Origin of the sequence: Anaerospora sp., from assembly GCF_032013335.1 — a bacterium.
Taxonomy (GTDB): domain Bacteria; phylum Bacillota; class Negativicutes; order Sporomusales; family DSM-15969; genus Anaerospora.
Genome location: NZ_DALZUO010000014.1, coordinates 1 through 45,084, shown reverse-complemented (window position 1 = coordinate 45,084; position 45,084 = coordinate 1). Strand labels below are relative to the sequence as shown.

53 protein-coding genes and 1 other annotated feature are annotated in these 45,084 nt (G+C 44.1%); of the genes, 51 read left to right on the top strand and 2 right to left on the bottom strand.

Features of this window, described 5'->3' with window-relative positions:
* The 17 genes from RTR76_RS12540 to pyrR form a co-directional block, all read left to right on the top strand.
* Window positions 1–424 (top strand): hypothetical protein (locus RTR76_RS12540; protein ID WP_312521155.1); only part of this gene is annotated, 424 nt, incomplete at its 5' end.
* A 325-nt stretch (window positions 425–749) separates the two neighbouring features.
* The gene (gene pstB / locus RTR76_RS12535; protein WP_312521151.1) at window positions 750–1,505 is read left to right on the top strand and encodes a phosphate ABC transporter ATP-binding protein PstB; all 756 of its coding nucleotides are present in this window, start codon (window positions 750–752) and stop codon (window positions 1,503–1,505) included.
* Window positions 1,506–1,520: 15 nt separating this feature from the next.
* Window positions 1,521–2,177: a phosphate signaling complex protein PhoU gene (gene phoU / locus RTR76_RS12530; RefSeq protein ID WP_312521149.1), complete on the top strand. Its 657-nt coding sequence runs from the start codon at window positions 1,521–1,523 to the stop codon at window positions 2,175–2,177.
* A 143-nt stretch (window positions 2,178–2,320) separates the two neighbouring features.
* Window positions 2,321–3,016: a YggS family pyridoxal phosphate-dependent enzyme gene (locus tag RTR76_RS12525; protein WP_312521147.1), complete on the top strand. Its 696-nt coding sequence runs from the start codon at window positions 2,321–2,323 to the stop codon at window positions 3,014–3,016.
* Window positions 3,017–3,033: 17 nt separating this feature from the next.
* A complete protein-coding gene (locus tag RTR76_RS12520) occupies window positions 3,034–3,474 on the top strand; it encodes a cell division protein SepF (protein ID WP_312521144.1) in 441 nt (146 codons plus the stop codon).
* A 20-nt stretch (window positions 3,475–3,494) separates the two neighbouring features.
* Window positions 3,495–4,310, top strand: coding sequence for a pyrroline-5-carboxylate reductase (proC, locus tag RTR76_RS12515; RefSeq protein WP_312521142.1), 816 nt, complete (start codon window positions 3,495–3,497; stop codon window positions 4,308–4,310).
* Complete coding sequence (locus tag RTR76_RS12510) at window positions 4,307–5,092, top strand: YlmH/Sll1252 family protein (protein WP_312521140.1); 786 nt, start codon at window positions 4,307–4,309, stop codon at window positions 5,090–5,092. Before proC ends, RTR76_RS12510 begins: the two co-directional genes overlap by 4 nt.
* A 25-nt stretch (window positions 5,093–5,117) precedes the next feature.
* Complete coding sequence (locus tag RTR76_RS12505; protein ID WP_312521138.1) at window positions 5,118–5,570, top strand: DivIVA domain-containing protein; 453 nt, start codon at window positions 5,118–5,120, stop codon at window positions 5,568–5,570.
* Window positions 5,571–5,638: 68 nt separating this feature from the next.
* Window positions 5,639–5,855 (top strand) — a binding site (T-box leader).
* Window positions 5,856–5,891: 36 nt separating this feature from the next.
* On the top strand, window positions 5,892–8,678 hold the full coding sequence (gene ileS / locus RTR76_RS12500; protein WP_396144981.1) for an isoleucine--tRNA ligase: 2,787 nt from the start codon (window positions 5,892–5,894) through the stop codon (window positions 8,676–8,678).
* 101 nt (window positions 8,679–8,779) lie between these two features.
* Window positions 8,780–9,082, top strand: coding sequence for a DUF5665 domain-containing protein (locus tag RTR76_RS12495; RefSeq protein ID WP_312521136.1), 303 nt, complete (start codon window positions 8,780–8,782; stop codon window positions 9,080–9,082).
* A gap of 54 nt (window positions 9,083–9,136) precedes the next feature.
* A complete protein-coding gene (locus RTR76_RS12490; protein ID WP_312521135.1) occupies window positions 9,137–9,781 on the top strand; it encodes a TraR/DksA C4-type zinc finger protein in 645 nt (214 codons plus the stop codon).
* Between the two features lie 225 nt (window positions 9,782–10,006).
* Window positions 10,007–10,717, top strand: a complete 711-nt coding sequence (locus tag RTR76_RS12485) for a TVP38/TMEM64 family protein (protein ID WP_312521133.1) — start codon at window positions 10,007–10,009, stop codon at window positions 10,715–10,717.
* A 125-nt stretch (window positions 10,718–10,842) separates the two neighbouring features.
* On the top strand, window positions 10,843–11,010 hold the full coding sequence (locus RTR76_RS12480) for a DUF362 domain-containing protein (protein WP_132074853.1): 168 nt from the start codon (window positions 10,843–10,845) through the stop codon (window positions 11,008–11,010).
* Between the two features lie 265 nt (window positions 11,011–11,275).
* A complete protein-coding gene (locus RTR76_RS12475; RefSeq protein ID WP_312521131.1) occupies window positions 11,276–11,653 on the top strand; it encodes a methylglyoxal synthase in 378 nt (125 codons plus the stop codon).
* A gap of 32 nt (window positions 11,654–11,685) precedes the next feature.
* A complete protein-coding gene (gene lspA, locus RTR76_RS12470) occupies window positions 11,686–12,138 on the top strand; it encodes a signal peptidase II (RefSeq protein WP_312521129.1) in 453 nt (150 codons plus the stop codon).
* Entirely contained in the window at window positions 12,135–13,058 is a 924-nt protein-coding gene (locus tag RTR76_RS12465) for an RluA family pseudouridine synthase (protein ID WP_312521128.1), read from the top strand. Before lspA ends, RTR76_RS12465 begins: the two co-directional genes overlap by 4 nt.
* Before the next feature lie 17 nt (window positions 13,059–13,075).
* Entirely contained in the window at window positions 13,076–13,627 is a 552-nt protein-coding gene (gene pyrR, locus RTR76_RS12460) for a bifunctional pyr operon transcriptional regulator/uracil phosphoribosyltransferase PyrR (RefSeq protein ID WP_312521127.1), read from the top strand.
* Window positions 13,628–13,683: 56 nt separating this feature from the next.
* On the opposite strand, the gene ylbJ is transcribed toward pyrR, so the two are convergent.
* Entirely contained in the window at window positions 13,684–14,937 is a 1,254-nt protein-coding gene (gene ylbJ, locus RTR76_RS12455; protein WP_312521125.1) for a sporulation integral membrane protein YlbJ, read from the bottom strand.
* Between the two features lie 95 nt (window positions 14,938–15,032).
* Here ylbJ and RTR76_RS12450 point away from each other — a divergent pair, with 95 nt between their 5' ends.
* The gene (locus RTR76_RS12450; protein ID WP_312521123.1) at window positions 15,033–15,863 is read left to right on the top strand and encodes a patatin-like phospholipase family protein; all 831 of its coding nucleotides are present in this window, start codon (window positions 15,033–15,035) and stop codon (window positions 15,861–15,863) included.
* Here RTR76_RS12450 and RTR76_RS12445 read toward each other — a convergent pair.
* Window positions 15,802–17,043: a nucleotidyltransferase gene (locus RTR76_RS12445; protein WP_312521121.1), complete on the bottom strand. Its 1,242-nt coding sequence runs from the start codon at window positions 17,041–17,043 to the stop codon at window positions 15,802–15,804. The genes RTR76_RS12450 and RTR76_RS12445 overlap by 62 nt on opposite strands.
* A 187-nt stretch (window positions 17,044–17,230) precedes the next feature.
* On the opposite strand from RTR76_RS12445, the gene RTR76_RS12440 reads away from it, so the two are divergent.
* The 33 genes from RTR76_RS12440 (at window position 17,231) to RTR76_RS12280 (ending at window position 44,909) form a co-directional block, all read left to right on the top strand.
* Window positions 17,231–18,433: an acetate kinase gene (locus RTR76_RS12440; protein ID WP_312521119.1), complete on the top strand. Its 1,203-nt coding sequence runs from the start codon at window positions 17,231–17,233 to the stop codon at window positions 18,431–18,433.
* A gap of 131 nt (window positions 18,434–18,564) precedes the next feature.
* Window positions 18,565–19,071, top strand: coding sequence for a DUF177 domain-containing protein (locus RTR76_RS12435; protein WP_312521117.1), 507 nt, complete (start codon window positions 18,565–18,567; stop codon window positions 19,069–19,071).
* 47 nt (window positions 19,072–19,118) lie between these two features.
* Complete coding sequence (gene rpmF / locus RTR76_RS12430) at window positions 19,119–19,298, top strand: 50S ribosomal protein L32 (protein ID WP_312521115.1); 180 nt, start codon at window positions 19,119–19,121, stop codon at window positions 19,296–19,298.
* 156 nt (window positions 19,299–19,454) lie between these two features.
* Window positions 19,455–20,009, top strand: a complete 555-nt coding sequence (fapR, locus tag RTR76_RS12425; protein WP_312521113.1) for a transcription factor FapR — start codon at window positions 19,455–19,457, stop codon at window positions 20,007–20,009.
* Between the two features lie 14 nt (window positions 20,010–20,023).
* The gene (plsX, locus tag RTR76_RS12420) at window positions 20,024–21,046 is read left to right on the top strand and encodes a phosphate acyltransferase PlsX (RefSeq protein ID WP_312521111.1); all 1,023 of its coding nucleotides are present in this window, start codon (window positions 20,024–20,026) and stop codon (window positions 21,044–21,046) included.
* Window positions 21,033–22,049 carry a beta-ketoacyl-ACP synthase III gene (locus RTR76_RS12415; RefSeq protein WP_312521109.1) on the top strand — a complete coding sequence of 339 codons (1,017 nt, stop codon included), beginning with the start codon at window positions 21,033–21,035 and terminating at the stop codon, window positions 22,047–22,049. Before plsX ends, RTR76_RS12415 begins: the two co-directional genes overlap by 14 nt.
* A gap of 52 nt (window positions 22,050–22,101) precedes the next feature.
* The gene (gene fabK, locus RTR76_RS12410; RefSeq protein ID WP_396145015.1) at window positions 22,102–22,992 is read left to right on the top strand and encodes an enoyl-[acyl-carrier-protein] reductase FabK; all 891 of its coding nucleotides are present in this window, start codon (window positions 22,102–22,104) and stop codon (window positions 22,990–22,992) included.
* Between the two features lie 12 nt (window positions 22,993–23,004).
* Window positions 23,005–23,949 carry an ACP S-malonyltransferase gene (fabD, locus tag RTR76_RS12405; protein WP_312521104.1) on the top strand — a complete coding sequence of 315 codons (945 nt, stop codon included), beginning with the start codon at window positions 23,005–23,007 and terminating at the stop codon, window positions 23,947–23,949.
* A gap of 1 nt (window position 23,950) precedes the next feature.
* Window positions 23,951–24,694: a 3-oxoacyl-[acyl-carrier-protein] reductase gene (gene fabG, locus RTR76_RS12400; protein WP_312521102.1), complete on the top strand. Its 744-nt coding sequence runs from the start codon at window positions 23,951–23,953 to the stop codon at window positions 24,692–24,694.
* Window positions 24,695–24,730: 36 nt separating this feature from the next.
* Window positions 24,731–24,967, top strand: a complete 237-nt coding sequence (locus RTR76_RS12395) for an acyl carrier protein (RefSeq protein ID WP_132075109.1) — start codon at window positions 24,731–24,733, stop codon at window positions 24,965–24,967.
* A gap of 89 nt (window positions 24,968–25,056) precedes the next feature.
* Complete coding sequence (locus tag RTR76_RS12390) at window positions 25,057–26,004, top strand: nitronate monooxygenase (RefSeq protein WP_312521100.1); 948 nt, start codon at window positions 25,057–25,059, stop codon at window positions 26,002–26,004.
* 16 nt (window positions 26,005–26,020) lie between these two features.
* Window positions 26,021–27,262 carry a beta-ketoacyl-ACP synthase II gene (gene fabF / locus RTR76_RS12385; protein WP_312521098.1) on the top strand — a complete coding sequence of 414 codons (1,242 nt, stop codon included), beginning with the start codon at window positions 26,021–26,023 and terminating at the stop codon, window positions 27,260–27,262.
* Window positions 27,263–27,264: 2 nt separating this feature from the next.
* Complete coding sequence (gene rnc / locus RTR76_RS12380) at window positions 27,265–27,993, top strand: ribonuclease III (RefSeq protein ID WP_396144970.1); 729 nt, start codon at window positions 27,265–27,267, stop codon at window positions 27,991–27,993.
* Window positions 27,994–28,056: 63 nt separating this feature from the next.
* A complete protein-coding gene (locus RTR76_RS12375) occupies window positions 28,057–29,115 on the top strand; it encodes a radical SAM protein (RefSeq protein WP_312521097.1) in 1,059 nt (352 codons plus the stop codon).
* 79 nt (window positions 29,116–29,194) lie between these two features.
* Window positions 29,195–29,455: a stage V sporulation protein S gene (locus RTR76_RS12370; protein WP_312521095.1), complete on the top strand. Its 261-nt coding sequence runs from the start codon at window positions 29,195–29,197 to the stop codon at window positions 29,453–29,455.
* A gap of 111 nt (window positions 29,456–29,566) precedes the next feature.
* Window positions 29,567–33,121 (top strand): chromosome segregation protein SMC, encoded by a 3,555-nt coding sequence (gene smc / locus RTR76_RS12365; RefSeq protein WP_312521094.1) that lies wholly within the window; start codon window positions 29,567–29,569, stop codon window positions 33,119–33,121.
* A 20-nt stretch (window positions 33,122–33,141) separates the two neighbouring features.
* The gene (gene ftsY, locus RTR76_RS12360; protein ID WP_312521093.1) at window positions 33,142–34,059 is read left to right on the top strand and encodes a signal recognition particle-docking protein FtsY; all 918 of its coding nucleotides are present in this window, start codon (window positions 33,142–33,144) and stop codon (window positions 34,057–34,059) included.
* Window positions 34,060–34,138: 79 nt separating this feature from the next.
* Window positions 34,139–34,483: a YlxM family DNA-binding protein gene (gene ylxM, locus RTR76_RS12355; protein WP_312521091.1), complete on the top strand. Its 345-nt coding sequence runs from the start codon at window positions 34,139–34,141 to the stop codon at window positions 34,481–34,483.
* 15 nt (window positions 34,484–34,498) lie between these two features.
* A complete protein-coding gene (gene ffh / locus RTR76_RS12350) occupies window positions 34,499–35,845 on the top strand; it encodes a signal recognition particle protein (RefSeq protein WP_312521089.1) in 1,347 nt (448 codons plus the stop codon).
* Window positions 35,846–35,880: 35 nt separating this feature from the next.
* On the top strand, window positions 35,881–36,162 hold the full coding sequence (rpsP, locus tag RTR76_RS12345; RefSeq protein WP_312521087.1) for a 30S ribosomal protein S16: 282 nt from the start codon (window positions 35,881–35,883) through the stop codon (window positions 36,160–36,162).
* Window positions 36,163–36,167: 5 nt separating this feature from the next.
* Window positions 36,168–36,395 (top strand): KH domain-containing protein, encoded by a 228-nt coding sequence (locus RTR76_RS12340; protein WP_312521086.1) that lies wholly within the window; start codon window positions 36,168–36,170, stop codon window positions 36,393–36,395.
* Window positions 36,396–36,410: 15 nt separating this feature from the next.
* Window positions 36,411–36,818, top strand: a complete 408-nt coding sequence (locus RTR76_RS12335; protein WP_312521084.1) for a YlqD family protein — start codon at window positions 36,411–36,413, stop codon at window positions 36,816–36,818.
* A gap of 2 nt (window positions 36,819–36,820) precedes the next feature.
* The gene (gene rimM / locus RTR76_RS12330; protein ID WP_312521082.1) at window positions 36,821–37,333 is read left to right on the top strand and encodes a ribosome maturation factor RimM; all 513 of its coding nucleotides are present in this window, start codon (window positions 36,821–36,823) and stop codon (window positions 37,331–37,333) included.
* Window positions 37,323–38,069 carry a tRNA (guanosine(37)-N1)-methyltransferase TrmD gene (trmD, locus tag RTR76_RS12325; RefSeq protein WP_312521258.1) on the top strand — a complete coding sequence of 249 codons (747 nt, stop codon included), beginning with the start codon at window positions 37,323–37,325 and terminating at the stop codon, window positions 38,067–38,069. The genes rimM and trmD overlap by 11 nt, the downstream gene beginning before the upstream one ends.
* A 1-nt stretch (window position 38,070) precedes the next feature.
* Window positions 38,071–38,646: an RNA methyltransferase gene (locus RTR76_RS12320; protein WP_312521080.1), complete on the top strand. Its 576-nt coding sequence runs from the start codon at window positions 38,071–38,073 to the stop codon at window positions 38,644–38,646.
* 116 nt (window positions 38,647–38,762) lie between these two features.
* A complete protein-coding gene (rplS, locus tag RTR76_RS12315) occupies window positions 38,763–39,104 on the top strand; it encodes a 50S ribosomal protein L19 (RefSeq protein ID WP_312521078.1) in 342 nt (113 codons plus the stop codon).
* Window positions 39,105–39,160: 56 nt separating this feature from the next.
* Window positions 39,161–39,688, top strand: a complete 528-nt coding sequence (lepB, locus tag RTR76_RS12310) for a signal peptidase I (protein WP_312521076.1) — start codon at window positions 39,161–39,163, stop codon at window positions 39,686–39,688.
* A gap of 47 nt (window positions 39,689–39,735) precedes the next feature.
* Window positions 39,736–40,596: a ribosome biogenesis GTPase YlqF gene (gene ylqF / locus RTR76_RS12305; protein ID WP_312521074.1), complete on the top strand. Its 861-nt coding sequence runs from the start codon at window positions 39,736–39,738 to the stop codon at window positions 40,594–40,596.
* 115 nt (window positions 40,597–40,711) lie between these two features.
* On the top strand, window positions 40,712–41,509 hold the full coding sequence (locus RTR76_RS12300) for a ribonuclease HII (protein ID WP_312521072.1): 798 nt from the start codon (window positions 40,712–40,714) through the stop codon (window positions 41,507–41,509).
* Between the two features lie 20 nt (window positions 41,510–41,529).
* A complete protein-coding gene (locus RTR76_RS12295) occupies window positions 41,530–41,841 on the top strand; it encodes an EscU/YscU/HrcU family type III secretion system export apparatus switch protein (protein ID WP_312521070.1) in 312 nt (103 codons plus the stop codon).
* A 2-nt stretch (window positions 41,842–41,843) separates the two neighbouring features.
* A complete protein-coding gene (locus RTR76_RS12290) occupies window positions 41,844–42,908 on the top strand; it encodes an HD-GYP domain-containing protein (protein ID WP_312521068.1) in 1,065 nt (354 codons plus the stop codon).
* Window positions 42,909–42,995: 87 nt separating this feature from the next.
* Window positions 42,996–43,355, top strand: coding sequence for a YraN family protein (locus tag RTR76_RS12285; protein WP_312521066.1), 360 nt, complete (start codon window positions 42,996–42,998; stop codon window positions 43,353–43,355).
* 36 nt (window positions 43,356–43,391) lie between these two features.
* The gene (locus tag RTR76_RS12280) at window positions 43,392–44,909 is read left to right on the top strand and encodes a YifB family Mg chelatase-like AAA ATPase (protein WP_312521064.1); all 1,518 of its coding nucleotides are present in this window, start codon (window positions 43,392–43,394) and stop codon (window positions 44,907–44,909) included.
* Window positions 44,910–45,084: the final 175 nt, after the last annotated feature.

The following is a 45,084-nucleotide window of genomic DNA, read 5'->3' as shown; positions in this document are numbered from 1 at the left end:
GGGAGACATAGGCCTTATACGGCAACCATGGGCAAGCGTAGCAGTTCTTCCCCAGACGGTAAGCGCGGGAGAAGCTGTTACTAATTTTGTGCTTGCTGGAGGTAATTATGCTGCATATGCAGGTATTGTAATAGATACAGTAGAAGGGAATTTTACGTTAATGCACCCAGGAATATACTATATAGAATTTATTTTGGATGTAGCGACTACAACGTCGTCACGTATAGAATTTTATATAGAAGACGGAGGTGGGTCTTTGTATAGTCAGCTCAGCGCAAATCAAACAGCCGGTCAGTATAAGAATGCAATAGTTTTATTTGTGCCTGCTTCACGCGATATCTATCTCGTGGGCGGCGATAATACTGTTGAAATTATCACTGGAAGAATAAATATATTTAGATTTGCGGATGAATCACTTGCATAACTTGCAGTTTTACAGCACCGTCTTACCTTAATTGGTAGGGCGGTGCTAAAGGTTTCTTTTTTACAACAATAAATTATAGCTGCTATCTCTTTTAAATGGGCTACTCTTTCTAATTGTGAATCATATCATTGCCTGTATTGGCAATTGCGAGGGGCGCTGCTGGTCCATAGTTGGCACACTTCTTCTTTTGTAATGTTCGAGAGTTGGATTTATTTATTAAGGATAAATCTTAATCAAAAATTAACACAAAATTAACACTATCTTTTCAGGGTTATGGTATAGTGCAAAGGTATAGTGCAATAGCGTTTCCCTGGGAGGATAATATATGGAACACAAAATTCAAGTAAATAAATTAAAATTATATTACGGTGATGTACTTGCTCTAAAAAAGATTTCCATGAATGTTGTTCAAAACAGTGTATTGGCATTGATTGGACCTTCAGGATGTGGAAAATCGACTTTTCTTAAGACAATCAACCGGATGAATGATTTAATAGATAATGTTAAAATCGAAGGCGAGATTATTATTGACGGCGTTAATATTTATCGGCCTAATATTGATGTAGTCATGCTGCGAAAACGGATTGGTATGGTTTTTCAGCGTCCTAATCCCTTTCCTATGTCTATTTATGATAATATTGCCTATGGTCCGCGCATTCATGGAGCACCAAGCAAGTCGGTCCTTGATGATGTTGTGGAAAAGAGCCTTACCGGGGCTGCACTGTGGGATGAGGTAAAAGACCGTCTTCACAGCTCGGCAATGGGATTATCAGGGGGGCAGCAACAGCGTCTCTGTATTGCCAGACTACTTGCGGTTGAACCGGAAGTCCTGCTCATGGACGAACCCTGTTCTGCACTTGATCCTATTTCAACGATGAAAATTGAAGAGCTGGTAACCGAGCTTAAGGCCCAGTATACAATTGTAATGGTTACTCATAACATGCAACAGGCGGCACGGGTATCTGACTATACAGCTTTTTTCCTCAGTGGTGAGTTAGTTGAGCATGATAAGACAGATGCTATCTTTACAAGACCTCAGGATCAGCGAACAGAAGATTATATTACGGGCCGCTTTGGTTAACAGGGGGATAATGTTATGACTACCAGACATAATTATGATCAAGAGTTAGAAGGCTTACGAGGCGAAATTCTCAAAATGGGTGAAGCTGTTTCGGCTGCTATCAGTGAAGCCGTTCAGTCGTTAGCAAAACAGAATATTGAAATGGCTCAAAGAGTGATTGCCAATGATGATATCATCGACAAAATGGAAATAGATATTGAAGATCATTGTATGGTGCTTATCGCGCGGCAGCAGCCTTTGGCCCGTGATCTTAGAGTAATTGGAACGGGTATGAAAATTGCCACTGACTTGGAGCGGATGGGAGATCATGCATATGATATCGCCAATGTAACGCTTCGAATTGCGAACCAGCCATTACTGAAACCTTTGGTTGATATTCCCCGCATGGCGGAAATGGCCCAAAAAATGTTGAATGACGCTTTACGTGCGTATGTTACGCTGGATACGCAGCTGGCAGAAGCTGTATGCCATGCTGATGATGAAGTAGATTATCTGTATCAGCAGGTATTCAGAGAACTGCTCACGTATATGTTTGAAGATCCGCGGACTATCAGCCAGGCAACGCAGTTGATCTTTGTTGCGCGCTACCTGGAACGGGTTGCCGATCATGCCACGAATATTGCAGAGTGGATTATTTATCTGGCAACTGGTCAACGCCTGCGCACGAAATAGCAATACAAAAACAGCACTGCCGCACACAATCGGCGGTGCTGTTTTTGTATTGCTATTTGCTGATATATATTTTTTATGTTAGGTACTAAGTCGAGAGGAAAATTTTGTTTATAGGCGAATATTCCATAGATGGAGGGGTTGCCATGTCTATTACCCAACATATTGAAGAAATATGGCAAAATATCGAACAAGCCAGCCTAATTCGTCAACAGCGCACTTTGGAAGAAAGACCAGTTAAACTGGTGGCCGTAACGAAAAATCATGGTACGGAAATCATCCAAAAGGCAATTGACAGCGGCATTCAAGCAGTTGGTGAGAACCGGGTTCAGGAAGCGTTGTCAAAGCAGCCTATATTAGGCCGCCAATTGGAATGGCATCTTATTGGTCATTTACAAACTAATAAAGCCCGCCAGGCAGTACCTGCTTTTGATCTGATTCATTCAGTTGATAATGAAAAATTAGCGTTGGAAATAGATCGTGTTGCTGCTAAATTCGGCAAGCGGCAGGATATTTTACTTCAAGTCAATGTTGCTGGCGAGGCAACAAAGTTTGGGATTGCGCCTGAACAGCTTCAGAAACTGGTTCATTTTGTTACCGAACTGAAAAATGTACAGCTTTGCGGACTTATGACAATTGCTCCTCATTATGAAGAAACAGAGACTGTTCGACCGGTATTCAGGGAATTACATAATTTGTTTGTGGAATTGCGGGAAGCCCGGCTGCCTAATACAAACATTCAGTGGCTGTCCATGGGGATGACCAATGATTATCAGATTGCTATCGAAGAGGGGTCAAACCTTGTTCGTATCGGTACAGGAATATTTGGTACACGTCAATAGTACAGGGAGGAATGACTATGAAATTTATGGAAAAAGTCTGGGGCAGTATTGGCTTATTTGAAACAGAAGTAGAAGAAGAAAAAGTAAAAGCGGTGGACGAACCGGATAATAAGCTTAAAAAATCTGTTGCAAGTAATATTGTTAATTTGCCTACTGCACAGCAGCAAAAACAAATTAAAGTAATGGTTGTCGAACCGTTTTCCTTTGATGATGCCCAGCATGTAGCTGATCATTTGAAGAACCGTAAACCAGTTGTTGTTAATTTTGAGAACACCGATAAAGATGTAGCAAAACGAATGATCGATTTCATTAGTGGGACAACCTATGCATTAGGGGGAAATATCCAGAAAATTGGACATGATATTTTCTTGTGTGCTCCTAATAATGTTGATGTAGCCTACAGTTCTCGTGAAGAAGGAGTTGACAAGGCTTTTTTGCCGTGGATTAACAAACCCTAAAGTGGTGTTCAGGAGGTCATATGTTTAACAATCAATATGTTGGATTTATTGGCGGCGGCGCTATTGCCGAGGCACTTATTCGCGGAATTCTAGAGGCTGGTATGCTTAAGCCGGCACAGATTCTAGTGAGTGATGTTAATCGTGCCAGGCGTGAATACTTGGAAGCTTCCTATGGTGTAACAGCCATTGCTGATAGCCAACAGCTTGCTGTGCAAGCCGATATTTTATTTCTTACTGTAAAACCGAATGTAGTTGAGCCATTGATAGCTTCAATTGCAACTGTGGTTTCTCCGAAAACGATAGTTGTTTCGGTAGCAGCCGGAGTCCGGCTTGCCACATTAGAAGAGAAGCTGTTTAATAATCCGATCATACGAGTGATGCCGAATACTCCAGTCGCAGTTGGCGAAGGAATGTCAGTACTTGCACTGGGCAGCCGGGCCTGTTCTGAGCATGGCGAGAAGGCGGCGGCTTTATTTAATGCTGTTGGTAAAACTGTTATGGCAGGAGAAGAACTTATGGATGCTGTAACGGGACTTTCCGGCAGTGGCCCGGGGTATGCTTTTGTACTCATTGATGCACTGGCGGATGCCGGTGTCAGGGTAGGACTGCCTCGCCAAATGTCGATTTTATTAGCTGCTCAAACATTGCTGGGCGCTGCTAAAATGGTTTTGGAGACAGGAGAGCATCCTGCTAAACTGCGCGATGCCGTTACTTCTCCGGGAGGAACGACGATAGCCGGTATTCATGTAATGGAACAGCGGGGCGTACGGGCTGCTCTGAGTGATGCGGTAGCAGTTGCTTGTGAAAAGTCTCGTGAAATGGGGAGGCTTAAGTGAGCGAGAGAGAAAAAATCATCCGTTATTATCGAGCCAGCGGTGATGCTGAATTAGCTGCCAAACTAATTGACCTAGCAGACAATTCCCTTCGCAGCCGTAAATACCGGGTTAGCGAATTTCTTGACCCCTATGGCTATAGTGTTGCTGAAACAATCGTTGCCCATTATCCAGGCCTTTCCTTACAGGGAGAAGGCGGATACAGTGGTGCTGAGCGGGTGCGCGTTGTTTTTATCGAGCCTGATTTTCCTGGCAAGATTGATTATTCAATTACGGCACTGTCCGTTACCTGGGATGGCCGGCATCATCAGCTTGGACACCGGGATATTTTGGGCGCACTGATGAGCCTTGGTGTAAAAAGAGAGCTCTTTGGTGATATTATTTTAGTTGGTGATAGCTGCCAAATCATTGCAGATACAACAATCGCGAATTATATTATGCAGAACTTGCTTAAAATAGCATCAGCTTCTGTACAAGTACAGGTAATCGAACTGTCTGCTGTTCAGCCTCGGGAAGAAAAAATGAAGGAAATCCGATCAACTGTGGCATCGCTTCGGCTTGATACCGTTGCAGCAGTTGGGTTTGGTACTTCCCGTACGAAAATGACCTCTGAAATAGAGGCTGATAAAGTAAAGGTCAACTGGCAGCAGGCTAAAAGTGCTTCTCAAGCGGTTAAAACAGGAGATATCATTTCTATGCGCGGACGGGGGCGGGTAGAAGTATGTGAGATTATCGGACAAACTCGTAAAGGCCGAATCAGCCTTGTGTTAAGGCGGTTCGTATAAGTCACCATGCAGGGAGGGTTGAGACATGCTAACACCATTAGATATTCATAACAAAGAGTTTAAGCGCAGTTTCCGAGGATACAGTGAAGAAGAAGTAGATGAGTTTCTGGATCGCGTTATTAAGGATTATGAGCAGTTGTACCGTGATAATATGGAATTGAAGGAAACGTTAGAGCGAATCAACAGCAAGCTGGAACATTATCAGCACATGGAAAACACCTTACACAATACGCTGGTTATTGCACAGGAAACCGCTGAGGAAGTCAAGCTAAACGCTAAGAAAGAAAGCGAATTGCTGATGAAGGAAGGCGAAGTTAGAGCGCAAAAGCTGGTAGATGAGGCGACTCTTAAAGTTCGGCGTGCACTGAATGAATATGAAGACTTAAAGAAACAAGCCAATGTATATAGAACCAGGATGTTAACCCTGGTTCAAGCACAGATGGAAATGTTAAAGACCAGTCAGGAAGATGAAAACTAATTGACTATATTTGACTTATTTTATCTGCCTTTGTATAATGAATAAGAGTATTTTGTATTGTTATATCAGTAAGAGTTATGATGGAGACAGTAGTTACAAATCTGTTCTACAGCGAGCCGGAGATTTGGTGGAAGTCCGGCGGACGATTGCAGCGAAGATCACTCCTGAACTGCAAACCGAACTGCAAGCAGGCAGTAGGTTTTGCCGGTTTACTACCGTTATTAGTTGCACGAGTGACTTTTGTCATTAGGGTGGTACCACGGGAACAAACCTCTCGTCCCTTATTAGGGATGAGAGGTATTTATTTTGGAGGTGTTTTTATTGGATTATAGTAAAACGCTGAATTTACCACAGACCGAATTTCCAATGAGGGCAAATTTGCCTGAAAGAGAACCACAAATGCTTGCTTATTGGTCTGATGAGAATATTTATGAAAAAAAATTAGCTCACAATAAAGGAAAGACTAAATTTGTGCTGCATGACGGCCCTCCCTATGCAAATGGTAATATCCACATTGGGACAGCTTTAAATAAAATTTTAAAGGATATTATTGTAAAATATAAATCGCTTCAAGGTTTTGATGCACCTTATGTGCCTGGCTGGGATACGCATGGTCTTCCAATCGAGCATGCAGCTATCAAAATCCTGGGGCTTAACCGTCATGAATTGAATCCACTTGATTTGCGTCGTGAATGTAAGCAATATGCCTTAAAGTGCCTCGATATGCAGCGGGAAGATTTCAAACGTCTCGGTGTTAACGGGGATTGGGAAAATCCTTATGTAACGCTGTATCCGCAATATGAAGCAAAGCAAATAAAAGTATTTGGTGAAATGGCTAAACAGGGATACATCTATAAAGGCCTTAAGTCGGTTTATTGGTGTACTTCTTGTGAAACGGCATTGGCTGAAGCCGAAATTGAGTATGCTGAAAAGAAATCCCATTCCATATATGTTAAATTCCCAATAATGGATGATAAAGGCAATTTGCCGGTGGGTGTAAATTCCGAGCAGGTTTATGCAGTGATCTGGACAACGACTCCCTGGACTATGCCGGCTAATGTAGCCATCTGTGTCAATCCGGAGTTGGATTATGTCTGGGTGGAAGCTGGTCAGGAAATTTATCTCTTAGCAGCCGGGTTAGCTGATTCTGTGATGAAAGCTGCCAAAATAGAAAGTTACACCATTTTGTCTACACTCAAAGGCGCTGACCTGGAGGGGATGGTTTTTTCCCACCCTTTCATTGAAAGACAATCGCCTATCGTCTTGGGTGATCATGTAACACTCGAACAAGGAACAGGCTGCGTTCATACGGCACCAGGGCATGGGCAGGAAGACTTTGAAGTAGGCATGAAATATGGCTTGCCGATCATAAACCCTGTTGATCATGCAGGGCGCTTTACTGCTGAAGGCGGAAAGTTTGAAGGGCTGCTTGTACATGATGCTAACGTTCCCGTTATTAAGGAATTGGCTGAACGGTCGATGCTGCTTGGCAAGGGTTCAGTAAAGCATCAGTATGCTCATTGCTGGCGCTGCAAAAATCCAATTATATACCGGGCAACAGAACAATGGTTTGCGTCTGTTGACGGCTTCCGCGATGCGGCGCTGAAGGCAATTGAGGCGGTTCAATGGATTCCTGAATGGGGTGAAGAGCGAATTCGTAATATGGTTCGTGACCGCCAGGATTGGTGCATTTCACGGCAACGTGTCTGGGGCCTTCCTATTCCGATTTTCTATTGTACAAAATGTAATGAACATATTATTAATGATGATACTATTCATGCTGTATCTGAGCTGTTTAGAGTAGAAGGATCGGATTCATGGTGGGCGAAATCGGCAGCAGAAATCCTGCCCTCAGGCTTTAGCTGTCCTCATTGCAGCCACGAGGAATTCCGCAAAGAAACAGACATTATGGATGTATGGTTTGACAGCGGTTCCAGCCATGCAGCAGTATTAGAAACCAATCCGGCTCTGAAATGGCCAGCCGATTTATATTTAGAAGGAAGCGATCAACATCGCGGCTGGTTCCAGTCGTCACTCTTGACGTCAGTAGCTACCCGTGGACGCGCTCCTTACAATGCTGTTCTTACCCATGGCTTTGTTGTTGATGGTGAAGGGCGGAAAATGTCCAAATCAGTAGGCAATACGATTTATCCGCAAGACGTAATTAAACAATATGGTGCTGATATACTGCGTTTATGGGTTGCTTCGGCAGATTATAAGGCTGATATTCGCATTTCTAATGATATTTTAAAACAAATGTCTGAAGTGTACCGGAAAATCCGCAATACGTTCCGCTATATACTTGGTAATTTAGCGGACTTTAATCCCGAAACAGACAGGGTTGAGTACGACAGCCTGCTGGAAATTGACCGTTGGGCATTACTTCGCTTGGAGCAAGTGCGGGAGAAAGTAACTCAGGCCTATGAAGCCTATGAATTCCATACGCTGTATCACACGGTTCATAACTTCTGTGCCATTGATCTAAGCTCGATTTATCTAGATATTCTCAAAGACCGTGTGTATACTGCTAACACGAATTCAGTAGAACGGCGTGCTGCCCAGACCACTATGTATGAGATTCTGGATACGCTTGTACGCCTGGTATCGCCGGTACTGACATTCTCAGCGGAAGAAGTATGGCAGCATATGCCTAAAGTAGCTGGAATGCCACAAAGCATCCAATTGGCCGAATGGCCGGTTTCTCGCAGTATGTATTTGGATAAACAGCTGGAAGAAAAGTGGAATAAACTGCTGAGTATTCGCAGTGAATTAACCAAAGCACTGGAACAAGCCCGCCGTACAAAGGTAATTGGTCATTCTCTCGATGCAGCTATTGCCATTTATGCTTCTGGTGAAATCTATGAGCAATTGAAGGCGTTGGGCGAAGAGCTTGCCACGCTTTTGATTGTTTCAAAAGCAAGTGTAACACAAGGAGACCAACAAGCGCCTGACAGTGCTTACCGTTCCAGTGAATTACCGCTGGCGGTAGTGGTAACTCCTGCGCAGGGAGAAAAATGTGAACGGTGCTGGATCTATAGCGATACGATTGGTACTGATACCGAACATAGTACTTTATGTGAGCGGTGTGCCAGTGTTTTGAAAGCTTAATTTTTTTCAAGTCGGTAAAGTTGTCTATGACTTTACCGGCTTGATTTTTTTTGATAGTACCGAAGATACTGGAGATACTAAATGAAGTGGAGGCCGATTTAATGGAAAAAGAGGGTAAACAGGCGGAATTCATGGCCGTTCAGCTTGAAAAATTAGTGAGGCAGCTTGAATCAATGCGTGTAGCTCAATATATGGAGCTGCTTGAAAAACCGGCTAGATTGATATTTATCAATTTCGTAGCTGGCATATCAAGGGGATTGGGCATTGCAATTGGCGCAACACTTGTATTTGCATTGATGATTGAGGGGCTGCGTCAGTTAATTCTGCTTAATATTCCTGGCATAGGAAATTTTATAGCTGATATTATTCGCATTGTAGAAAGCAAGAATGGCGGGACTTTTTAGAAAGCCCACAACATTTGCGTGCTGGTCAAGATTATTGATTAGAGGTGATCAGATTTGGAGCAGAAAAAAGTAGCAGGGTTTGTAAAGCAGCTTCAGAATGAAAAAACAAGATTGATTGAAGAAATTTCTGGTCTTGAAGAAAGCGGTTTAGAAAATACCATGGCTTATTCTGTAGGTGAATTATCTGTCTATGACAATCATCCGGCAGATATTGGTGATGAGTTATTTGAGCGCAGCAAAGACGTTGCCTTACGGGATAATGCGCATATATTATTACAGGAAGTAGAGGCAGCACTTGCCAAAATAGAGAGTGGCGATTATGGGATATGTGATACTTGTGGGAAAGCTATTTCTCTTGAACGGCTAGAAGCATTGCCGTCAGCAGCTATGTGCATCGAGTGCCAGCATGCAGCGGATGATGCCAGGCCAATGCCCCGCCCCTTGGAAGAGGCTGTACTTGAGCCGCCTTTTCAGCGTACATTTATGGATCAGAGCGGGTCTGATTTTGTGGGATTTGATGGTGAAGATGCATTGCAGGCAGTCCTTAAGTATGGCAGTTCTGATTCGCCTCAAGATATTCCTGGTTCACATGATTATAAAGCGCTCTTTCCAAATAGTGACGAGCATCAGGGCATTGTAGACAAGGCAGATGTCATTCCTCAGGACCCTGATGCTACTGAAAACAAAACCGAGCGTTAGTACCGTGTCAGCTCTAATCCAGTGAATAATGGCGGTCTATTTTCCACAACTCTTCGTTGTCGTCAGTCAACATGCATCCAGTATGCTTCCCTTCTCCGCCTCGATTTGCGAAAAATAGCCTCACCACTATCCTTCCGTTTTAGAGCTGACAAGGTACTAGGCGTGCTCGGTTTTATATTTCTTTGCCGGATGTGTATTTTGGTGATGAGGGAGGGCGGTTAACTAGTGATAGATCCGGCAACGACTAAATCTTATCTTGTAAAATTAGGCGTATTGGCACTAGCTTTTGCCGCCTATTTTTATTTGCCGGGGATTCAAGAATTTATCACTAATGGGCTGGCATACCTTCGGCTGCGAAATTTTGAGGGATTACGGCAATTTATTTTGGCGTATGGTGTTTGGGCTCCTCTGACGAGTATATCCTTAATGGCAATTCAGTCGATGGTGCCCCTTGTACCGGGAATTGCCATTACGATTACAAATGCGTGGATATTTGGCTGGGAATTAGGCGCTTTTTATTCCTGGATTGGTGCTTTGCTAGGTGCTACACTTGATTTTGGCATTGCCCGATGGTATGGCAGGCCGGTTGTCGAACGTTTTATTAGTGGTAAAATGCTTGATAAAGCGGATGGTTTTTTCAAAAAAAATGGTGTCTTGGCGGTGTTTATTACTCGTTTGACGCCAATAGTTCCTTTTAAGGTAATTAGTTATGGAGCCGGTTTAACAAAAATGCCGCACTTTCGTTTTGCTGTTGCTACTGGTATCGGGCAAACTCCGGCTATTGTCCTTTATTCCTTTATAGGCCAGAATCTAACACGCAGCTTGCGGGCTACGATTGCAGTAACTTCACTGCTGATGGTTTTAGGCTTTAGTGCGTATTATTTTCGTGATACGCTGGAAAAATATTTTTTTTCTGCTAACGATAAGGAGCCTTGATGGGGGATAAGAAAGTATTATTTTAGTGATATTAATAATTGTAGTGAACAATAATTTTTTTTTACTGTTCACTGGCAAATTTATGTTATAATGTAGTTAACAAAATATGGGGGGTGAATGAGTCAATGTACATAATTAACAGCGACTGTATTAAGTGCGGTGCATGTGCTTCGGTTTGTCCCGTAGGTGCTATTTCCGAAGGTGATGCCCAATACAACATCGATGAACAATGTATCGACTGTGGTTCATGCGCAGCTGTATGTCCCGTAGGAGCTATCAGCCCGGGTGAATAAATAATAAGTCCAGCTATTCGCTGGACTTATTATTTTTTGCTGCTTTTAAGAAATATACTACACTGACATCAAGCCGCTTTTCAGTTATTCTGGGAAGTATGGATATAGACTGATTGGATCACAATAAAATGCGCAGATTTTGAGGAATAGTGGTTTTGGGAACATAAAAAATAAACTTTAAAGCGCAGCATTTAGCTGGGCTTCTTTACGTTTGAGGAAATATTGAGTATCATGTAAATAATACCAGGAAAGCAGGTGGGAAATATTGAAAACAATTGCACTCATTGCCCATGATAGGAAGAAAGAAGATATGGTATTGTTTGTTCAGAAGCATTTGTCTATTTTACAAATGCACAATTTGGTTGCTACTGCCACTACGGGGAAACTAATCAAGGAAAACACCGGACTTGAAGTGACAACTTATTTATCTGGACCGCTCGGCGGGGACATGCAGATTGGGGCTTTAATAGCAAGCCAATCCATTGATATTGTCATCTTTTTACGTGATCCGCTGACAGCGCAGCCCCATGAACCGGATATAACGGCACTTCTTAGAGTGTGTGACGTTCATAATGTTCCGGTGGCAACGAATGAGTGCTGTGGACATATGCTGGTTGCAGCAATGCATAATCAAAATAATTAACCGGATAAGTTGTTGGATGGGAGAGAAGATATGTGCCGATATTAATATTGGCAATGGCAGTTGTAGTCATTGATCAATGGTCTAAATACTTTGTTCAAACGCATATGAGCCTGGGTATGTCCATTCCCGTTATACCCTCAGTTTTTCACTTGACTTACATATTGAATCCTGGTGCAGCTTTTGGTATCTTAGAAAACCAAAGAACATTCTTTGTCATCATCGGTCTGCTGATGATTGGTGCTGTATTGTATCTATATCCGCGCATTCCTGATAAAATGAAGCTGCTAAGATTGGGGACAGGCTTGATGATGGGGGGCGCAGTAGGCAATGTTATTGACCGGATTCAAACAGGCTATGTAGTAGATTTTTTTGATTTTCGCATTTGGCCGATATTTAATATTGCCGATATTGCTATTGTTACTGGCGTGTCATGTATTATTTATACTTTGGTATTTACCGCTGAAATAAAGGATGAGGCAAATTGAGCACCGAAAAACAGTACTGCCTGCAGGTAGCTGAAGCAGAAGAGAATCAGCGGGTTGACATTTACCTGGCGCAGCATATGGGAATCTCCCGCTCTCACGCGCAAAAAATAATTGCTGCCGGTCAGGTTTTGGTGAACAAAAAAATAATTAAAGCCAACTATAAGGTGGCCTGCAATGACAATGTGGAAGCATTGTTAGCTGAGGCTCAGCCTGCAGAAATCCGGCCTGAGTCAATCCCGCTGGATGTGGTATATGAAGATGATCATATGATCATTATCAACAAGCCGCGAGGGATGGTCGTACATCCTGCGGCAGGCAATTACAGCGGAACTCTGGTAAATGCCCTGCTGGAACATTGTCAGGATTTATCGGGAATTAACGGGGTGATACGCCCCGGAATTGTCCATCGTCTGGATAAAGATACATCAGGAGTGATGGTTGTTGCAAAAAATGACCAGTCTCATCTTAATCTGGCTTTACAGATAAAAGAACGCCACGCCAGTCGTAAATATATTGCTATTGTTCATGGAAATATTAAAGAGGAGCAGGGTGTGATTAATGCGCCAATTGGCAGGCATCCTGTTGACCGGAAAAAGATGGCTGTCGTTTTTTCAAATAGCAAGACTGCTATAACTCACTTCCGGACAATCGAAAGATTTGGCAATTATACAGTGGTTGAATGCAAGCTGCAAACGGGGCGGACTCATCAAATACGCGTCCATATGGCTCATATCGGTCACCCCGTAGTTGGTGATCCTAAATATGGTCCTGAAAAGCAGCATTTTACGATTGCGGGCCAGGCGCTGCATTCCGCGCAGCTATCCCTTGCTCATCCTGTCACAGGCGAGACGATGTGTTTTTCTGCTCCGCTGCCTGCTGATATGGAGATGATACTAGCTAATTTACGAAAAGGTAAGTAAAGAGAGGAGAATAAGAGATGCCGATTTTTACAGAGAAAACAGTAATTATGGATGCTCAGGCTATTCGCAGAGCAATCATTCGCGTTGCTCATGAAATAATTGAAAAAAATAAAGGTGTACATGAGGTTGTATTAGTAGGAGTTAGAACACGGGGAGTGCCGCTAGCCGAACGGTTAGCAGCAGAGATTGAAAGCATTGAAGGGATTAAAGTGCCGGTAGGAATACTCGATATTACGTTGTATCGTGATGATTTGTCGACACTTGGCCACCAGCCGATTGTTCATGAGACACAAATTGCAGCAGATATTAACGGTAAAAAAGTAATTCTTATCGATGATGTTTTGTATACAGGACGCACGGCAAGAGCTGCTCTTGATGCTTTAGTAGATATTGGCCGCCCAGAAGTGATTCAACTGGCGGTATTGGTTGATCGTGGACATCGCGAACTACCCATTCGTGCTGATTATGTCGGCAAGAATGTGCCTACATCCCGCAAAGAAATTGTCAGCGTTCAATTGGAAGCGGTCGATCAGGCTGAACAAGTTATAATTAAAGAAATCGTAGAATAATAAGATACCCGGTGCCATGTTCAATGTGCACCGGGTATCTATCTCACTGACACAACCTAGCTTTTTGCGTAAGAATACAGGGTTTTAATTAAATGCAGGGCAATGGACAGCGTAATAAGGATTCCAAAAAGCAGGAGGAACTGATAAAATACCTGTTCAGTTCTAGTTGCCCATGAAGTCCAGGAATTTGCACTGCTGATGGTATAGGCAGTGGGGATTGTCAATGATTTTGCAACTTCCTGTGCAGGGCCCAGCAGTAAGAATGTCAGAACAGCTGCAAATACTGCATGGAGAAAACGGGCTACCATATAGGGACCCATGCGAATGCCGGATTCGATGACGATGCTTGCAACTTGACCATGTACGGACAAGCCGCTCCAGGCGATAATGGCACCAGCAATTGCTACTCGTTGTGCAAGTGGTGCGTCAGCCTGGCTTGCGACCATGGAGCCGATGTCGAGTTCAAACAAACCGCTTACTAATGCCGGTGCAAGGGATGTGCTTATCCCCAGGAGTTGTAACCAAAATGAGAAAAAAGAAGTGAATATATCTGTTAAACCAATGACGGATATAATACGCAAAAAAACGGAAAACAATATGATAAAACCGCCAATTAGTAAGATCGTATTCATCGAAGTTTTGACCGAATCACCTAATAATTGACCTAAAGAACGTTTATCTTCCTGCCGGGCGTTATAAAGCGCCCGAAAAGCTCTAACGAGGATGTTGACAGAGGCTTTCTTCGGGCTGGCGGTTTCCAGCTGATCCCGGCTCCGGCCATGAAAGCGGAAAATAATACCAACTAGAAAGCTGGCAAGATAATGGGCAAGAGCAATGGTGGGACCAAGCTCAGGCATTGCGAACATGCCGACTGCTACGGCACCAAACATAAATAGCGGATCAGCTGTATTCGTAAATGAGAGAAGCCGCTCCGCTTCAACCGCAGTACATAATTGATTCTGACGAAACTTACAGGTGATAACGGCATCCATTGGATACCCGGAAGCAAGACCCATGGACATAGCAAAAGCTCCGACGCCCGGGACATTGAAAATAGGACGCATCAACGGTTCCAATAATACTCCAATAAAGTGAACAATGCCAAAACCCATTAAAATTTCAGATAGAATGAAGAAAGGGAGCAAAGAGGGGAAAACTACATTCCACCATAAATTCAGTCCCATAATGGCCGAGTCAAAAGCTTCTTTCGGATATTGGACCATTGCAATTGTGATAAATAAGATGCAAAAGGCCATACAATATGTTAGAAAGCGGGAACGGTAGTTTCTTCCCTTGCTCCAGACACTCATAAAAATAATCTCCTCCTTTGCCAGGCGTCTGTTACTATATATATGAGGAGACAGAGGTAATATAACTATTTAAACATTTTCCAAAGGAGGGTATTATGAGACCCAAGATTGGTTTGGCTCTTGGTGCAGGAGGCTTGAGGGGACTTGCACATATTGGTGTTTTACGTGTATTGGAGAGAGAAAAAATACCGATTGATTATATTGCCGGATGCAGTATCGGCAGCTTAATTGGTGCCTTGTATTGTGCAGGTCTTGATGCAGAAACCATCTATAAACTTGCAAAACATTTAAAGCGAAGACATTGGATTGATTTTGTTATTCCCAAAATGGGAATCATATCTGGAGACAGAGTACTGGCAATGCTTAGATTGCTGACAAAACAAAAAAAATTCGAAGACTTATCCATCCCGTTATCAGTCATTGCAACTGATCTTGGAAATGGGCGGGAAGTTGTATTTAATGAGGGTGATGTGGCAACGGCCGTACGGGCAAGTATATCTGTTCCAGGTGTTTTTGTTCCTTATCAGCTTGGAGAAATTCTTTATGTAGATGGGGCGGTGCTAAATCCGACACCGATTGACGTAGCACGAAAAATGGGCTCAGATTATGTAATTGCTGTCGATTTGGCGCACAAGGGTGAAACAGGGACGATTACGAATTTATTTGATGTGATTATCCAGGCAATTAACATAATGGAGCGGCAAATGTTTAATCAACGGCAAGAGGAATGTGATGTGCTATTAAGGCCTAAAGTTGCGCATCTTTCGCCAAGCTCTTTTGATTCGATTGATGAATGTGTGGCTTTAGGGGAACAGGCTGCTGAAGAATCTCTGCCGGAAATTAAGCGGATTTTAGATAACAGCCTTACAGAAGATGACTTGGAGAGCGAAGAAAATCAAGACCGCCAGCACGAAATGCAGGATTAGGATAACCTAAGGCATACAGATCACTTGCCAGAGTATCAAAGGTTAGCATTTTTTGCAGCGGTGAAAGGTTGACGGTATTTCGCAGGTGGCTGTCTAAGTATTTTGTTGTCTTGGTAATGAGGGGCAGATTACCGTGCTGTTTTATGTGACGCAAGACTTCCTGTCCTTTACTGTTAAAAGCTAAGACCCTTGCATAAAGAGGGCCGGCAGCGTCAAAGCGGACCAGATCGTTTTTCGTAGTTCCAAGCAAAGCGTGAACAGCTATGCGCTGCAGGCGTGTCCGGGTATAGCGTTTGCTTTTAACAAGTGAAAAAAGCATTTCCAAGTCAATTGCCTGCAGTGCACTAGCGTGAATCTTATGGTGCAGTCCTTCGGCTATTTCAGGGATCTCCTCCAGTTCTCTTAAGGAAATGGTGCGGAGCTTTGCCAGCAGCATGTCGCCAAAGAAATAGCTCTCTACAGGGCCCTTCTGGTGCTCCATCAGCTTCTGGAGCATGCTGAGGATGCATTTAGGCAAGGCAGCTGTAATTTCTTCGTCCAGTGCTTTTCTCGTCAGCAAGGCCTTGCGGATAGCGGTGGCGCTGGCAATAGTGCCACTAATCACCTGCTGGTGATAGGGCGCTTGCTCGCGGGTAATTGCAGCGGGAATGATCTGCGGCGCCCAACGGTTAATGGACCGCAGATACTCAATCGCCAGTATGTTATTTGGTGTCATTAGAAAGTCGGCCGGGAGTCCGGTTTGTGCTGCTACTGCATTTGACAGGGCTTTGGCATATGGCAGGCCCTGCTCAATGCTGGACCGGAATAATTCAGCTGTAGCTGGCTGTTCAAAGGCACTTGCTGCAGCGGACAGCATTGTCAGGTTGGCCTGTTCCGCTCCGAAGCAGAGGCAGTCTGTTCCTAATGCTGCAAGCAGCCGAATGCCGCCTGCAGCAAAATATTGAGCACTTCTTACTGCAAAAGCAAAGGGCAGCTCAATCACGAGGTCTATACCAGAGGAGACAGCCATCTCTGCCCGGGACCATTTATCAAAGACAGCGGCTTCGCCTCGCTGGACAAATTGGCCGCTCATGACAGCTACTACATGGGTACAGTTTGTTAACTGCCTTGCTTTGTCGACATGCAAAGCATGTCCATTATGAAAGGGATTGTACTCGGCAATGATACCGGTTAGCTTCATTTTGACACCTGCTGTTCGTAAGTTTTATTATTGCTGAATAAACACATTTATCTTTATTTTACAACATTTCGACAAAACGGTAATACTTAATTTAATTGGAAGGGAAAATAATAGAAGTGTCGAAGATAAAATTTTGTAAAGCTATCGGAACTTCGGCTGACGAAGTAATAAGGGGGAAAATCATTTCATGAAAGTTTTAGTTGTTAACTGTGGAAGCTCTTCTATTAAATACCAGTTATTTAATATGAGCGATGAGAGTGTACTAGCCAAAGGGTTGGTAGAAAGGATTGGTCTTGAGGGTGCTGTTCTGACTCATCAGCCTGCTGGTAAAGATAAAGTAGTCATTACCGGTGATATTAGTAACCATAGTGTTGGTATTAAATTAGTGCTCGAAGCTTTAACCGATGCCAACCATGGTGTTATTGCCAGCATGAAAGAAATCGTAGCTGTAGGTCACCGGGTTGTTCACGGCGGTGAAAAATTTGCTGATTCGGTACTTATCACTCCTGATGTCATGCGGGCATTGGAAGAATGCATTGAAATGGCTCCGCTGCATAACCCGCCGAATATTCTGGGCATTAATGCCTGCGCTGAGCTTATGCCTGGTGTTCCTCAAGTAGGGGTATTTGATACTGCTTTTCATCAAACAATGCCGAAAGCGGCCTTCCTGTACGGCCTTCCCTATGAAGCATATGAAAAATACGGCGTCCGCCGTTATGGCTTCCATGGAACTTCTCACAAATATGTATCCCAACGAGCAGCTGAAATGATGGGACAGCATATGAGCAATTTGCGCATCATTACCTGCCATCTTGGCAATGGCTCCAGTCTGGCAGCTATTAAGTATGGTAAGGCGATTGACACCAGCATGGGCTTTACTCCCCTGGAAGGCCTTGTTATGGGGACTCGCTGCGGCGAAATTGACCCGGCAATCATTCCTTTCTTGATGAAGAAAGAAGGTATGACACCGGATCAAATGGACGAATATTTGAATAAGAAATCGGGTGTTCTTGGTATATCCGGCGTTTCCAGTGACTTCCGGGATATTGAAGATGCAGCCGGTGAAGGAAATGAAAGAGCTCAGCTGGCATTAGATGTATTTGCCTATAAGGTTCGCAAATATGTAGGCGGATATGTGGCCTCGATGGGTGGCGTTGATGCAATTGTTTTCACTGCCGGACTTGGTGAAAATTCGATTGAAATGCGGGATAAAATCTGCAATGGTTTAGAATATTTAGGTACCCGCATTGATCATGCAAAAAATAATGTGCGCGGCAAAGCACAGGAAATAAGCGTAGATGGCGCGAAGGTGAAAATCTTCGTTATTCCGACAAACGAAGAGTTGGTTATTGCCCGTGACACGAAAGCTATTTGCGGCAGCTTAATCTAGTAGAATAGGGGCGGCATTGGCCGCCCCTATTTAAAAAAATGGCATCTTTACTCTTTATTTGCTGAAGCCTCGAATTTCTTGACAAACCATAATGTCGTGGCTATAATAGATTAAGGTCGAGGTGGAAAAAGATGAAAATAAATATTGCCCAGGCCAAACAGGAGATTGGCAGTACGTATCAATTTCAATTTGCCGCTTGCAGTGATCAGCTCGGCTTTGATGATGACGCTCCATGGAAAGGGAAACCCATTTTTGTTGCAGGACAAGTAATCAATACCGGACGGGTCTTAGAAGTCCAGGGTGTTATTAAAACATCGGGGACTTATAACTGTGGCCGGTGTTTAGAGCAGTTTTGTACCGATATTGAAGTTGCTTTTTCAGAGAATTATCTGGCAGCAGGTTGTGACACTGCAGAGGAAGACGCTCTTTTTTATGAGGGCGATGAAATTGATATTACTGATTTGGTTCGTGAAAGCATATTGCTTGCGGAACCGCTTAAAATTGTGTGTACGGAAGAATGCAAAGGGTTATGTCCCGTTTGCGGCACAAATTTGAATGCAACCGCCTGTTCCTGCGACAGAGACTCTGTTGATCCTCGATTGGCAGTGCTTCAAAAACTGTTGCAAACGAAATCATAATCCGATATTACATTGTTGCGAATTGTCTTGTTAAGGAGGTGGATAATATGGCAGTACCAAAGCGTAAAATGTCCAAAGCCCGTCGTGACAAACGTCGTGCTAACTGGAAATTGACTATTCCTGGTTTAGTTGAATGCACTCAATGCCACGAAAAGAAAATGCCGCACCGTGTATGTCCTGAGTGTGGGTATTATAAGGGCAAAGAAGTTGTAAAAGCAGCTGAATAAAATGTCGTATGGTGAGCATGATAAGGGCGATTATATCCCTTACCGGCTCACTTTTTATTTTTTCGATAAAGTGACTTGAATTTTTGATATCTGGTGTTATAATAATGATTAGCATTTGGTATTATTACTTGCTTATAAAAATAGGTGGTAGATTTAATGGCGCGTATCCAAAAGAAAATAAGGCAAGAACGGCTGAAAGAAAAACTACATAATAGCCCCTTTCTGACAGATGAAGAACTGGCGGCTTTTTTGGTTGTCAGTGTTCAAACCATACGTTTGGATCGCTTGGAACTGGGAATACCGGAGCTGCGTGAACGGATCAAGTTCATGGCAGAAGAAGCGCAGACCAAATTGAAAGCAATTGCCAGTGGTGATGTCATTGGTGAGCTGATTGATTTGGATTTGGGTAAAAGCGGTATATCGATTCTCGCCGTCACTCCCGAAATGGTTTTGGAGAAAACCAAGGTAGCAAGAGCTCACTATATCTATGCACAAGCGAACTCTTTGGCACTTGCAGTAATTGACGCACCTGCGGCTGTTACCGGCGTTGCCAATATAAAATATAAGATTTCAGTACATTTAGGCGAAAAGTTAGTCGCAAAAGCAGAAGTAATGAAAAAACGAGGCAATAAATATTTTGTTTGGGTTAAAACTAGAAATGAAACTCAAGAAGTGTTTCGTGCTAAGTTTATTATGGCATCACTGGACTAACGAAGGGAGAACGTATGAAAATTGCTGTTGATGCAATGGGCGGCGATTTTGCTCCTGAAGAAATTGTCTTAGGGGCAATTGAAGCCGTTAAGGAATATGATCTGGAAGTTGTTCTTGTTGGCGATGAAAATAGAATCAACCCGTTATTACAGAAGCATAGCGGTCCAGTAAGTGATCGGATCAGTGTTTATCATGCCAGTCAAACGATAGATATGGATGAGCATCCCGGCGTATCGGTACGCAAGAAAAAAGATGCATCAATAGTTGTGGCAACCCGTTTGGTGAAGGAAGGAAGCTGTGATGCTGTAGTTGCGGCAGGAAGTACCGGCGCTGCCGTAGCTGCCGCGATGTTTGGCCTGGGGCGCATTAAAGGTGTGGCTAGACCAACCATTGCAACTCCGATTCCCAATTTGACCGGCACCACTATTCTGCTTGACTCCGGAGCTAACGTAGACTGTAAACCCAAGCACCTTGTTCAAAGTGCGGTTATGGGATCGATTTATTCGGAATATGTACTGGGGATTGAAAAACCCCGGGTAGGGCTGCTTAATATCGGTGAAGAAGAAAATAAAGGCAATGAACAGACTTTAACGACCTTCCCCCTTTTAAAGCAGCTGACAACGATTAATTTTATCGGTAACGTAGAGGGCCGCGACATCCCGAAGGGAACGGTTGATGTCGTTGTTTGTGATGGTTTTGTCGGCAATGTGGTATTGAAGCTTGGTGAGGGACTCGCCAGTGCGATCATGCAGCTAATTAAAGAAGCGATTAAAGGTAGCGGATTGTTGACAAAAATAGCTTCTCTAGCTGTTTTGCCGGCACTTAAGGGCTTAAAGAAAAAATTAGATTATGCTGAATACGGAGGAGCACCCCTGCTTGGTGTCGATGGCGGTTTTATTATCTGTCACGGCAGCTCAAAAGCAAAAGCAATAAAAAATGCTATTCGGGTAGCTCATGAAATAGTAGAGCAAAAAGTAATTGAGCATATTCGAGACAGTATTGCTAAGGAGGGAATTGTTACCAATGAAAACGAATGACAGAAGTGTCGGTATTTTAGGAATTGGCAGTTGTGTACCGGATAAAATTCTTACAAACAAGGATTTGGAAGCAATTGTAGAGACATCTGATGAATGGATCGTTGACCGGACTGGTATCCGTGAACGACGCATTGCTGATGAGGCTACAGCTACCTCTGATCTTGCAACAGGAGCTGCGAAGAAGGCTTTGGCTGATGCTGGCGTTGATGCAGCAGACATAGATTTGATTATTGTGGCAACAGCAACTCCGGATATGTTTTTTCCATCTGTTGCTTGTTTAGTCCAAAATAATTTAAAGGCTACTAAAGCGGCTGCGTTTGACTTGGCTGCAGGCTGCTCCGGCTTTGTGTATGGTCTTGTTACCGGTACTCAGTTTATACAAGCAGGGCTTTATAAAAAAATATTGGTAATTGGGGCGGAGACTCTGTCCAAAATCTTGAACTGGGAAGACCGCAATACCTGTGTACTTTTTGGTGATGGAGCAGGCGCGGTAGTTTTGGGAGAAACTGCTCCAGGCTATGGTGTTATAGGGGTGAATCTTGGTGCTGACGGCTCTGGCGGAGATTTGCTTAAATTGCCTGCCGGCGGTTCGCGCTTGCCCGCATCAGCCGAATCTATCAGCCAAAAACTGCATTTTGTTCATATGGATGGGAATGAAGTTTTTAAATTTGCCATTAAAGTTATGGGCGAAGCTGCTAATGCTGCCCTAACGGATGCCGGACTTACTGCCGGTGATGTTAATTGGCTCATTCCTCATCAAGCAAATATTCGTATTATCCAATCAGCTGCTAAGCGTTTGAAGCTGCCCATGGAGAAGGTTTTTGTCAACGTACACAAATACGGCAATACTTCTGCGGCCTCTATTCCTATTGCTCTTGAGGAAGCATTACAGTCTGGTCAGATCAAAAATGACGATATTCTTGTCTTAGTCGGTTTCGGTGCAGGATTAACATGGGCTTCTTGCGTCATAAAATGGTGCAAGGAGGATAAAACTATTGTTTAATAGCAAACTATGCCAATTACTAAATATCAAATATCCGATTTTACAGGGTGGAATGGCTTGGGTGGCTACGGCTGAACTGGCTGCTGCCGTTTCTAATGCCGGTGGGCTAGGTGTAATTGGGGCCGGACATATGCCAGCAGATGTGTTGCGCAATGAAATCAAAAAAACAAAGGCGATGACAACAAAACCGTTTGGTGTAAATATCATGCTCATGTCGCCTTTTGTCAAAGAAGTTATGCAGGTAGTCATTGATGAACGGGTACCTGTTGTAACGACTGGCGCTGGTAATCCGGGCGAATACATTCCTCGCTTAAAGGAAATTGGAACCAAGGTCATTCCTGTAGTAGCTTCAGTTGCACTAGCTAAACGTCTAGAAAGAATTGGTGTAGATGCAATTATTGCTGAAGGCATGGAAAGTGGCGGTCACGTAGGTGAGGTTACAACTATGGCTTTAGTGCCTCAAATAGCTGATGCTGTGTCGGTTCCGGTCATTGCCGCTGGTGGTATTGGTGATGCGCGGGGAATGATTGCTGCTTTTGCATTAGGTGCTCAGGGTGTACAGATTGGTACTCGTTTTGTCGCATCGACAGAATGTATTGCCCATCCTAACTATAAAGAAGCTATCTTGAGGGCTAAAGAGCGTTCTACCGTGGTAACAGGCGTATCTACGGGGCATCCTGTACGGGTTATTGCCAATAAGCTGACAAAAGAGTTTTCACGCATGGAAAAAGAAGGTGCCACTCCTGAGGAGCTTGATAATCTGGGAGCGGGGAAATTGAAAATAGCAGCCCGCGAAGGCGATGTACAAAATGGCTCTGTTATGGTTGGTCAAGTAGCTGGTTTAGTTCATGATATTAAACCGGTAGCCGAAATCATAGAGGAAATTGTTCAGGCAATACCACAGATTATTTCAGGTATCAATACGACTATTGATGCAAAGTGAGAGGGTGAAGCTATGAGTCAAAAAGCATTTGTTTTTCCTGGTCAGGGATCACAAACAGTAGGGATGGGCAAAGAACTGTATGAACGTTTTGCGTCGGCTAAGGCTGTATTTGACATGGCTGACGAGGCGCTTGGATTTTCTATAACCAAAATGTGTTTTGAAGGGCCTGAGGAAGAACTGCGTAAGACATTTAATACTCAGCCTGCTATTTTGACAATGAGTATCGCTTGTTACGAGGTATTAAAAGAGCATGGTATTGAGCCTGATATCGTAGCTGGTCATAGCTTGGGTGAATATTCGGCGCTAGTTGCCGCAGGTTCGCTTGAGTTTGCTGATGCTGTGCGCTTAGTCCGTAAGCGGGGGCAGTTTATGCAAGAAGCCGTTCCCCTCGGCGAAGGCAGTATGGCTGCAATTTTAGGAGTAGAGCGCGATCTTGTTGTTGAAGTATGTCAAAAGGCTCAACAAGAATTTGGCGCTGTTCAAGCTGTCAATTTTAATTGCCCCGGGCAGATTGTTATCGCCGGGCAGGCACATGCCGTTGAAAAAGCAGTTGAACTGTTAAAAGCAGCTGGTGCAAAGCGTGCAGTTATGCTGCCGGTAAGTGCTCCTTTTCATAGTACTCTTATGCAGCCGGCAGCTCAAAGATTAGCTGGTGAGCTTGATAAGATAACAGTCCGTGATGCGGCCATTCCTGTTGTAGCCAACATTAACGGTGAAATTGTAAAAACTGGTGAGGCGATCAAAGCATCACTGGTTGAGCAAGCCGCTAATCCTGTTTTATGGGAAGACTGCGTTGCTCAGATTGTAAATCAAGGGGCAGAAAATTTTGTTGAGGTCGGTCCGGGCAAGGTTCTATGCGGTTTTACCAAGAAGATTGCGAAGGATGTTACCAATCTCAATGTAGAAGATCTTGCATCTTTACAAAAAACCCTTGATTATTTCAAGGAGGTTCGTTAAAATGCATTTAGACAGTAAGGTGGCAATTGTTACCGGAGCATCGCGCGGTATTGGCCGGGCTGTGGCTCTTGCCCTGGCAAAGAGCGGGGCGAAGCTGGTCGTTAATTATGCAGGCAATGCCAAAGCTGCACAGGAAGTCGTTGATACGATTGTTGCACAAGGCGGTCAAGCGGTTGCCATTCAGGCTGATGTTGCGAATGCCGATGCTGTGGAATCATTAGTAAAACAGACAATTGAGCATTTTGGACAAATTGATATATTAGTTAATAACGCCGGTATTACCCGGGACACATTACTAATGCGTATGAAGGAAGCTGACTGGGATGCGGTAATGAACACCAATCTAAAAGGGATTTTTTATTGCACAAAAGCTGTTTCACGAATTATGATCAAGCAAAAAGCTGGCAAGATTATTAATATGACATCGGTAGTAGGGATTACCGGAAATGCCGGGCAGGCTAATTATGCAGCTGCTAAGGCCGGAGTTATTGGTTTTACGAAATCAATGGCTAAAGAGCTGGCGTCCCGGAACATTACTGTAAATGCAATTGCACCGGGCTTTATTGCCACTGATATGACAGATGTTCTGTCTGAACAAGTAAAAAATGATTTGGCTCAAAGCATTCCGCTGGCCAAATTAGGAGCTCCCGAGGATGTTGCTAACGCTGTCGTTTTTTTAGCATCTGATTATGCGAACTATATTACTGGGCAGACTTTAAATGTTGACGGCGGTATGGTAATGTAAGAGTGAACAATTCGTTTTTGGAAGGAGGTGAATTTGATGACCACTTTTGATAAAGTGAAAGAAATCGTAGTAGAACAGCTTGGCGTTGATGAAGCCGATGTAGCTATGGATTCCACGTTTATTGACGACCTTGGCGCCGACTCTCTGGATATAGTAGAGTTGATTATGGCTTTTGAAGAGGAATTTAACATTGAGATTCCTGATGAGATCGCTGAAAAGATCAAGACTGTTAGAGACGCTGTCGAATACATAGACAAAGAAAAGCAAGGCTAAACGCATTACCGTAAAAGAGAAAGTCCCGTGGAAATTGTTTCGCGGGACTTTCTTAAAGGTAAGGGCTGCATTGAATGGAGGAGTTATTCTTGAAACTTCCGGAATTGAAAATAGGTCATCTTGTGGCCAAAGTACCTATTATTCAAGGCGGGATGGCTATTAGAATATCCACTGCCCGTTTGGCCGCTGCTGTGGCGGAACAAGGGGGCATCGGTTTGATAGCTGCATCCGGCATGCCTTTTGATGAACTAAGGCACGAAATTCGCTTGGCACGTTCGTTAACTAAAGGAATTATCGGCATTAATGCAATGGTTGCTGCCAGAGAATTTGCTGGTCTTGTCAAAACTGCAATTGATGAAGGTATTGACCTGGTTGTAGCAGGTGCTGGTTTTTCTCGCGATATATTTGGTATGGGCAAAGAGTCGGGTACTCCTGTTGTTCCAATCGTGTCATCTGCAAAGTTGGCTAGAATATCCGAATCATTAGGCGCTTCAGCCGTTATTGTTGAAGGAAAAGAAGCTGGTGGACATCTGGGTACTGATCAATCGATACGTGTTTTATTGCCTGATATTAAGAAGGCCGTAAAAATCCCGGTGATTGGTGCAGGCGGTGTAATCAGTGGACGAGATATTGTTGAACTCCTGTCGTTAGGCGCCGATGGCGTACAGATGGGAACGCGGTTCGCTGCGAGTGTCGAGTCTAATGCTGCTCCGGCCTTAAAAGAGTTTTATTTAAAGGCTAAGCCGGAAGATGTGGTTTTAATAAAAAGTCCGGTCGGTCTGCCAGGGCAAGCTGTAAAAAATCCCTTTGCTACGAAAATTATTGAAGGTACTGCACCGTTGCCTGATTCCTGTGATGCTTGTTTAAAACATTGCGAGCGCAACTTCTGTATCATAAAGGCGCTTATTCGTGCGCAGCAGGGTGACGTGGAAACAGGTCTTGTTTTTACAGGCGAGTACATTCATAAGATAGATGAAATTCTTCCTGTTAAAGAAATATTTTCCAGGCTTCTCAAAGAAGTGGAAGAGATAAAATAACCGCGAGGTGGAAAAAGTGAAGAAACGTGTTGTGATCACAGGACTTGGCGCAATTACTCCTATCGGTACCGGTAAGGATGAGTTTTGGAATGCCTTATTGGACGGCAAGTCAGGTATTTCCCGTATTACCCGTTTTGACCCCAGTGACTTTGCTACGCAGATCGCTGGCGAAATAAAGGATTTTGATCCAGGCAAGTTTATGGACAAAAAAGAAGCAAAAAGAATGGATCGCTTTACTCAGCTTGCAGTTGCTGCGACTAAGCTGGCTTTTGAAGATTCAGGTATGGATTTAGAAGCCGAAGATAAGAACCGAATTGGGACTTTGATTGGTACAGGCATTGGTGGAATGGATTCGCTCCATGACCAGTATAAGGTGTTATTTGATAAGGGACCGAACCGTATCAGCCCATTTTTCGTGCCGATGATGATTGCTAATATGGCTGCGGGCCAGACTTCCATTACTTTTGGACTGCAAGGTCCTTGCAGCTGTGTAGTGACTGCTTGTGCTACCGGAACAAATGCAATCGGAGATGCTTTCAAAATTATTCAGCGTGGCGACGCTGATGTGATGGTTGCCGGCGGTACTGAAGCGGCAATTTCACCTAGTGCTGTTGCTGGATTTTGCTCCATGAAAGCGATGTCAACCCGTAACGATGAACCGCAGAAGGCTTCGAGACCGTTTGAGAGAGATCGCAGCGGTTTTGTAATGGGTGAAGGTTCTGGTATTGTTATTATTGAAGAACTTGAGCATGCACTTGCCCGGGGCGCCCGGATTTATGCTGAACTAGTAGGATATGGCAGCAATGCTGACTCGTATCATATCACGGCTCCTGCTCCTGAAGGCGTTCAGGCGGCAAAATGCATGGCGATGGCTTTAAAAGACGCTGGTATTGCACCTGAAGAGGTTGACTACATTAATGCTCACGGAACTTCAACTCCGCTGAATGATAAAAATGAGTCGTTAGCAATTAAAAGCTTGTTTGGCGAGCATGCTGGCAAATTAGCTATTAGCTCCACAAAATCAATGACTGGCCATCTATTAGGGGCAGCTGGTGCTGTTGAATGTATTGCTACTGCATTGACTATTTATACTGGTAAAGTACATCCGACCATCAACTATGATAATCCCGATCCCGAACTTGATTTGGATTATGTACCTAATGTGGCCCGTGAGAAAACTGTTAATGCAGCGCTTTCTAACTCCTTCGGCTTTGGCGGACACAATGCGACTATTCTGTTGAAAAAATACGAAGTGTGATTGTGACCGGTAAAAAAGGAATTGAGAGTCAGAGGCTTGCCCAGATAAAAGAGTTTTCCCGTCTTTTGCAAATTCCTTTTCAAAATTATGAGCTGTTGCACCAGGCCTTGATTCATACTTCCTTTGCGAATGAAAGTAAAGAGCCTGGTGTGCAGCATAATGAGCGATTAGAGTTTTTGGGAGATGCGGTACTTGATCTGGCTGTTGGAGAGGTATTGTTTAGGCAATTTCCTCATCTGCCCGAAGGCGAATTGACCAAGGCAAGGGCTCGCATTGTCTGTGAGCCGACCTTAGCTAATAGTGCTACAAAACTTGGTATTGGCAGTTATTTACTACTGGGTAAAGGGGAAACTGCTTCAGGTGGACGGCAGCGGATATCCATTCTTGCTGATGCCTTTGAAGCTGTTATCGGTGCAATTTATCTGGATAGTGGCTATACAAATGCATGCCGCTTTATTGTTGACCACTTGCAGGGAGAGTTGAACCTGGTTAAGAGTGGTGAATATGCCAATGATCATAAAACATTGCTGCAAGAGGTCATCCAACGGCAGGGAGAACAGAAAATCTCTTACGATGTTATGAATGAAGAAGGGCCGGATCATGACAAAACGTTCATGGTTGCGGTCTGCGTCAATGGCAAACCTTTAGGGTCAGGTCAAGGCAAGAGTAAGAAGGAAGCGGAACAAAATGCAGCCAAGCAAGCGCTGGAAAAGTTCAACTTATCGAATTAGCGGGAGTGGCTGGTGCCACTCCTTTTATTATTTGGGAGAGTACCGTCCAATAAGATAAGGGTGATGAATATTATTAAACACTATATTATTCCGATCTTTATTCCCCACTATGGCTGTACTCATCAATGTATATTCTGCAATCAGCAAAAAATAACCGGCATGACTACAACGGTTGATGCCGATTATGTGCAGCACACCATTGAGGTGCATTTGCAGCGAATAACGGAACAAAGGCATGTGGAAATTGCTTTTTATGGGGGCAGCTTCACTGCTCTCCCGCTTGAGGTGCAGCAGCAACTGCTTGACCTGGCCTATCAGGCGGTGCAAAAGGGCAAAGTCAACGGCATCCGCTTATCCACGCGTCCTGATTGTATTAATGAAGAAATTGTTGAAAACCTGTTGAATTTTGGTGTTACTGTTGTCGAGCTTGGAGTTCAGTCACTTGATGAGACAGTACTTGCCGAAGCACAGCGGGGACATAGTTGTGATGACGTAACAAAGGCTGTTGAAATCCTTAAGCGACGAAGAGTTTCTTTTGGCATACAAATTATGCCCGGGCTGCCGGGTGAAGACTGGTACAGTCTGCTGTTCACAGCTAATAAAGCGGTTGCCCTCAAGCCTCATTTTGCCCGGGTGTATCCCACTATTGTTATTGATAAAACGGAATTAGCGGCACGTTATTTGAGCGGACAGTATCAGCCGTTATCATTGGAGGAAGCGATTCAAAAAACAGCGTTCTTAAAGTTGTTTTTTGAACAGCATCATATACCGGTCATTCGTACGGGACTGCAGGCAACTGAGGAACTGGACAACGGCGTAACGGTACTCGCAGGGCCTTATCATCCGGCTTTTGGAGAATTAGTAGATGGATATCTATTTTTTCAGATGCTGCTAAAGGCACTGGAAGTAATAAAACCTGCATCAGATCCCCTTGTTATTCGTCATCACCGGCGGGATCACTCTAAGATAAGAGGAATTAGCAATTGCTATTTTAAAAGATTGCAGCAAGCGGCCCAAAGGCCAATCAAACTGATGGAAGGCTGTTTGCAAGAAGGCGAAATCAGCATTGAACAAGGACCTACGCAGCAAATTCTGAGCCGTAAGATGTTATTTTTCACGTAAATGATCAATAGCAGGAATTTTTAGGAAATGCGCTGAATATTGTATAGCATTAGCCCTGACCATCAAAGGAGGTTAAGTAATGGAAGTGCTCAAAGTATCAGCGCAATCCAATCCTAAATCTGTAGCAGGCGCACTGGCTGCAGTGCTCAGAGAAAAAGGAACAGCAGAAGTGCAGGCAGTAGGCGCAGGGGCAGTTAACCAGGCTATTAAAGCAGTTGCCATCGCTCGCGGTTTTGTTGCTCCTAACGGTATTGATCTGATTGCGATTCCTGCATTTGCTGAAATTAACATCGATGGAGAAGAACGTACTGCTATTCGTTTTATTGTTGAGCCACGGTAGTTATCAACTGCTCGGAAACCTGTTTGCTTTAAGCAAACGGGTTTTTTTATTGTAACCCTATGCAGGACGTGGTAAAATTTTAGAGATAACATTGTATGTGGGGGAATCGGTTTGCTACTGCGCAGATTGGAGACATATGGCTTTAAATCTTTTGCCGAGAAAACAGAAGTAGAATTTGGCTCCGGCATAACTGCGATTGTGGGGCCTAATGGCAGCGGAAAAAGCAATATATCAGATGCTATTCGATGGGCTTTAGGTGAACAAAGCATTCGTACTTTGCGGGGGAGCAAGGCAGAAGATGTAATATTTGCAGGCAGTACGAAACGAAGAGCACTTGGAGCTGCAGAAGTCTCATTGGTTTTTGATAATAGTGACAATCGTTTGCCTATTGATTTTAATGAGGTTACGATTACACGGCGGGTTTTCCGTTCCGGTGACAGTGAGTACTATATTAATAAATCTGCCTGCCGGCTAAAAGATATTCATGAATTATTGGCAGATACCGGTTTGGGACGGGATTCCATGTCGGTTATCGGGCAAAATAAAGTAGATGAGGTATTAAACAGCAAGCCTGAGGAAAGACGGTCTCTATTTGAAGAAGTAGCAGGAATAACAAAGTTTAAACAGCGCAAGAAAGATGCGCTGCGCAAGATGGAAGAGACCAGCAATAACCTCAACCGGGTAGATGATCTCATGACCGAAATTGAGTCGCAGCTGCAGCCAATGGCAGAGAATGCAGAGCGCACCCGTACTTATAACAGCTTGCATCAGGAGCTTGTTGCTTATCAGGCCACACTGCTGATGAATAAGCTGACAAAAGCGGAAAAGATGATCGCTAGTGCCCAAATGGAATCTACAGAAATTACGGACCGTGAGTTTGCGGCTGCTGCGCAAATGGCTGGTGCAGAAGCCGAAAAAGAACGCTTAGCCAGTGAGCTTTTGGCAATTGAAGAGAATCTGATTAAAATAGATGCTGAGATCGTAGAACGCAGTACCGAATTAGAGAGAGTCGAAGGTAAGAAAGCTGTTTTGGCAGAACGGATTCGTCAATCAATTAAGGCTCAGGAGAGGCTTAACCAGGAATCGGGGCGTTTCTCACAGCTGCGGCAGGAGCTGGAAGCTAAACTGCGCCAGGAAGAAACTAATACAGCTGCTAAGGCAGCGGAAAAAAACCAGTTGGAAGAACGTTTAGAGAAGCTCACTGCTGAATATGACCAAACAAATGAAACCGCTCAACTATTGGGCAAGCAAATTGAAGAGGGGAAAGAACAGACTTTTACTCAGCTTCAGCGCATCGCCAATGAGCGAAATGAGCTGCGAGGCGCCGAACGGGACCGGGAAAGATTACTGCTCCGTAAGGCAAGCCTGGAAAAAGAGCAAGCTCAATACGCTGAGCAGCTTAGTGAAAGTCAAAAAAACAGCAGATTATTGGCAGAGGAACAGCAAAAACTGACTAGCTGTAAGAATGAACTGCTTGGTGTTCAACGTATGGCCGACGAGCGGAAGCTTGTTCTCGATAAGAATTTACAGGAGGCCATAAGAGCAGAACGAAGCTTAGCCGGACAATTGCAGGAGGCAGCTTCTCGGCTAAAGATTTTGACACAAATGCAGGAAGAATATGATGGATTTGGACGTGGCATTAAGCAGCTGCTCAAAACGCGGAGCCCTTGGCGCAATCAAATGTGTGGAGCGGTTGCCGAACTTTTTACTGTTGATGATCAATTTGTAGTAGCAATTGAAACTGCCTTAGGCGGTGCCTTGCAGCATATCATAACGGAAAATGAAGGAGCGGCAAAAGCTGCAATTGACTTTCTAAAGGTCAATAAATTAGGCCGGGCTACATTTTTGCCGATTACGACAATCAAGCCGTCTGTACCCCGTGCAGTGGAAATAACTGCAGCTGAACAGCCTGGCGCAGTTGGTTTTGCTGCCGATTTGGTTAGCTGTGATGTGAAATACAAAACAGTGTTAAACTATTTGCTGGGCCGTACGGTTGTGGCAACAAATATTGATACAGGACTGGAGATTGCCCGGAAGTCTTCGTTTTCGGTACGGATTGTCACATTAGACGGGCAGCAGATTAACCCGGGAGGCTCGCTGACGGGGGGCAGTGTCAACCGCAGAGAGAATAGTTTCTTAAGCCGTGTCAATGAGATTGAAGCCCTAAAAGTTCGCCATTTTGAATTAAACGAAAAATGGCAGTCTATAAAATCCGAGGAAGCTGATTTAAAAGTGCAAGCCCAAGAACTGGAGCATGAGCTGCGGGCGCTTGCGCGGCAACAGCAAGAGGCTGATGTTCGTCAAGCTGAACTAGCTGTGCAATTGGAGCGCGCGAGTAGTGACAGCAGCCGTATGCAGCAGGCGGTACTGACCTTGCAGAAGGAACTAGAGGCTGCTCTCAAGGAGGACGAGTTGCTTCAACAGCGCTTGTCTGAAATCCGCATAAGCGTGCAGAGGCTTGAAATGCATGATTCAGACTACAAGGGGCAGGTCCAATTATGGCAAGTGAAGTTTAATGAACTGCAAGCTGCTAAAGAAGTACTTATGATTGAAGTAACGGAAATAAAAATTATTTTAGCGGGTTTGCAGCAGCAAATTGAAGCGTTGGTTTATCAATGCCGTGGTTATAATGAGCAATTGACTCAATTGCAGCGACAAATGGAAGATGCCGGTAATGAACTTGTCCGGACCACTACGGAGATTACTTGTGCTGAGGAAGAGATTGCTCAGCTTACGGTATTACAAAGTGAGGTTGCAGAGCAAAAGAGTATCTATCAGACCGAGCGTCAAAACATGTATAGCAAAAAAATGAATGTCCTGTCAGCTGTACAAAAGAATGAAAAAGATATTCGGGATTTTCGGCGTAAATACAGTGAACTGCAGACGCGTGTACATGATATGCAGCTTATGATGACGAAGTATCAATTTGAAGCTGCGCATTGTCAGGAGCAGCTTGAACAGTTCGGTTTAACGCAAGATGATGCGAAGCTGCTTTTACGGCCCGGATCTTATGAGGAAATAAGCGGCAGCATCAGAAACCTGGAAGCGCGTATAGCCGAATTGGGGCCGGTAAATCCTGGAGCAGTGGAAGAATATGAGCGTTTAGCTGAAAGACAGCATTTTTTACATACGCAGAGCGGGGATCTGCGGTCTGCCAGAGATTATTTGGTATCGATTATCCGGGATATAGACCAGACAATGTCCAAACAGTTTACAACTGCATTTGCCGTTATTAATGAAAAATTCGGCGAAACTTTTTCCCGCCTTTTTGGTGGAGGGACAGCTAAACTGCAATTGCTGGAACCGGAGAATGTCTTAGAAACAGGAATTGATATCCTGGTTCAGCCGCCAGGAAAGAAACAGCAAAACTTATCGCTGTTGTCCGGTGGTGAGCGAGCACTGACAGTCATTGCGCTGCTATTTTCGTTTCTGGCGTACCGGCCTGCGCCCTTCTGTGTAGTTGATGAGATAGACGCGGCTCTGGATGAAGCGAATGTTGAGCGTTTCAGCAGCTTTTTGCGTGATTATGCAAAAGATACACAGTTTATCGTGGTTACTCACCGGAAGGGAACAATGGAGGCCGCTGACGTCATGCAAGGTGTAACCATGGAAGAGTCGGGTATTTCCCGGCTGCTTTCTGTCAAATTTATGGATAAAGCTGTTTAGTCAAATAAGGAGGGTACAACTTGGGATTTTTTGATAAACTCAAACAAGGATTAGAGAAAACCCGTAAAAGTTTTACAGAGAAAATTGAGCAATTGGTTACTGGATATGCCAAAATTGATGATGAATTTTTGGACGACCTGGAAGCAGTTTTATTGTCTGCCGATGTAGGCGTACAAACGACGAACAAGCTGATGGCTGATATTCGGGCAGGTATTAAAAACAAGGAAATTGAATCACCCGAACAGCTTCAGCCTTTTCTTCAGCAACGCATAAAAGCAATATTAGAAAACGGTCTCGCTGAAACTCAGCTAGCAGAAGAAGCACCAACCGTGATTATTGTTGTTGGTGTAAATGGAGTAGGCAAGACCACAACGATTGGTAAATTAGGACAGTTTTATCATGAACAGGGGAAAAAGGTTCTCTTCGCTGCCGGTGATACTTTCCGGGCTGCTGCCATTGATCAGTTGGATATCTGGGCAACCCGGATTGGAGCAGAGGTGATCAAACACAGTGAAGGATCAGATCCTGCTGCTGTGGCCTATGATGCTGTACAGGCAGCCAAAGCACGAAAATCGGATGTTGTCATTATTGATACTGCAGGGCGGCTGCACACGAAGGCAAATCTTATGGAAGAGTTGAAGAAAATTCGCAGAGTAGTATCCCGTGAGATTCCTGAAGCGCCTCACGAAACTTTATTGGTGCTTGACGCTACTACCGGCCAGAATGCGATCAATCAGGCGAAGATTTTTGGCGATGCCGTACAATTATCCGGTGTTGTACTGACGAAACTGGATGGTACGGCTAAAGGCGGCGTGGTGATTGCGGTAAAGGCAGAGCTGGGAATACCGGTGAAATGGATTGGTGTTGGTGAAGGAGTCAATGATTTGCGCCCTTTTACACCCCAGGAATTTTCCGAAGCTTTATTTGCTGACAAGTAAATATACTTGACAAGCACGAAAGACTCAGCTATAATCATATGTGTAAAGGGTTTTTACTTGTCAGAGAAGGTTGGTAACGATGCTAGATAGAGTATTTCGTATTGGCCTGTTGTTCGATTTTTATGGTGCCTTGCTCACTGACAAGCAGCAATATTGTCTGGAAATGCATTTTTTGCGTGATTTGTCATTATCGGAGATTGCGGATGAATTAAGCGTTTCCCGCCAGGCGGTACATGATATTTCCCGGCGTGCCGAGCAAATTTTGGAAGAGTACGAAGCAAAGCTGAAGCTGGTTGAACGGTATCAGCGAGAGCGGAATTTACTCGGAGAAATATATAGTTTAATCAATAGTCTACCGCCAGAGGCGGCTGAGCTACCTCAGATACACCTTACCCTCGAAAAACTCGAACAATTGCTGGATTAAGAAAGGCGGGTATGCATGGTTTTTGAAAGTTTGGCCGACAAGCTGCAGCAAACATTTAAAAAGCTGCGTGGACGGGGGAAATTATCGGAAAGCGATGTAAGTGAAGCACTGCGTGAAGTACGTATGGCTTTACTGGAAGCAGACGTTAATTTTAAAGTAGCAAAAGAATTTGTCGCCCGTGTTAAAGAACGTGCTGTTGGGCAAGAGGTTTTGGGAAGTCTGACGCCAGCTCAACATGTAATCAAGATTGTTAATGATGAATTAACCGAGCTGCTGGGCGGCACACAGAGCCGTATCAGCATTTCCTCCAGACCGCCAACAGTCATTATGCTGGTTGGTTTGCAGGGGGCCGGTAAAACCACAACGGCTGGTAAATTGGCCAATCTCTTGCGAAAGCAAAATAAAAAGCCTCTATTGGTAGCGGCTGATATATATCGCCCGGCAGCAATAAAGCAATTGCAAGTACTTGGCGAACAATTGGATATTCCGGTCTTTTCCCTGGGCGATAAGGAGAATCCTGTAGCTATTGCTGAAAAAGCAATACAGCATGCAAACGCTTACGCCCGTGATGTTGTTATTATTGATACTGCCGGCCGCCTTCACATTAATGAAGAGTTAATGGGTGAGTTAAAATCCATTAAGCAAAAAGTAAAACCGCATGAGATTTTACTGGTTGTTGATGCGATGACCGGTCAGGACGCAGTAAATGTTGCCGAGTCTTTCAATGAGGCACTAGGCATTGATGGCGTAATTCTGACAAAACTGGATGGCGATGCCCGCGGTGGTGCAGCATTGTCAATCAAATCAGTTACTGGCCGGCCAATTAAATTTGCCGGTATGGGTGAGAAGCTGGATGCACTGGAAACGTTCCATCCTGACCGGATGGCATCACGTATTCTGGGTATGGGTGATGTCCTCAGCCTTATCGAAAAAGCGCAGACTTCCATTAATCTTGAGCAAGCTCAGGAGATGGAGAAAAAGCTGCGTAAAGAATCGTTTACGCTTGATGATTTCCTGGATCAGCTGCAGCAGGTTCGTAAATTAGGTCCGTTAGACCAAATCCTCGGCATGCTGCCTGGGATGGGAAACCTGAAAAAGCTGAAAGACGTGGAGTTTGACGAAAAAGAGTTAAAACGCGTTGAAGCGGTTATTCAATCAATGACTAAGAAAGAACGCCGTGATCCATCTCTGATCAATGGCAGCCGTCGCAAGCGCATTGCCAGCGGCAGCGGGACGAAGGTCCAGGATGTAAACCGGCTGCTTAAGCAATTTGCTGAAGCACGCAAGATGATGAAGAAGTTTCAGGAAATGCAAAAGTCTGGTAAGAAACCTGGAGGGTTTAAGCTGCCCTTCATGCGATAGTCATGTAGTGCATTTTGTAAAGGAGGTGATTGTAAATGGCAGTTAAAATTCGTTTAATGCGTATGGGTGCTAAGAAAAGCCCTTTTTACCGTTTGGTAGTAGCTGATTCCCGCTCTCCTCGCGATGGTCGTTCCATCGAGACTTTGGGCCACTATGATTCAACTACTGAACCGGCTGTAATCAAGATTGATGAAGACAAAGCGATCAGCTGGTTGCAAAAAGGTGCTCAACCTACCGATACTGTTAAGTCCTTATTAAGCAAAACTGGTATCATGAAAAAATGGGACGAACTGAAGCGTAATAAGAAAGAGGCGTAATAACTATGAAAGAATTAGTGGAAGTTATCGCCAAAGCTTTAGTAAAGAATCCGGATCAAGTCAATGTAACAGTTGTTGAAGAAGACAATTCCACTGTTCTTGAGTTGCGGGTAGCTTCTGATGATATGGGAAAAATCATTGGTAAGCAAGGCCGGATCGCCAAAGCTGTCAGAACTGTAGTTAAGGCTGCGGCTACCCGTGAAAACAAGAAAGTAGCAGTGGAAATTGTCTAAGAAGGTGGAGCGGACATGGATAATATGACCTTGAAATGCCCGGTAACTATTAAAGCAAAAGTGACGGAAGATCTGAAATCCCGTTTAGCAGCTGAAATTCAAGATGGTATTAAAAAAGCTGACATTGAGTTGCAGCAAATTGAATTCCACGCCAAACGGGTAATGGCCGAGCAGGCCAAACAGGATGCACAAGGACTAGTAGCTTTACGTCAGCAAATTGAAGAGGAAAAGCAGAAGCGCTTTGAATTTAAGAATCATATGACAGAAAAATTGAAAGAAACTGCTCAACTTGAAATTGGTGCTGAAATTGTTCAGGGAACTATGGAGCGTTTTATCACCGTAAGTGTTGGCGATGATTTACACAAATTAATGGGCAGTGAGATTTTACTGGAAGACGGCAAAGTCATTGCCTTTCGTAGCTAATCGTGGCTGATGATAAAGTCATTATCGGAAAGATAGGTGCCCCGCACGGTGTGCGGGGTGACGTCCGTGTTATTCCGCTTACTGATTTTCCCGATCGGTTTCACCAATTAAAAACGGTGTATACTGATGATGGGGCAAAACTGACTGTCGAAAGTGCCCGATTTCATAAACAGTTTGTTTTGGTTAAATTCCGCGGCATTGATACCATGAATGATGCAGAACTGCTGCGGGGCAAACTAATAAAAGTAAGACGTGAAGATGCAGTGGTATTGCCTGAAGGGCACTACTACTTTTTTGATATTATCGGCTTGTCGGTTTATACCGAAACCGGCGAACACTTAGGTGAGATAACGGATATTCTGCAAACAGGCAGTAATGATGTTTATGTTGCAGAAAGAAAAAATGAAAAGCCATTGTTGATTCCTGCCTTAAAAGAGGTAGTGCTTCAAATTGATATTCCAGGGAAAAAAATGATTGTAAAGCTCCAGGAAGAATGGGATGATCATGAGGATTGACATTGTTTCCTTGTTTCCGGAAATGTTTGATGGCCCTTTTGGACATAGTATCATTAAAAGGGCCCGTGAAGCGGGAATACTGGATACTGTTATTACGAACCCCAGGGATTATGCCAGGGATAAACATCGGATTGTTGATGATACTCCTTTTGGCGGAGGCGCCGGTATGGTCATGAAGCCTGATCCCATTTTTTTTGCTGTTGAGGATATTCTAGAAAAGAGCAGCAAAGAAAAATGCAGGATTCTTCTCATGTGCCCCGGCGGAACAACCTTTACGCAGGAAAAAGCAAAAGAGTTAGCTACGTATGAACAGCTAATTTTATTGTGTGGTCATTACGAGGGTATTGACGAGCGGGTACGGGATCATCTGGTTGATGAAGCGTTGTCAATTGGAGATTTTGTATTAACCGGGGGAGAATTACCGGCAATGATTGTGGTAGATGCAGTGGCCCGAATGTTGCCGGGAGTATTAGGGGCGAGTGATTCTGCAGAGCAGGATTCTTTTTATAATGGGCTTCTTGAATATCCTCAATATACAAGACCACGCGAATTTCGCGGCTGGCAGGTACCAGATATCCTGGTCAGCGGCGATCACGCTAAAATTGCCCGATGGCGCCGCAAGCAATCGCTTAAGAACACCTTACTGCGGAGGCCTGATTTACTAGAGTCTGCTAAGCTAGATCCTGGTGATCAAAAATTGCTGGCAGAAATACGGGAAGAACAATTTGGAGGCTAACGTGTCGGCATCGCTATATATTGGATTAGTTCATTACCCCATTTACAATAAGCGTGAAGAGATTGTTACTACAGCAATCACTAACTTTGATATTCATGATATTGCCCGAACTGCCAGAACCTATGATGTGAAACAATATTTTGTGATTCATCATATTGAAAGCCAGGTAAATTTGGCGCAAGAAATTATTGATCACTGGCGTAATGGGTTCGGCAGTCAATATAATCCGGATCGGCGGGAAGCATTCCGTATTTTGGAGATCTGCCCGTCTATTGAGCAGGCTGCAGCAGCAGTAGAGCAACTGGAAGGCATAGCGCCGTACATTGTAACAACTGATGCAAGGAAATATGCCAATACAATTTCTTATCCTGCCATGCGCCAGGTAATCAACCAGGGAGAACGGCCTGTATTGCTGCTGTTTGGTACTGGCTGGGGAATTGAGCAATCCGTAATGGAAAAGTTCGATTATATACTGGAACCCATCTATGGACCGGGTGACTATAATCATCTCCCTGTACGGTCTGCCGTGGCAATCATATTGGACCGTCTTCAGGGTGAGGCCTGGTGGCAGAGTTAGGCCAAGGGCTTGTGCTATGCTTAAGTATATGTTACAATAATTGACGTGTAATACGGATGGTCCGCTGCCTGCCAATAGGAGCAGGGTACGAACATCAAGTATAAGGAGGAAATATAGTGGATATTATCAGAGCTCTCGAACAAGAACAACTTCGTCAGGACATCCCTTCTTTCAGACCAGGAGACACCGTTCGTGTCCATGTAAAGGTTATTGAAGGAACTCGCGAACGTATTCAGGTATTTGAAGGCGTTGTTATCAATCGTAAAAGTGGAGGCGTTCGGGAAACTTTTACTGTAAGACGTGTATCTTACAATATTGGCGTTGAACGTACATTCCCAGTTCACTCTCCCCGTATCGACAAAATCGAAGTAATGCGCAAAGGTATCGTACGTCGGGCTAAGTTATACTACCTTCGTAATCTTACCGGTAAAGCAGCGCGTATTAAAGAAAGACGTTAGTATCATAATAGGGACTGTATACAGTCCCTATTCTTCATTTGGTAAGGAGGATTACTTTGAGCAACAGTGCATTAGGCCAAGAAGTTAAAGACTGGGTTGTTTCAATTCTGATTGCCCTTGTACTGGCCTTTTTTATCAGATATTTTATTGTTGAGCTTTATATGGTTGAAGGTCCATCCATGCGTCCTACACTGGTCAATAGTGAGCGACTGGTGGTTAATAAGTTTATCTATCATTTTAAGCAGCCCGAAAGAGGGGATGTACTGGTTTTTCGTTATCCCCGCGATCCTAGCCGTGACTTTATTAAACGAGTTATTGCTGTTGCCGGTGACACGATTGAGCTTAAGGACGGACGACTTTTTCTAAATGGTCAGCTCTTAAATGAAACATATATACTGGAAAAGACCCGGGGATCTTATCCTCTGGCGACTGTTCCGGAAGGAACTATTTTTGTTATGGGTGATAACCGGAACAACTCAGAAGACAGCCGGTTCCGGGATGTTGGTTTTGTGCCGTTAGATATGGTTAAAGGAAAAGCGGTCATGGTTTTCTGGCCTCTTGATCACATAAAAACCCTTCCTTAATTGCACACTAATGAAGAAAAAGCCGTTAAGGTAAAGGACGTGTTTCCGTGCATATAAATTGGTTTCCTGGTCATATGGCGAAAGCGCACCGTATGATACGGGAGCATTTAAAACTTGTTGATGTGGTAGTGGAGTTACTGGATGCACGTATTCCTATCAGTAGTGCTAATCCGGTAATTGATCAAGTCGTAGAACAAAAGCCGCGTATTGTGGCTTTGAATAAGGCCGATTTGGCAGAGCCGGAAGAGCTGGAGAAATGGATACGCCATTTTCGCGGACAGGGTTTCCAGGTAGTTGCATTGGAAGCGGTTAGCGGTAAAGGGGCCAAAATGCTTGTTAATCAGGTTGAGGCAGCGGCCAGTATCAAAATAAAGGCCTGGGAAGCAAAAGGCATGAGGGCACGAGCAGTCCGAGCGATGATTCTGGGAATTCCGAATGTAGGCAAATCCTCTTTAATTAATAAGTTATTGGGGACTGCTACTGTGCGTACCGCTGATAAACCAGGTGTTACCCGAGGTAAACAATGGATTAAAATAGGCAAGAATCTGGAGTTGCTTGATACTCCCGGCGTGTTATGGCCTAAACTCGAAGATCAGGAAGTAGCCTTCAAGCTTGCGGTGACGGGCGCAATTTCTGATGATGTGTATGATATGGAAGATGTTATTGTTCGATTGCTGATGCTGCTACGTGAGCAGTATAGCGATCGATTGATTGAAAGATATAATCTTACAGCTCCACTCCCGGAAGATGCCGAAGACTTATTAAGGCTGATAGGCGAGCGCCGTGGCTGCTTGCGAGGCGGTGGGATTGTCGATTTTGAAAAAGTACGCCGGATTATTTTAAATGAATTCCGAGCGGGAAAACTCGGTCAATTCACCTTGGACAAGGTTACTACGAATGACGAATAATAGACTGGCAGTTATTGCCAGTCTATTTGTTTTTTGGTTACTAAAAAGGATTTATCGGCTGCGGCAAGAATATAACTAACTTATAGTTGTACTAGCCTAAGTATGGAGGATACCCTTGAATATTTCAAACCTAACGGTAAATGAGGTTGCCCGTCTGCTGCAGCAAGACTGTGACGAAGAATTGATTGGAAGGTTGAAAGCGGATAATCGTATTTCGATTGCTAAGCTAATTAGCCGGTGGCAGCAAAAAAGAGAAAGAATTGCCGCAGAGCAAGAGCGAATCCGTCATTTATATGCTTTCGAACGTGAGCTCTATGCGCAAGGGTACCAGTATATTGCCGGAGTAGATGAAGCTGGCAGAGGTCCGCTGGCTGGTCCGGTAGTGGTCGGTGCTGTTGTACTTCCCGCTGAGTGCCAATTGCCCGAATTAAATGATTCCAAGCAAGTAACCCCGGCTCGCCGGGAAGAACTATATACTGCCATTCATAACTGCGCATTATCAGTTGAGTATGCGGTTATTGATGTTGGCACAATTGATGAAATCAATATTTATCAGGCTACTGTCCAAGGAATGTATCAGGTCTTAGCAAATCTTACGCTACAGCCACAGGCGGCACTTATTGATGCGGTACCCTTACGGGAACTAAAGATTCCTTATCAATCCATAATTAACGGCGATGCACTTAGTGCTTCCATCGCAGCTGCTTCTATTGTGGCAAAGGTGGAGCGTGACCGGTTAATGCTGGAATATGACAGGCTTTTTCCCGAATACGGATTCGCTAAGAATAAAGGGTATGCAACGAAAGAACATCAGGCGGCACTGCATCGCTTTGGTCCTTGCCCAATTCATCGCAAGAGTTTTGAGCCTGTGAAATCAATGTTAACCACAACGCAAGAACTAGCTCTTTTTTAGTTTATTTCACCGGTAAGGGAGTGGGAATCATCGATAGAGAAGGAAAACACATTCCTAAGCCGAAGCAGGCTGTAGCAGTACGGTACAGAGAGGATAAAGACAGTGCTCCCCGTATTGTGGCCAAAGGAAGCGGATTTATTGCCGAACAAATTATTAATACAGCCGTACAGCATTCTGTTCCACTTTATCAGAACAGTACTATGGCGGGGATGCTGCTGGCGGTAGAACTGGATAAAGAGATTCCACCTGAATTGTACAAGGTTGTGGCTGAAGTTTTGGCTTACATATTCCGAATTGACCAACGACTAGGTCAACAACAATATAGGAGGTAACAATGCGCCGGATTTTGCTGGAAAATATAACTGCCGGTATGAAGCTTGCGAAGCCTTTATACAGTGCTGACGGACTCATATTGCTCAACGCCGGAGTGGAGTTAAAAGAACATTATTTGGCCAGACTGCAGGAATTGGACCTTACCTATGTATATGTAGACGATGATTTAACCGCCGATATTGATATTCCCGATGTAGTGAGTGAAAAGGTCCGTATGGAAGCTGTCATGAACTCTAAGGCAATCCTGGAAAAGATCCGGGTCGGCAAAGGAGTAGACGCGACGCAGGCAAAGCAGGTCACCAATATGCTTGTTGACGAACTTAGTCTTAATGCAGGAGTATTGCTGAACTTTATTGATATGCGTTCAAAAGCGGATTACTTGTTTACCCATTCGGTAAATGTATGTATTATTTCTATTATGACTGGCATTAGGCTGGGATATGATGAACTGCGCCTTCGTGATTTGGGCATCGGGGCATTGCTGCATGACGTAGGCAAGACGCAAATTTCGTCGGATATAGTGAACAAAACTGGCCGTCTGACAGCTGCTGAGAATGAGGAGATTAGGAAACATCCTCATTTAGGCTTCGAGATTCTGCGTAAGAATCCTGATATCAGCCTGCTGTCTGCCCATTGTGCATATCAGCATCATGAGCGTTTGGATGGCTGTGGCTATCCACGGGGCTTGAGAGAAGAGCAAATTCATCCTTTTGCTCAAATTGTTGCCATTGCAGATGTGTATGATGCACTCGTATCGGATACTACTTATCGAAAAGCAATACCTGTTTATGAAGCACTCGCTATTATTCTTAAGGCAGGTGGCAGCTATTTTGACACTGAACTTGTCGAGAAATTTGCAGAAAATATTGCGGCTTATCCGATAGGAACGGTTGTTAGATTAAATAATAATCAAATTGGAGTAGTTGTTGATATTTCCCGCGAATCTAAACGTCAGCCTGTTGTTCGTATTGTGATTGATGAGCATAAACAGCGGGTAACGCAATTAATTGAAATTGATTTATCTAAGCATGCACAATTATATATTGCTGATGTAGTAGAACGATAAATTTTTCACTAATTAGTTAAAAACCGACATCCTTATTTTGCAGGATGTTGGTTTTTTTTAGGGAATAACTTCAAAGGGGGAATGAATATGAATCATCTTGAATTTGGAGAACAAGGCGAACAACTGGCTGCAGACTATCTTCAGAAACAAGGCTATCAGCTGCTTGCCCGTCGCTTTCGTACTAAAATTGGAGAAATTGATATTATTGCCCAAAAAGGCGGGACAATCGTTTTTGTTGAAGTGAAAACGCGAAGTTCTTTTTTTTATGGTACTCCTGCTCAGGCTGTCAACCGGAGAAAGCAAAGTAAGATTATTACTGTGGCTCTTAATTATCTGAATTATATAAATAGTCATAATGCGCCTATCCGGTTTGATATTTTGGAAGTCACGAATTCTGGGCATGGTATGACCGTAAGTAATCATATCGCAAATGCTTTTGGTCGATAGTGTAGCGAACGATTCATAGGAAGAATGGTGGAAATTATGTTTGCACAAGTGTTTGGGTCAACCATATTGGGTTTAAATGGAATGCTGATTACAGTAGAAGTAGATATTGCTAATGGTATTCCAGGTCTGGATATTGTCGGACTTCCTGATGCGTCTGTTCGTGAGTCACGAGAGCGAGTAAAGGCTGCTATAACGAATTCAGGGTTTGAATTCCCAACCCGGAGGATAACCGTTAATCTGGCACCGGCAGATATAAAAAAAGACAGTTCGGGACTTGACTTACCGATTGCTATCGGAATCCTGGCAGCAAGCGGGCAAATTCCTGCGGCTAGTTGTACCAGGACTGCGTTTGTTGCAGAATTGTCGCTGGATGGCAAACTTCGCGGTGTATCGGGTCTTTTATCTATGGCAATGAATAGTATTGCCAGCGGCCTTACGGAAATAATAGTTGCTCCCGACAATGCCAGAGAAGCACTCATTGCCGGCAAAATAACGGTTTATGCGCCTGCTGCTCTTGATCAAATTGTGAGTCACTTGCGGGGCGAAGTGCGCATCGGTACCGTTGAGCGTAATTTTGAAGCAATTGAAGAGCAAATCCATGAAGAGGATTTTGCGGAAGTACAAGGTCAAATGGCAGCTAAGCGGGCACTTGAGATTGCCGCTGCAGGCGGTCATAATGTACTCATGATAGGGCCTCCTGGCTCGGGAAAAACAATGCTGGCCCGCCGCATAACGACTATCCTTCCGCCTATGATACGGCAAGAGGCATTAGAAGTTACTAAAATATATAGCGCAGCGGGGCTATTTAAGAGTCACCATATCATTACATCACGCCCCTTCCGCAGCCCGCACCATACTGTTTCGCAGGCAGGCATGATCGGTGGAGGTACAATTCCCCGTCCGGGAGAGGTAACTTTAAGTCATAATGGTGTGCTTTTTTTGGACGAGCTTCCCGAGTTTCCCCGGGCAGTACTGGAGGTACTACGCCAGCCACTGGAAGATGGTGAGGTGCATATAGCACGAGTGAATGCAGCCTTGTCCTATCCTGCTGAATTTATGCTCATTGCTGCAATGAATCCCTGTCCGTGTGGCTATGCAACGGATTCAGAAAAACAGTGCACTTGCAGTCTGAGTGAGATACGGCGCTATATCAAAAAAATATCCGGTCCGTTATTGGACCGGATTGATTTACATGTGCATGTTCCAAGACCGAACTACACAGAACTAACTACAAGCATTCCTGCCGAAAGTTCGAAAGGAATTGCTGAACGTGTGTCGGCTGCGCGCAGAATTCAATTACAGCGCTTGGAGAAGTATGCTATTGCCTGTAACGCTCAAATGGGTCATAAGCACTTAAAAGCAACGTGCCACCTTACCGAGGAAGCTCAATTGATTCTAAAACAAGCTTTTACAAAAATGAATTTAAGTGCCCGTAGTTATGATCGTATGATAAAAGTAGCTCGTACAATAGCGGATTTAAGTCATGCAGAGCAAATTGAAGCTGTTCATATTGCTGAAGCAATTGGCTTTCGCAGTCACTTACAGCCATTATAAAAAGCATGTAAAGCATAGCTGCTTGCAGTAGAGGTTGATTCTTTGGAGGTTATTCATGATTAGTCTTGTTGAGAATTGCGGAATAAAGCGAAAGGTAGTAATAGGGTTTCGCTTAAAGTGTGAAAAATGCGGGGCGGAAGAAGTGGAGATAATCAACCACCGTGCCTGTGAAATG

Excerpts from the sequence above, each read along its gene's own strand:
- pstB (WP_312521151.1), top strand. The coding sequence starts at position 750 with ATGGAACACAAAATTCAAGTAAATAAATTAAAATTATATTACGGTGAT.
- phoU (WP_312521149.1), top strand. The coding sequence starts at position 1,521 with ATGACTACCAGACATAATTATGATCAAGAGTTAGAAGGCTTACGAGGC.
- RTR76_RS12525 (WP_312521147.1), top strand. The coding sequence starts at position 2,321 with ATGTCTATTACCCAACATATTGAAGAAATATGGCAAAATATCGAACAA.
- RTR76_RS12520 (WP_312521144.1), top strand. The coding sequence starts at position 3,034 with ATGAAATTTATGGAAAAAGTCTGGGGCAGTATTGGCTTATTTGAAACA.
- proC (WP_312521142.1), top strand. The coding sequence starts at position 3,495 with ATGTTTAACAATCAATATGTTGGATTTATTGGCGGCGGCGCTATTGCC.
- RTR76_RS12505 (WP_312521138.1), top strand. The coding sequence starts at position 5,118 with ATGCTAACACCATTAGATATTCATAACAAAGAGTTTAAGCGCAGTTTC.
- RTR76_RS12495 (WP_312521136.1), top strand. The coding sequence starts at position 8,780 with ATGGAAAAAGAGGGTAAACAGGCGGAATTCATGGCCGTTCAGCTTGAA.
- RTR76_RS12480 (WP_132074853.1), top strand. The coding sequence starts at position 10,843 with ATGTACATAATTAACAGCGACTGTATTAAGTGCGGTGCATGTGCTTCG.
- pyrR (WP_312521127.1), top strand. The coding sequence starts at position 13,076 with ATGCCGATTTTTACAGAGAAAACAGTAATTATGGATGCTCAGGCTATT.
- ylbJ (WP_312521125.1), bottom strand. The coding sequence starts at position 14,937 with ATGAGTGTCTGGAGCAAGGGAAGAAACTACCGTTCCCGCTTTCTAACA.
- RTR76_RS12450 (WP_312521123.1), top strand. The coding sequence starts at position 15,033 with ATGAGACCCAAGATTGGTTTGGCTCTTGGTGCAGGAGGCTTGAGGGGA.
- RTR76_RS12445 (WP_312521121.1), bottom strand. The coding sequence starts at position 17,043 with ATGAAGCTAACCGGTATCATTGCCGAGTACAATCCCTTTCATAATGGA.
- RTR76_RS12440 (WP_312521119.1), top strand. The coding sequence starts at position 17,231 with ATGAAAGTTTTAGTTGTTAACTGTGGAAGCTCTTCTATTAAATACCAG.
- RTR76_RS12435 (WP_312521117.1), top strand. The coding sequence starts at position 18,565 with ATGAAAATAAATATTGCCCAGGCCAAACAGGAGATTGGCAGTACGTAT.
- rpmF (WP_312521115.1), top strand. The coding sequence starts at position 19,119 with ATGGCAGTACCAAAGCGTAAAATGTCCAAAGCCCGTCGTGACAAACGT.
- fapR (WP_312521113.1), top strand. The coding sequence starts at position 19,455 with ATGGCGCGTATCCAAAAGAAAATAAGGCAAGAACGGCTGAAAGAAAAA.
- plsX (WP_312521111.1), top strand. The coding sequence starts at position 20,024 with ATGAAAATTGCTGTTGATGCAATGGGCGGCGATTTTGCTCCTGAAGAA.
- RTR76_RS12415 (WP_312521109.1), top strand. The coding sequence starts at position 21,033 with ATGAAAACGAATGACAGAAGTGTCGGTATTTTAGGAATTGGCAGTTGT.
- fabK (WP_396145015.1), top strand. The coding sequence starts at position 22,102 with ATGGCTTGGGTGGCTACGGCTGAACTGGCTGCTGCCGTTTCTAATGCC.
- fabD (WP_312521104.1), top strand. The coding sequence starts at position 23,005 with ATGAGTCAAAAAGCATTTGTTTTTCCTGGTCAGGGATCACAAACAGTA.
- fabG (WP_312521102.1), top strand. The coding sequence starts at position 23,951 with ATGCATTTAGACAGTAAGGTGGCAATTGTTACCGGAGCATCGCGCGGT.
- RTR76_RS12395 (WP_132075109.1), top strand. The coding sequence starts at position 24,731 with ATGACCACTTTTGATAAAGTGAAAGAAATCGTAGTAGAACAGCTTGGC.
- RTR76_RS12375 (WP_312521097.1), top strand. The coding sequence starts at position 28,057 with ATGAATATTATTAAACACTATATTATTCCGATCTTTATTCCCCACTAT.
- RTR76_RS12370 (WP_312521095.1), top strand. The coding sequence starts at position 29,195 with ATGGAAGTGCTCAAAGTATCAGCGCAATCCAATCCTAAATCTGTAGCA.
- ylxM (WP_312521091.1), top strand. The coding sequence starts at position 34,139 with ATGCTAGATAGAGTATTTCGTATTGGCCTGTTGTTCGATTTTTATGGT.
- ffh (WP_312521089.1), top strand. The coding sequence starts at position 34,499 with ATGGTTTTTGAAAGTTTGGCCGACAAGCTGCAGCAAACATTTAAAAAG.
- rpsP (WP_312521087.1), top strand. The coding sequence starts at position 35,881 with ATGGCAGTTAAAATTCGTTTAATGCGTATGGGTGCTAAGAAAAGCCCT.
- RTR76_RS12340 (WP_312521086.1), top strand. The coding sequence starts at position 36,168 with ATGAAAGAATTAGTGGAAGTTATCGCCAAAGCTTTAGTAAAGAATCCG.
- RTR76_RS12335 (WP_312521084.1), top strand. The coding sequence starts at position 36,411 with ATGGATAATATGACCTTGAAATGCCCGGTAACTATTAAAGCAAAAGTG.
- trmD (WP_312521258.1), top strand. The coding sequence starts at position 37,323 with ATGAGGATTGACATTGTTTCCTTGTTTCCGGAAATGTTTGATGGCCCT.
- RTR76_RS12290 (WP_312521068.1), top strand. The coding sequence starts at position 41,844 with ATGCGCCGGATTTTGCTGGAAAATATAACTGCCGGTATGAAGCTTGCG.
- RTR76_RS12285 (WP_312521066.1), top strand. The coding sequence starts at position 42,996 with ATGAATCATCTTGAATTTGGAGAACAAGGCGAACAACTGGCTGCAGAC.
- RTR76_RS12280 (WP_312521064.1), top strand. The coding sequence starts at position 43,392 with ATGTTTGCACAAGTGTTTGGGTCAACCATATTGGGTTTAAATGGAATG.